The sequence below is a fragment of the Streptomyces sp. NPDC033180 genome, assembly GCF_055577645.1.
The window spans coordinates 1190627-1237849 of the sequence record NZ_JBVIPU010000001.1 but is presented as its reverse complement, the minus strand read 5'-3'; the positions used below and the strand labels follow the sequence as shown (position 1 = coordinate 1237849).

41 protein-coding genes, 1 tRNA gene and 1 pseudogene (1 of these 43 running past the window's edge) are annotated in these 47223 nt (G+C 70.2%); 14 read left to right on the top strand and 29 right to left on the bottom strand.

What is annotated here, in order from left to right:
- Window positions 1-276 precede the first annotated feature (276 nt).
- The 4 genes from ACZ5WE_RS05525 to ACZ5WE_RS05510 all read right to left on the bottom strand — a co-directional run bounded on the left by ACZ5WE_RS05525 (window position 277) and on the right by ACZ5WE_RS05510 (window position 5818).
- The gene (locus ACZ5WE_RS05525; protein ID WP_467687255.1) at window positions 277-1632 is read right to left on the bottom strand and encodes an AAA domain-containing protein; all 1356 of its coding nucleotides are present in this window, start codon (window positions 1630-1632) and stop codon (window positions 277-279) included.
- Window positions 1629-3227: a hypothetical protein gene (locus tag ACZ5WE_RS05520; RefSeq protein WP_467687257.1), complete on the bottom strand. Its 1599-nt coding sequence runs from the start codon at window positions 3225-3227 to the stop codon at window positions 1629-1631. Before ACZ5WE_RS05520 ends, ACZ5WE_RS05525 begins: the two co-directional genes overlap by 4 nt.
- A gap of 484 nt (window positions 3228-3711) precedes the next feature.
- Entirely contained in the window at window positions 3712-4860 is a 1149-nt protein-coding gene (locus ACZ5WE_RS05515) for a hypothetical protein (protein WP_467687259.1), read from the bottom strand.
- A complete protein-coding gene (locus ACZ5WE_RS05510) occupies window positions 4796-5818 on the bottom strand; it encodes a phosphatase PAP2 family protein (RefSeq protein ID WP_467687869.1) in 1023 nt (340 codons plus the stop codon). Before ACZ5WE_RS05510 ends, ACZ5WE_RS05515 begins: the two co-directional genes overlap by 65 nt.
- Window positions 5819-6086: 268 nt before the next feature.
- Between ACZ5WE_RS05510 and ACZ5WE_RS05505 the strand changes: the two genes are divergently transcribed.
- Complete coding sequence (locus ACZ5WE_RS05505; RefSeq protein ID WP_467687261.1) at window positions 6087-6680, top strand: histidine phosphatase family protein; 594 nt, start codon at window positions 6087-6089, stop codon at window positions 6678-6680.
- A 21-nt stretch (window positions 6681-6701) separates the two neighbouring features.
- Here ACZ5WE_RS05505 and ACZ5WE_RS05500 read toward each other — a convergent pair whose 3' ends face one another.
- The gene (locus ACZ5WE_RS05500; RefSeq protein WP_467687263.1) at window positions 6702-8147 is read right to left on the bottom strand and encodes a tetratricopeptide repeat protein; all 1446 of its coding nucleotides are present in this window, start codon (window positions 8145-8147) and stop codon (window positions 6702-6704) included.
- Window positions 8148-8414: 267 nt separating this feature from the next.
- Here ACZ5WE_RS05500 and ACZ5WE_RS05495 point away from each other — a divergent pair, with 267 nt between their 5' ends.
- Entirely contained in the window at window positions 8415-8900 is a 486-nt protein-coding gene (locus ACZ5WE_RS05495; RefSeq protein ID WP_467687264.1) for a hypothetical protein, read from the top strand.
- A gap of 66 nt (window positions 8901-8966) precedes the next feature.
- Entirely contained in the window at window positions 8967-9827 is an 861-nt protein-coding gene (locus ACZ5WE_RS05490) for a spermidine synthase (RefSeq protein ID WP_467687266.1), read from the top strand.
- A 38-nt stretch (window positions 9828-9865) separates the two neighbouring features.
- Here ACZ5WE_RS05490 and ACZ5WE_RS05485 read toward each other — a convergent pair whose 3' ends face one another.
- The gene (locus ACZ5WE_RS05485; RefSeq protein ID WP_467687268.1) at window positions 9866-10396 is read right to left on the bottom strand and encodes a hypothetical protein; all 531 of its coding nucleotides are present in this window, start codon (window positions 10394-10396) and stop codon (window positions 9866-9868) included.
- A gap of 78 nt (window positions 10397-10474) precedes the next feature.
- On the opposite strand from ACZ5WE_RS05485, the gene ACZ5WE_RS05480 reads away from it, so the two are divergent.
- The 3 genes and pseudogenes from ACZ5WE_RS05480 to ACZ5WE_RS05470 all read left to right on the top strand — a co-directional run.
- Window positions 10475-11164 (top strand): response regulator transcription factor, encoded by a 690-nt coding sequence (locus ACZ5WE_RS05480; RefSeq protein WP_467687269.1) that lies wholly within the window; start codon window positions 10475-10477, stop codon window positions 11162-11164.
- Window positions 11161-12546 carry a sensor histidine kinase gene (locus ACZ5WE_RS05475; protein ID WP_467687271.1) on the top strand — a complete coding sequence of 462 codons (1386 nt, stop codon included), beginning with the start codon at window positions 11161-11163 and terminating at the stop codon, window positions 12544-12546. The genes ACZ5WE_RS05480 and ACZ5WE_RS05475 overlap by 4 nt, the downstream gene beginning before the upstream one ends.
- Before the next feature lie 320 nt (window positions 12547-12866).
- Window positions 12867-13799: pseudogene (locus ACZ5WE_RS05470) on the top strand (chitinase); the annotation flags it as partial.
- Window positions 13800-13887: 88 nt separating this feature from the next.
- Here the strand turns inward: ACZ5WE_RS05470 and ACZ5WE_RS05465 are convergent.
- The 4 genes from ACZ5WE_RS05465 to ACZ5WE_RS05450 form a co-directional block, all read right to left on the bottom strand.
- A complete protein-coding gene (locus tag ACZ5WE_RS05465; protein WP_467687273.1) occupies window positions 13888-15309 on the bottom strand; it encodes a GH1 family beta-glucosidase in 1422 nt (473 codons plus the stop codon).
- A gap of 114 nt (window positions 15310-15423) precedes the next feature.
- A complete protein-coding gene (locus tag ACZ5WE_RS05460; protein ID WP_467687275.1) occupies window positions 15424-16341 on the bottom strand; it encodes a carbohydrate ABC transporter permease in 918 nt (305 codons plus the stop codon).
- Window positions 16338-17342, bottom strand: coding sequence for a carbohydrate ABC transporter permease (locus tag ACZ5WE_RS05455; protein ID WP_467687277.1), 1005 nt, complete (start codon window positions 17340-17342; stop codon window positions 16338-16340). The genes ACZ5WE_RS05460 and ACZ5WE_RS05455 overlap by 4 nt, the downstream gene beginning before the upstream one ends.
- Window positions 17343-17347: 5 nt before the next feature.
- Window positions 17348-18661: an ABC transporter substrate-binding protein gene (locus tag ACZ5WE_RS05450; RefSeq protein WP_467687279.1), complete on the bottom strand. Its 1314-nt coding sequence runs from the start codon at window positions 18659-18661 to the stop codon at window positions 17348-17350.
- A gap of 333 nt (window positions 18662-18994) precedes the next feature.
- On the opposite strand from ACZ5WE_RS05450, the gene ACZ5WE_RS05445 reads away from it, so the two are divergent.
- Complete coding sequence (locus ACZ5WE_RS05445; protein WP_467687280.1) at window positions 18995-20050, top strand: LacI family DNA-binding transcriptional regulator; 1056 nt, start codon at window positions 18995-18997, stop codon at window positions 20048-20050.
- Window positions 20051-20248: 198 nt separating this feature from the next.
- Here ACZ5WE_RS05445 and ACZ5WE_RS05440 read toward each other — a convergent pair whose 3' ends face one another.
- Window positions 20249-20521, bottom strand: coding sequence for a hypothetical protein (locus tag ACZ5WE_RS05440; protein ID WP_467687282.1), 273 nt, complete (start codon window positions 20519-20521; stop codon window positions 20249-20251).
- Window positions 20522-20703: 182 nt separating this feature from the next.
- Between ACZ5WE_RS05440 and ACZ5WE_RS05435 the strand changes: the two genes are divergently transcribed.
- Complete coding sequence (locus tag ACZ5WE_RS05435) at window positions 20704-20952, top strand: SCO4226 family nickel-binding protein (RefSeq protein WP_467687283.1); 249 nt, start codon at window positions 20704-20706, stop codon at window positions 20950-20952.
- A 61-nt stretch (window positions 20953-21013) separates the two neighbouring features.
- On the opposite strand, the gene ACZ5WE_RS05430 is transcribed toward ACZ5WE_RS05435, so the two are convergent.
- The 4 genes from ACZ5WE_RS05430 to ACZ5WE_RS05415 all read right to left on the bottom strand — a co-directional run bounded on the left by ACZ5WE_RS05430 (window position 21014) and on the right by ACZ5WE_RS05415 (window position 23901).
- Window positions 21014-21086 (bottom strand) — tRNA-His (locus ACZ5WE_RS05430).
- 111 nt (window positions 21087-21197) lie between these two features.
- Window positions 21198-21800, bottom strand: a complete 603-nt coding sequence (gene orn / locus ACZ5WE_RS05425) for an oligoribonuclease (protein WP_467687285.1) — start codon at window positions 21798-21800, stop codon at window positions 21198-21200.
- Window positions 21801-21810: 10 nt separating this feature from the next.
- The gene (locus ACZ5WE_RS05420; RefSeq protein WP_467687287.1) at window positions 21811-23046 is read right to left on the bottom strand and encodes a GlxA family transcriptional regulator; all 1236 of its coding nucleotides are present in this window, start codon (window positions 23044-23046) and stop codon (window positions 21811-21813) included.
- Between the two features lie 441 nt (window positions 23047-23487).
- Window positions 23488-23901, bottom strand: a complete 414-nt coding sequence (locus tag ACZ5WE_RS05415) for a hypothetical protein (RefSeq protein ID WP_467687871.1) — start codon at window positions 23899-23901, stop codon at window positions 23488-23490.
- 421 nt (window positions 23902-24322) lie between these two features.
- Here ACZ5WE_RS05415 and ACZ5WE_RS05410 point away from each other — a divergent pair, with 421 nt between their 5' ends.
- Window positions 24323-24847, top strand: a complete 525-nt coding sequence (locus ACZ5WE_RS05410; protein WP_135333169.1) for a universal stress protein — start codon at window positions 24323-24325, stop codon at window positions 24845-24847.
- Window positions 24848-25128: 281 nt separating this feature from the next.
- Here the strand turns inward: ACZ5WE_RS05410 and glmS are convergent, their stop codons facing one another.
- The 3 genes from glmS to ACZ5WE_RS05395 all read right to left on the bottom strand — a co-directional run bounded on the left by glmS (window position 25129) and on the right by ACZ5WE_RS05395 (window position 28223).
- Window positions 25129-26946, bottom strand: a complete 1818-nt coding sequence (glmS, locus tag ACZ5WE_RS05405; protein WP_467687289.1) for a glutamine--fructose-6-phosphate transaminase (isomerizing) — start codon at window positions 26944-26946, stop codon at window positions 25129-25131.
- 10 nt (window positions 26947-26956) lie between these two features.
- Entirely contained in the window at window positions 26957-27214 is a 258-nt protein-coding gene (locus tag ACZ5WE_RS05400) for a hypothetical protein (protein WP_467687291.1), read from the bottom strand.
- Between the two features lie 121 nt (window positions 27215-27335).
- Window positions 27336-28223, bottom strand: coding sequence for a DUF4429 domain-containing protein (locus ACZ5WE_RS05395; protein WP_467687293.1), 888 nt, complete (start codon window positions 28221-28223; stop codon window positions 27336-27338).
- A gap of 129 nt (window positions 28224-28352) precedes the next feature.
- Between ACZ5WE_RS05395 and ACZ5WE_RS05390 the strand changes: the two genes are divergently transcribed.
- Window positions 28353-29975 (top strand): beta-N-acetylhexosaminidase, encoded by a 1623-nt coding sequence (locus ACZ5WE_RS05390; protein WP_467687295.1) that lies wholly within the window; start codon window positions 28353-28355, stop codon window positions 29973-29975.
- A 69-nt stretch (window positions 29976-30044) separates the two neighbouring features.
- Here ACZ5WE_RS05390 and ACZ5WE_RS05385 read toward each other — a convergent pair whose 3' ends face one another.
- From ACZ5WE_RS05385 to ACZ5WE_RS05345, 9 genes are all read right to left on the bottom strand, one after another.
- A complete protein-coding gene (locus tag ACZ5WE_RS05385; protein WP_467687297.1) occupies window positions 30045-31811 on the bottom strand; it encodes an IucA/IucC family protein in 1767 nt (588 codons plus the stop codon).
- Entirely contained in the window at window positions 31808-32359 is a 552-nt protein-coding gene (locus tag ACZ5WE_RS05380) for a GNAT family N-acetyltransferase (RefSeq protein ID WP_467687299.1), read from the bottom strand. The genes ACZ5WE_RS05385 and ACZ5WE_RS05380 overlap by 4 nt, the downstream gene beginning before the upstream one ends.
- Window positions 32356-33630 (bottom strand): lysine N(6)-hydroxylase/L-ornithine N(5)-oxygenase family protein, encoded by a 1275-nt coding sequence (locus ACZ5WE_RS05375; RefSeq protein ID WP_467687301.1) that lies wholly within the window; start codon window positions 33628-33630, stop codon window positions 32356-32358. The genes ACZ5WE_RS05380 and ACZ5WE_RS05375 overlap by 4 nt, the downstream gene beginning before the upstream one ends.
- Window positions 33614-35062, bottom strand: a complete 1449-nt coding sequence (locus ACZ5WE_RS05370; RefSeq protein ID WP_467687303.1) for a pyridoxal phosphate-dependent decarboxylase family protein — start codon at window positions 35060-35062, stop codon at window positions 33614-33616. Before ACZ5WE_RS05370 ends, ACZ5WE_RS05375 begins: the two co-directional genes overlap by 17 nt.
- A 166-nt stretch (window positions 35063-35228) precedes the next feature.
- Entirely contained in the window at window positions 35229-36272 is a 1044-nt protein-coding gene (locus ACZ5WE_RS05365; RefSeq protein WP_467687305.1) for an ABC transporter substrate-binding protein, read from the bottom strand.
- A 122-nt stretch (window positions 36273-36394) separates the two neighbouring features.
- Entirely contained in the window at window positions 36395-37549 is a 1155-nt protein-coding gene (locus tag ACZ5WE_RS05360) for an acyl-CoA dehydrogenase family protein (protein WP_467687307.1), read from the bottom strand.
- A gap of 5 nt (window positions 37550-37554) precedes the next feature.
- Window positions 37555-38532 carry a hydroxymethylglutaryl-CoA lyase gene (locus ACZ5WE_RS05355; RefSeq protein WP_467687309.1) on the bottom strand — a complete coding sequence of 326 codons (978 nt, stop codon included), beginning with the start codon at window positions 38530-38532 and terminating at the stop codon, window positions 37555-37557.
- On the bottom strand, window positions 38529-40478 hold the full coding sequence (locus tag ACZ5WE_RS05350) for an acetyl/propionyl/methylcrotonyl-CoA carboxylase subunit alpha (protein ID WP_467687872.1): 1950 nt from the start codon (window positions 40476-40478) through the stop codon (window positions 38529-38531). The genes ACZ5WE_RS05355 and ACZ5WE_RS05350 overlap by 4 nt, the downstream gene beginning before the upstream one ends.
- Before the next feature lie 97 nt (window positions 40479-40575).
- Entirely contained in the window at window positions 40576-42192 is a 1617-nt protein-coding gene (locus ACZ5WE_RS05345) for a carboxyl transferase domain-containing protein (protein WP_467687311.1), read from the bottom strand.
- 87 nt (window positions 42193-42279) lie between these two features.
- Between ACZ5WE_RS05345 and ACZ5WE_RS05340 the strand changes: the two genes are divergently transcribed.
- From ACZ5WE_RS05340 to ACZ5WE_RS05325, 4 genes are all read left to right on the top strand, one after another.
- Window positions 42280-42870, top strand: a complete 591-nt coding sequence (locus tag ACZ5WE_RS05340; RefSeq protein ID WP_467687313.1) for an SACE_7040 family transcriptional regulator — start codon at window positions 42280-42282, stop codon at window positions 42868-42870.
- 126 nt (window positions 42871-42996) lie between these two features.
- On the top strand, window positions 42997-44154 hold the full coding sequence (locus ACZ5WE_RS05335) for an acyl-CoA dehydrogenase family protein (RefSeq protein WP_467687314.1): 1158 nt from the start codon (window positions 42997-42999) through the stop codon (window positions 44152-44154).
- Between the two features lie 55 nt (window positions 44155-44209).
- Entirely contained in the window at window positions 44210-45079 is an 870-nt protein-coding gene (locus ACZ5WE_RS05330) for an acyl-CoA thioesterase (protein ID WP_467687316.1), read from the top strand.
- Window positions 45080-45123: 44 nt separating this feature from the next.
- Window positions 45124-46095, top strand: a complete 972-nt coding sequence (locus ACZ5WE_RS05325) for a cation diffusion facilitator family transporter (protein ID WP_467687318.1) — start codon at window positions 45124-45126, stop codon at window positions 46093-46095.
- Here ACZ5WE_RS05325 and ACZ5WE_RS05320 read toward each other — a convergent pair.
- Window positions 46056-46844: a phosphatase gene (locus ACZ5WE_RS05320; RefSeq protein WP_467687319.1), complete on the bottom strand. Its 789-nt coding sequence runs from the start codon at window positions 46842-46844 to the stop codon at window positions 46056-46058. The genes ACZ5WE_RS05325 and ACZ5WE_RS05320 overlap by 40 nt on opposite strands.
- A gap of 86 nt (window positions 46845-46930) precedes the next feature.
- Window positions 46931-47223, bottom strand: the end of a protein-coding gene (locus ACZ5WE_RS05315) for a PucR family transcriptional regulator ligand-binding domain-containing protein (RefSeq protein WP_467687321.1). Its footprint extends 1237 nt past the window's final position; 293 of the gene's 1530 nt are visible here — the last part of the coding sequence; its start codon lies beyond the right edge, outside the window; it ends in the stop codon at window positions 46931-46933.

The window sequence follows — 47223 nt, the reverse complement described above, 5'->3', positions numbered from 1 at the left end:
GGTCACGCGGTGCTCGGCGAGGCGGGCGAGTACTGCGTGGTTTGCCTCCCAGCCGTCTGGGCTGTTTCGTTTGGCCGCCTCCGGCGGCGTGCCGGCCCCCGTCCGGCGGGTGGTGGTGTGGTGTTCCGGGGGTCATGGCCGCCAGGTCACGCGGTGCTCGGCGAGGCGGGCGAGTACTGCGTGGTTTGCCTCCCAGCCGTCTGGGCTGTTTCGTTTGGCCGCCTCCGGCGGCGTGCCGGCCTCCGTCCGGCGGGTGGTGGTGTGGTGTTCCGGGGGTCATGGCCGCCAGGTCACGCGGTGCTCGGCGAGGCGGGCGAGTACCGCGTGGTTTGCCTCCCAGCCGTCCGGAAACTTCACCGTGACGCCCAGTTGGACCGGTTCCGTCGACGGGTGGTCGTCGAGCAGTTCGCTGACGCCCGCGCGGCAGATGACGATGCAGGCGTGGCGGTGGCGGGACGCCAGGACGCACAGGCGGCCCGTCTCCAGGTGGAACGCGGTGGCGTCCGGGCGGCCGGAGAGCGGGTGCAGGATCACCGTCACGTCGTACTCACGGCCCTGCAGCCGGTTTGCCGTGTCCACCGTGACGTCCCTTACGCCCATTTCCGCGAGGATCGCCCGCACCGCCGCCGCCTGGTCGCGGTGGGCGGTACCGACGGCGATCCGGTCGGCCGTCAGGGGAGTGGGGTCCGAGCCGCGCTCCGACGTGGCCGCGCCGCCCCGGTCCAGGAGGCGCCGGACGACCTGGGCCAGCGCGCGCACGGCCTCGGAGTCGGTGCGCGGCGTGTTCCGTGCGGGCAGTTCGAGCAGGCCCCAGCCCGAGTCCGCCGCCTCGTCGATCACCCGGTCCGGGCCCGAACCGTCCGACGGCACGCCGAAGTCGAGCCGTCTGTCGCCGTGGTCCGTGCCGCTACGGAAAGGCGTGTACGGATAGAACGCGGCCGAGACCAGCGGGGCCGCCGACGCCGGAAGCCGCCAGGACACCGGCAGGCGGTGCTGGGGCAGCTCGGGGTTGTGCGCGAGCAGGGTCGTCACGGCGCTCGCCGAAGGGTCGTACGCGAGACCGGCCCACTGCTCGGCGCCCACGATCGAGAACGGGTCGAGCTGACCGGGATCGCCCACGAACAGGGCCCGCTCGAAGAGCCCGGCCACCGCGAGCAGCGCGTCCGAGCGCATTTGGTAGGCCTCGTCCACGATCGCGTGCCGCCAGGGCTCCACATCCTTGACGTGCGCCCACTTCGCGGCGGTCGACACGACGACGTCGAGCCCGGCGAGGTCGGCGGCCTTCGTGGACGTACGGACGAAGGGCAGGTCGTCGAGCGCCTTGTCGTACGCGTCCCGGTCGCTGCTGTGCAGACGGCCCACCGGCAGCTCGGGGTCCTTCTCGGCGAGACGGAGCACCAGGTCGTCGACTTGCGCGTTCGTCTGCGCGATCACCATCAACGGGCGCCCCGCCGCGGCCAGTTCGCGGGCAGCGCGGACCACGAGCGTCGACTTGCCCGCGCCGGGCGGCGAGTCGACGACGACACCGCGGTGCGCGCCGTGCAGCGTGTCGTGCAGGATCGCGTCCGTGGCGCGGCCGGCCGCGGCGCCGGGGTCGAAGGAGGCGCGGTCGAAGGGAGCGGTCGGACTCACAGGGTGTCCTCCGGAGTCACGGGGTCGGGGCGCTCGGCAGAGCGCTCGGCGTCGTCGCCCGGCGGGCCGCCGTGTGTCCAGGGCGTCGCCTCGGGCTCGGGGAGCTTGGGGCCGCCGCGTTGCTCGTGCTCGAAGAGCGTCCAGCAGATCCGGTCGCCCTTCTCCGGCACGGAACCGGGCTCGGGCTCCTTGCCGCGCCCCATCTTGTCGACGACGCGCAGGACGACGATTCCCTCGCCCTCGTACGTCACGAACTCGGCTGTCTGCGGCTTGCCTTGGAGCGAGCGGTACACCTTCGCGCGCTCGGCCAGGTGCGGGCGGTCGTCCGTGCGGACGGTGACCAGGGGGCGGGGCCTTGGGCTCTTGCTCTCGCTGTACGCCATGACCACCTCGGTCACCTCTCCGGCGAAGGCCTCGCCCGCGAGCCGGTGGCCCGCCATCACCAGGGGGTCGTCGAGCGCTTCCTGGGCCTCGAGCCTGGCCTGCTCGCGCTCCCGCGTGGCGAGCTTGTTCGCCGCCGTCACCGCGTCGTCGACGCGGGGCTGCGGGGGTTCGCCCGCCGTCACGCGGTCCCGGTGGCCGGTGAACGACCAGCGGTCGCGGGTCCAGCGGTCGATGGCGTGCGGGGCCTCGGGGAGCGTGCAGAGCGCGTCGAGGCCACGCCACACCGCGTCCCAGGTGGGGCGGGTCCTGCTCTCGATCAGGGAACGGATCTCCCGCTCGGCCGCTGCCAGTTCGGCGAGGCGGGTGTCCGACTGGATGCCGTCCTCGGCGGTGGCGAGGGCGCGGCGCGCGCGGTCGTAGCGCTCGATGGCCGGGGCGAGGAGGCGGTTGTCGAACGCCGGGTCCGTGGCGGGCCCCGCGGGTGGGCAGAGCAGCTGGCCGCCCGCGTCCCGCGCCAGCTCGGCGCGGAGCGCGGCGTCGGCTCCGGAGGAGCCCTCCGGGGCCTCGATCCAGGCGAGCAGGGCGCCGAGGTGCTGGTCCTCCAGGCTGGACTGGCCGGTGGCCCAGTGCCGGGAGAGCAGCTCGGTCATGGCGACGAGCAGTGAGGAGCCAGGGACGCGGGCCCGCTCTCCGAAGTGGGTCAGCCAGCGGCCCAGAAGGGGGACGCGCGGCGGGGCGGGGTACGGAGTCTCCGGGTCCTGCTCGGCGGTGCGACGGAAGCGGGTGGAACGGCCGATGAGCCGTACGAAGTCGATGCCGGCGCGGCTCGGGACGATCAACTGCGGTGCGTCCGCGCAGAGTTCGACCTCCACCTTGACGCGCTTGCCGGTCTCCGGATCGGTCTCGTTGCGTTCCGCAGCCTCGACGTCGTCCGCGTACGAGTCGACGTACTCCAGGACGGTGTCAGCGAGTTGGGCGAGGAAGGTGAAGCGGAGGTCGCGGTCGCGGGGCTGGGGTACCACGAGGATGCGGGGCGAGGTGCGCTCCGTCCCGACGAGGGCGCCGAGCGGGGCGCCTGCCTCGCCGGCGGTGGTGAGGGGGACGAGGACGAGGGGGCGCTGGGAGAGGTGGCGGTGCCGTGCCGTTGCTCTCGGCCGGGCGCGGCCTGTTGCTACCGCCTCCAGGCGGGCGAGGTTGTCGATCAGTGACATCGTGCTGCCCTCCTCCCCTGCGGGGCCGCTGCGCTGGGCTTTCGCGGTGTGCTGTCCGTCGGCGCCTGCGGGCCGCCGTCCACCGCCCCGCCGCTTCGCGGCGGAATTCCCCCACCCACCCACCCGATCACCCGGCACCATCTGCTCACCGAACTGCTCACCGAAGGAAAGGCGGTAGCCGCCGCAGGGCATGGACGCGAGCGGCGGAGGCGCGTGACGGGGGAGCGGTGTGCGGTCGCACGAAGGTTCCGGAACGGGTGGGTGGGCGGGAGGAGAGCGGCTGCCGCAGCGCAGGGGTGCGGGAGGCGCGTGACGGGGGAGCGGTGTGGTGTCGCCGGGGAGTTCCAGAGCAGGGTGGCCCGTGGGGGAACACCGCCCGCCGCGGAGCACTGCACCGACCCGGGCAGCGTCCGGTGGCCCCGTGCCCCCGGGCAGCCGTGCATGCCCCGGCGGCGCGCATCGCGCGGCAGGCTCGCGGAGGCGGTCAGCACCCCGAACCCCCCGCCCCGCCCGAGGCGCCCACGCCCGACAACGCCTCGGCCCGCAGCGCCGACGCCCTCCTCAGTGCCGCCACTGCGGGGTCCTCGGGGTCGCCCGAGGTTCCGCAGGCCGCGGACAGAACGTCCCCGACCGTCGTCAGGCCCCCCAACTCCCCCCGCACCGAACGCCCCAGGGATGTCACCGCACCCTCCTCGCGGGAGCGTTCGCGGCAGTGGAAGGCCAGTTCGCAGGCGGCCAGGCACTCGGGGGCGTACGTCGCGGGGACCGATTCGACCGCTGTCGTCAGGTCGGCCGCGGGGCGGTTCACGTCGAAGGTGGTGCCATCCGGGAGCGCCGCCGCGATGTCCTCGATACGGGTCAGGCGTGCCAACTGGCGCCTGGTCACCGAGAGTTGTCTGCGGACATCGACCGCCGAAGCCGTGGGGAGGTTCGAGAAGTCCTTGGGGCAGACCAGGAGCACGTGGTCCCGGATGCGGGGCGCGGGGTCCATGTGTGCCGCGATCCGCTCCAGCGCCAGTGCGTACACCGCGGCCTGGCGTGCCGCCGCGCCCACCTTCGCCGCTTCCGCCGAACCGTCGATCATCGGGAAGGACTTGATCTCGACGACCGTCCAGCTGCCGTCGGGATGTGCCACCACCGCGTCCGGTTCGAGGAAGGCGGGCGTCCCCGCTACGTCGAGCGCCAGCATGGGGTGGTCCAGGAGGGTCCAGCCCTCCGTCGACGTCGCCTCGCGCAGGGCGAGTGAGGTGCGGGCCGCGCGGCCTTCGGGGCCCACCGCTGCGAGGTCCGGGACGGACGCCTCGCCCGGCACAGGCTCCGGGCCGCCGCCGAGCCTGTCGTGCACCAGACGCAGCAGCTCCGCGCCGCCGTCCGCCTTGACCTTCGCCTCGAAGGCATTGCCCCGCATGAACGCGAACTGCGACTGACCGAAGGGTGCGGGGGAGCCGAGCGACTGCGCGAGGGCCGCCTTGTCCACACCCGCGCCGTCGAGCAGTGCCCGCCGTCGGCATCCCGGATTCGCGGCGAGGGCCGCGAGCGCGCGGGCGTCGAGCGGCGACGCGGGTACGTCAGGTCCGCGCAGCTCGGCGAGCCGCTGTCTTAGTGCTGTCCCCCGCTTCGGCGGGGCGGGCACTCGGCTCGGCTCCTGGCTCGGCAGGCCGCTTGCGCGGCCGGGGAATTCGCTCACCCGTCGAAGTCTGGCACCCGCCACTGACAAGTGAGGAATCCGGGGCGGAAGAGGCCGCCGGTGAGCCCGTGAGGGAGGTGGACCGCGACCCGGCCACGACCCCCGGCGAAGGCTGCGCGACATCGAACGGCAGTCCGAACCTCGCCTTCACCCGGTCCGCGAGCCGCAGCACCGGCCGTACGAGGAGCAGTCCGATGCCCATCACCGCGGCGCCCGCGACCGCGTCGAGGAAGTAGTGGTTCGCGGTGCCCATCACGACGATCGTGGTGATCAGGGGGTAGGCCACCGCCGCGGCCTTGACCAGCGGCGAACGCCCGTGACGCCACAACACGACCCCGCACCACAGCGCCCACCCCACGTGCAGGCTCGGCATCGCCGCGTACTGGTTGGTCATGCCGCCGAGCCCGCGTGGGGCGCTCGCCTCGCCGCCCCACCAGCCGAAGTCGCTGTACTGCGCCATGGTGTCGACGAAGCCGTACCCCTCGCTCAGCAGCCGGGGCGGGCAGGTCGGCATGAGCGTGAAACCGATCAGGCCGATCATGGTGGAGGTCATCAGCCACGCGCGTGCGGCGCGGTAGTGGACCGCGCGGCTGCGGAAGAGCCAGACGAGGACCAAGGGCGTGACCAGATAGTGCAGCGACGCGTACCAGAAGTCGGCGGGGACGCCTATCCAGGAATGGTCGGTGAACAGACGGTTCAGCGGGTGCTCGGCGTTGAGGCGCAGGAGCTTCTCGAGGTGGAGTATGTCCAGGCCGTTGTCGACGGCGCCCGACACGTCACCGCGGGCCAGCAGCCGTCCCGCCGAGTACGCGGCGTACACCAGCACGAGCAGCGGCAGCTCGGTCCACCAGCGAAGCCGGCGCCCGACTATGCCCCCGGTGCCCGGAGCGTGGGTCTGCGGCATCCGGTCGGTCCCCCATCTGTCTTTGGTCATGCGGTGTTCGCCGCCGCCTCACTTTACGGCGTACGCGAAAGCCCGCTGAGGCGGTCCCCGGTCGTCTTAGACGCTGAGATCGACGAGCGGGTTGCTCCTCGCGGGCACGAGTGATCGCGACAGGGCGCGTGAGTGATGATGGAGGGTACGGACAGCCCTCTGTCCACAGAATTCGCTCTATGGCAGCCGATGGCCCTGATGGTCCCGACCGACGGCTGTCGGCTCGGAAAGGCTCGACATGGCACCGCGCATCCTGCTGGCCCGCCACGGACAGACGGAGTGGTCCCTGTCCGGGAAGCACACCGGCAGGACGGACGTCCCGCTCCTGGAAGAGGGCCGGAACGGCGCGAAACTCCTGGGCGAGCGTCTGGACCGCGCGCCCTTCGGCGGCCTCCCGGACGTCGAGGTGCGCACCAGCCCGCTCTCCCGCGCGCGGGAGACCTGCGAGATCGCCGGCTTCGGAGACCGCGCCACCACCTGGGACACGCTCATGGAGTGGGACTACGGCTCCTACGAGGGCATGACCCCGGCCGACATCCAGGGCGTACGCCCCGGCTGGTTCATCTGGCGCGACGGCGTCCCCAGGGGCGAGACCCTGGAACAGATCACCGCCCGCGCGGACGAGGTGGTGGCCTGGGCCCGCGGCGCGGACCGCGACGTCCTGGTCTTCGCGCACGGGCACATCCTGCGCTCCATCGGAGCGCGCTGGCTCGGCCTGGGCATCGACTTCGCCGCCCGCATCCGCCTCAACCCGACGTCGATCTCCACCCTGGGCTGGGCCTACGGCGAACCGGCCATCGAGTCCTGGAACGACACCGGGCACCTGGCATAGCCGCCGGGGGAGCGCGGTCGTCTACACCGCCCGCGGCAAGGAAGCGTGCCGCTCCAGGAAGCCGCACACCCCAGAGGCCCTCCGGTGCGGAAGCAGCACGCGGGCGGTCGTGGCGAGCATCGACTGGATGCGCGAGGACTGCACCTCGTCCAGGAGCCCGAGCACGCGCATCCCCGCCGTCGCCGCCTCGTCGGGGCGGCCCGAGCGGGCCAGGTCGTCGGCGAGCTCCGCCGTGTAAAGGGCGATGTTGCGGGTGAACTGCGGGGTCTGCGCCGACGCGATGCCCGCCGCGCGCCGTGCGTGCCGCGCGGCCCGCGCCCAGTCGCCGAGCGCCGACCAGCACTGTGCCTCGAGGACTTCCAGCTCGCCGGGGCCGTAGAAGGTCATCCACTCCGGGTCGGCGTCCGTGGGACCCCGGTCGAAGAGGGCGTGCGCACGGGACAGGGACCGCTCGCAGCCTGCCCGGTCGCCGAGCCCCGCCCAGCCCCCGGCCTCGCGCAGCGCGAGGAGCGAGAGCAGCCGCGGCGACGAGAGATGCCGGGCGGCCCGCGTCGCCGCCTGGGACGCCCGCACCGCCTCCCGCGGCCGCCCGGCGTCACGCGCCAGGAAGGCCGTGTTGCAGAAGGCGTGCGCCTCCAGCGCCGGATCACCGGCCATACGGGCCGTCGCGAGAGCCTCCGCGTAGTGCGAGCGGGCGTCGTCGAAGCGGCCCGAGTCGTGCGCCAACCAGCCCACGGAGATGGACAGTTCTCCGGCGCCCGTGTACAGCCGGTCCGCCATCGGCTGGCGGGTGGTGCCCGCGTCGAGCAGCGCGTAGGCGGTCCGCAGCGGGGCGGCCGCGCGCCGGTAGAGGCCGTCGGCACCGTGCCGGTCGTCGAGCAGCCGGATCCTGCGCACGGCCTCCTCGACCGCGCTCGCCTCGGCCTCGCCGGCCCGGCCGCCGGTCTGCGCGGTGGCTTCGGCAGGTCTCGGTTCCGCGAGCCCGAAGGGTCCCAGAGAGGCGGCGGCCACGGTGGCCGTACCGCTCATGAATGCGCGACGCCGCACGTCGATCTCCTCGTGACTCTGGATCTCGTACGGGTCGCACTCGTGCGGTTCGGGGCCCAGCGGCCCGGACGGGGGAGACTCATACAGCTGGATCGTGGTGTGTGATGAGGGCGCATCGGACTCGGCGCGCGCCCCCCGCCCGCGCACGGCGGCCCGGGGTGCGAACCCCAGATCCGTCAGCGTCAGGCCGGGGAACATGTGCAGGAACACCCGCTCGTAGGCGTAGTTGGGGCAGCGGATCTCGCCCGCCTCGACGCGGCCGATGTAACGGGCGTCGCAACTGACGCGCTCACCGATGTCGCGAGCGGCCCGGCGGATCAACGCGGCGAACTCGCCCGGCGAGCGCTGCCCCCGCCGCTGCCGGAAGTGAAGGTTCGGTCGTGGGGACGGAGTTGACGATGCCATCGGTGACGACGCCATGGCCTGACCCTCTCGTACGGATCGTGCCGGATCGCGCCGAATCCTGTGGATCCGGCGGTACTGCCCCTGCTCCGGCGGAGCACGAACGTACCCGTTGTGATGGGCCGGGCACGCGGAGTTTGGCTACAAACCGGATATCTCACCCACGATCCGCCATGAAGTGCCATCCTTTGCGGCGGCATCACGCCGTAGCTGTTGACGCCGTCCCGCGTTGAACCATGCGGAGAGGGAGCGACGCTGCTTCCGCCCTTGCGAGGAGGGGTCCCCTTGTTGGAGATCGGCGTGGAGAACGGCGAATCGCGGGCGTCGCTGACCACGGCACGGCACCTGCCGACCCAGGACCGCAGCGCACCACCCCAGCACAACCCCCGGCCCCCGGAGACGTCCGACTGCTGCGACCTCGTCACCGTCCCGGCCCGCCAAGGCCTCGAAGCGGTCGACATCCTGCGCCGCGGGGCGGGCGACGCCGTCGGTCCCGTGCTGCACGACGGGAGCTGCGACACCCTCGGCTTCCTGGTGCCGCCCGGCACCGCCGACGCCTGGGACCTGCCGGGCAGCGCCTGTACGCAGACCTCCGGCCGCGGCATCCGCGCGTACACCGAGCCGGAGCCCGTCCCCCCGCCGCCCCCGGTCGCGGGCAGCGGCTGGCTGCTGCCTCCCGACGAGGCCGATCCGGTCACCGACCCCGCCGTCCTGCGCGCGGCGCTCGGCCAGGCGGCCCGCACCATCGAGGCCGCCGACAACTGCCGCTGAGCCCGCGGCGGGGCGGTGCTCCAAGGTCATCGGGCCGCGCGCCGCGCGTACGCCGATAATGGTCCGATGGCAAGGAACAGGCGATCCCGGGAAGAGGCGGAAGCCGTCGTCGAGAAGGTGGACGGTGGGCTCGCCGAGCTGATGCCCGACCGGGACAGGCCGCGCGCGTGGACGCTGCTCGTGGACGGTGCCCCGCAGTCCCATGTCGACCTCGACGATCCGGCGTATCTCGACTTCGAGTACCAGCGCAGGCTCGGCCATGTCGCCGACCTGGTCGCGCCGCCCGGCAAGCCGGTCCAGGCCCTGCACCTGGGCGGCGGCGCCTTCACCCTCGCCCGCTACATAGCCGCGACCCGGCCCCGCTCCACCCAGCAGGTCATCGAGCGCGACACGGCGCTCATCCAACTCGTCCGCCGTGAACTGCCGTTGGATCCGCAGGCGCGGGTCCGGGTGCGCGGCACCGACGCCCGCGAAGGCCTCGCGAAGATCGCGGACGGCTGGGCGGACCTCGTCATCGCCGATGTCTTCAGCGGCGCCCGCACCCCCGCCCACCTCACCAGCGCCGAGTTCCTCGGCGACGTACGCAGGGTTTTGAAGCCCGGCGGTTTCTACGCGGCCAATCTCGCCGACGGACCGCCCCTGGCGCATCTGCGCGGCCAGCTCGCCACCGCCGCCACGCTCTTCCCGGAGCTGGCGCTCATCGCCGACCCCGCGGTGCTGCGCGGCAAGCGCTTCGGCAACGCGGTGCTCGTCGGCTCGGACCTGCCGTTGCCGATCGCCGAGCTGACCCGGCGCAGCGCGGGGGACTCGCATCCGGCACGGGTCGAGCATGGCAGGGCGCTCATCGACTTCAGCGGGGGAGCGGCGGCGGTCACCGACGCGAGCGCGGTGGCGTCACCCGCGCCGCCGCCTTCCGTCTTCCGCTGAAGCTGCTCCGGCGGAGGTCCTTCTGTTGAACCCGCCGGTCAGTACTCGTTGATCTCCACCACCGGGGCGTGGTCGTGCCACGTGCAGAACACCGAGACCTTGTCGGCGCCCGCCGTGAATTCCACCCTGATCCAGGTGTCCTGCTTCCACACCTGCACCGACCAGCCCGCCGCCGGGGTCGCCGACACCAGCTTCGCGGAGTCCTTGCCGAGGTCGAAGACGACCCGGCCGCCCTCGGAGGAGTAGCTCTTCACGTTGCCGGGTGCGGAGGCGGGAGCGGAGGGGCTGCTCGGCTTGCTGCTCCTCGTCTTCGACGGCTTGCTCTCGGGGGGCTTCGACGACTTCGAGGGCTTCTTCGACTTCGAGGGTGAAGGGGTCGGCGTCGGGTCCGGGCGGTGCGTGGACGAGGAGAGCGGCTCGGCGCGGCGGCCGTCGGCCGCGAGCGGAACGGCACGCGGCGGGTCGTAGGCGGTGCCCGCCATGACCGTGTGGACACCCCACCAGGAGAGCGTGACCGCCGCGCCCGTGGCGAGCGACCAAGCCATTGCGTGTATGAGTCCTCTGCGCATCGCGAGCCATACTGCACCACTGGCCCCGTCTGCGTCCCAGGAGGACCGGGGTCACTCATATGGCGTACGGTGCCGCCCATGGCAAGTGTGCTCGTCGTCGAGGATGACCAGTTCGTACGCTCCGCTCTCATCCGGCATCTGACCGAGGCATCGCACACCGTGCGCAGCGTCGGCACCGCCCTTGAGGCGTTGCGCGAGGTGGCTCATTTCCAGTTCGACGTGGTGATTCTGGACCTCGGTCTGCCCGATCTGGATGGTTCCGAGGCGCTGAAGATGCTGCGCGGGATCACCGACGTCCCCGTGATCATCGCCACCGCGCGTGACGACGAGACGGAGATCGTCAGGCTCCTGAACGACGGCGCCGACGACTACCTGACCAAGCCGTTCTCCGTCGAGCACCTCTCGGCCCGGATGGCCGCCGTCCTGCGCCGCTCGCGCGTCACGGCGGGCGAGGCCCCGCCGAGCAGGGAGATACGGGTCGGCGGGCTCACCATCGACCCGCTGCGCCGCCAGGCGGATCTGGACGGGGCGACGCTCGATCTGACCCGGCGCGAGTTCGACCTGCTTGCCTTTCTCGCCGGGCGGCCCGGTGTCGTCGTACCCCGTAAGGAGTTGCTCGCCGAGGTGTGGCAGCAGAGTTACGGGGACGACCAGACCATCGACGTACATCTGTCGTGGCTGCGGCGGAAGTTGGGCGAAACGGCTGCCCGGCCGCGCTATCTGCACACGCTGCGGGGTGTCGGCGTCAAGCTGGAGCCACCGCTGTGAGGTGGGCACTCGTCAAGGTGTGCCTGGCCGTCACGACGATGGTCGTGGTCGCCTTCGCGGTGCCGCTCGGCCTGGTCATCCAGGAGATGGCGCGCGACCGTGCCTTCTCGAACGCCGAGCGGCACGCGGCCGGCATGGGTCCCACGCTCTCCATCACCACCGACCGCGATCAGCTGACCCGGGCCGTCGCCACCTCCGAGGCGGGCGGTGAGGGCCGCATGGCCGTCTACGTGCCGCCCATCGACAAGGCGCCCGCCCTGGAGATCGGCGACCGGCGGGCGGACGCGCACGCGGTGGAGACCACGCGCAAGGAGGGCCGGGCCCGGACGGCGACCGTCGAGGGAGGCTTCGCGCTGCTCCAGCCGACGGCGCTGAGCTCCGGGCAGATCGCCGTGGTCGAGATCTTCGTGCCCGAGGGTGCGGTCAGCAACGGCGTGACCACGGCGTGGCTGGTGCTCGCGGGCGTCGGCGTCGCGCTGATCATCGGGTCCGTGGCGGTGGCGGACCGTCTTGGCGTACGCATGGTGCAGCCCGCCAAGCGGCTCGTGGGCGCGGCGCAGTCGCTCGGGGAGGGAAAGCTGGGTTCGAGGGTCCAGGAGGAGGGCCCCACGGAACTGCGCCTGGCCGCGGTGGCGTTCAATTCAATGGCCGACCAGGTGGTGCAACTCCTGGCGAACGAGCGGGAGTTGGCGGCGGACCTGTCGCACCGCCTGCGCACCCCGCTGACGGTCCTTCGGCTCAACGCGGCCTCGCTGGGTGACGGCCCGGCAGCCGAGCAGACCCGTATCGCGGTGGAGAAGCTGGAGCGCGAGGTCGACACGATCATCCGCACCGCCCGCGACGCCAAGCCGCAGACGGCCGCGGTCGGCCCCGGCGTGGGCTGTGACGCCTCCGAGGTGATCCAGGACCGCATGGCCTTCTGGTCGGCGCTCGCGGAGGACGAGGGGCGCGAGGTGCGGGTCGCGGGGGTGGAGCGGCCGGTGTGGATCCCGGTGGCACGTCCCGAACTGGTCGCCTCCCTGGACGCGTTGCTCGGCAACGTCTTCCGGCACACGCGGGAGGGGGCCGCGTTCGCGGTGGACGTGCACAGCGGCGAGGACGCGGTGATCGTCCTCGTCTCGGACGCGGGGGCGGGGATCGCCGATCCCGAGGCCGCGTTGGCGCGGGGCGCGGGGTCGGGGGCCGATGGCTCGACGGGGCTCGGCCTGGACATCGTGCGGCAGCTCGCGGAGTCCACCGGTGGCGATGTCCGCGTCGGGCGGTCCGTGCTCGGCGGGACCGAGGTCCGCATCTGGATCCAGCTGGACGGCAGGCGTCCGGTGCCGGGGGCCAGGGGGCACCGAGGCTCGGTACGCCGCCGGAGGCGAGCCACTACGGGGTAAGAGGCGGGTGGCTGGGGAAACCCCGCGCGGAGCGCGGAAAGCACTCCACGACTCGCACCCGGGAGCGAAACATAACCACCCCCGATCGCTCCCTTAAGCCCACCCTAAGATCCAGTGCAGAGACCCGATTGCCCGCTATGTCGCGCCGCCGCGGGGCTAAGTTGCTGCACGCACCCCCACCCCCGCACAGCTAAGGTAGGCACGCGATGAGCAGCACGCATCGGCGCACGGTGAGCACCAAGTCCAAGGTCATAGGCGGGCTCGTGGCCGCCGGCCTCGTCGGCGGCGGCGCTTTCCTCTTCTCCGGGACGGCCCTCGCGACCAAGGCCCCCGCGGAGAAGGCTCCCGCCAAGGCAGCCGCCGGGGCCAAGTTCGCCCCGTTCGTGGACACTTCGCTCGCCCCCGCGTACGACCTCGTCGACACCGCCACCAAGACCGGCGTGAAGGAGTTCACCCTCGCCTTCATCACCTCCGGCGGCAGCTGCGAGCCCCTCTGGGGCGGCACCACCGGGCTCGACGACGACAAGGTCGCCTCGCAGATCGATGCCCTGCGGGCCAAGGGCGGCGACGTACGCGTGTCCTTCGGCGGCGCGGCGGGCTCCGAGCTCGGCCTCAAGTGCAACAGCGCCGACGAGCTCGCGAAGGCGTACGGCAAGGTCGTCGACAAGTACAAGCTGACGAAGGTCGACTTCGACATCGAGGGCGCCGCGCTGCCCGACACCGCCGCCAACACCCGCCGCGCGCAGGCCATCGCGCAGCTGCAGAAGGACCACGAGGGCCTGGACGTCTCGTTCACGCTGCCCGTCATGCCCGAGGGTCTGACCCAGCCTGGCGTCGACCTCGTCGCCGACGCCAAGAAGAACGGCGTGAAGGTCTCGGCCGTCAACATCATGGCGATGGACTACGGCCCGTCCTACAGCGGCGACATGGGCAAGTACGCCATCGACGCGGCGACCGCCACGCAGAAGCAGATCAAGGGAGCCCTCGACCTGTCCGACGAGGCCGCCTGGAAGGCCGTCGCGGTCACCCCGATGATCGGCGTCAACGACGTCACCACCGAGGTCTTCAAGGTCGACGACGCCACCGAGCTGGTGAAGTTCGCCGAGGAGAAGGGGCTCGGCTGGCTGGCCATGTGGTCCTCGACGCGCGACAAGGCCTGCGAGGGCGGCGCCAACAACGGTGCACAGCCCACCTGTTCGTCGATCGAGCAGGAGCCGCTCGCCTTCACGAAGGCGTTCGCCGCCTACAAGTAGGCCCGCAGGAACAAGTCCCAGTAACTGCCACCCCCCCCAACGGCGCCTCGACCGGCATCCCCCCACCCGGTCGGGGCGCCACTCATGCTCAGGCCTTGCTTGACTCGCGCGGCAGCTCACCGCCGGCCGCGACGCCCGCGTACCAGTGGGCGCTGGACTTGGGGGTGCGGGCCTGCGTGTCGTAGTCGACGTACACCGCGCCGAAGCGCTTGCTGTAGCCGTAGGACCATTCGAAGTTGTCCATCAGGGACCAGAGGTAGTAGCCGCGGACATCGGCGCCGTCCGTGATGGCCCGGCGGACGGCCGCCAAGTGGCCGTGCAGGTAGGCGATGCGCTCCGGGTCGTGGACGCGGCCTTCCGGGTCGGGCTTGTCGTCGTAGGCCGCGCCGTTCTCGGTGACGTACAGCGGCAGGCCCGGCGCCTCACGGGTGTAGCGCATGATCAGCTCGTGCAGGCCCGTCGGGTCGATGGTCCAGCCCATCTCGGTGCGGTCGCCCGGCGTCTGGTGGAAGGCCACGTCGTCGGAGCCGGGCCACGGGGAGTGGTCGCTGGCGCCGTGCCCGTCGTTGCGTGCGTTCGCGGGGTCGTTCCGCGCGGCCGAGACCAGCGCGGGCGTGTAGTAGTTCAGGCCGAGCGCGTCCAGCGGCTGATGTGCGGCGGCCGGGTCGCCGTCGTGCACGAAGGACCAGTCGGTGATCCGGGCCGTGTCGGTGAGCAGGTCCGCGGGGTAGGCGCCGTGCAGCATCGGGCCGTGGAAGACGCCGTTGGCGAGGTTGTCGATGCGGCGGCGGGCGTCCTGGTCCTCGGGGCTGTCGGAAACCGCCCTGACCACCGAGGAGTTGAGGCTCACCGCCACCCGTGCGCGGGCCGGCAAGGCGGCGCGCAGCGCCTGGGTGCCGAGGCCGTGCGCGAGGTTGAGGTGGTGCGCGGCCTGCAGCGCGGCCGCCGGGTCGGTGCGGCCGGGGGCGTGCACACCGGAGCCGTAGCCGAGGAAGGCGCTGCACCACGGCTCGTTGAGCGTGATCCACGACTCGACGCGGTCACCGAGCGCCTCGGCGACGAAACCCGCGTACTCGGCGAATCGCTGGGCGGTCTCCCGCGCCGGCCAGCCGCCCGCGTCCTCCAACTCCTGCGGCAGATCCCAGTGGTAGAGGGTCAGGGCGGGCTTGATGCCCTTGCCGAGGAGCTCGTCGACGAGCCGCCGGTAGAAGTCGAGACCGCGCTGGACGGCGGGGCCGCGCCCGGTGGGCTGCACCCGCGACCAGGAGACGGAGAACCGGTAGGCGTTCAGGCCCAGGTCCGCCATGAGCGCCACGTCGTCGCGGTAGCGGTGGTAGTGCTCGACGGCCACGTCGCCCGTGTCACCGCCGGCCGTCCGGCCCGGCGTGTGGCTGAAGGTGTCCCAGATGGAGGGGGTGCGACCGTCTTCACGTACGGCGCCCTCGATCTGGTAGGCGGACGTGGCGGCACCCCAGAGGAAATCGGCCGGAAAGGAGAGGGGTTCAGGCATGGAAGCGCTCCCATGGGAGTGGGGAAGAGGACAGGGGAGGAGAGAAGCGGGGTGCCGGGGCCGAGGTGGCGGTCCGGCCCTGGCACCCGGGAGTGCGGCGGGCGGGGGAGTGCCTCAGCCCTTGACGGCGCCCTGCATGATGCCGCTCACGATCTGCTTGCCGAAGAGGATGAACGCCAGGAGCAGCGGCAGCGTGCCGAGCAGGGCGCCCGCCATGATCACCGCCCGGTCCGGGATGTAGCCCGTACCGAGGGAGTTGAGCGCCACCTGCACGGTGGGGTTGGACTGGTTCAGCGCGATGATCGGCCACAGGAAGTCGTTCCAGGCCATCACGAACGTCAGCAGGCCGAGTACCGCCATCGCGGGCCGCGCGGCGGGGAACACCACGTGCCAGATGATCCGCAGACTGCTCGCGCCGTCCATCCGCGCCGCCTCGATGAGCTCGCTCGGCAGCGCCTGCAGCAGGTACTGCCGCATGAAGAACACCCCGAAGGCGCTCACGAACGTCGGCAGGATCACCGCCTGGAGCTGGTTGGTCCACTGCAGGTCGGCGACCCACAGATAGAGCGGTACGACACTCAGCTGCGGCGGCACCATCATCGTGCCGATGGTCAGCAGGAGCAGCAGACCGCTGAACCTGAACTTCAGCTTGGCGAAGGCGAATCCGGCGATCGTGGAGAACAGGACGGTGCCGATGGTGATGGTGCCCGCCACGATCGTGGTGTTCAGCATCGCGTCGCCGAGGCTCGCCTCGGTCCAGGCACGCTCCAGGTTCTTGAAGAGGTTCCCGCCGAACCACAGGGGCGGCGGTGTCTGGGCGAGCCGCCCGCTCGTACGGGACGCCGCGATCGCCGTCCAGATCAACGGGGCCAGCGAGACGGCAGTGAACAGCGCGAGGACCAGGTAGGTCACGGGTCCGGCGTGCATCGTGCGCCCGGCCTTCAGGCCCAGAGGACGCCCGGCCCTGGGCGCGGGAGGACCGGCCTCGGGAGCGGGACGCCGGGCCTCGGGGGCCATGGTGCCGGACTTCATTGGGCCTTCCTCAGACGTCGGGCGATCAGCAGATTGACCGCGGCGATGAGCAGCAGGATCACGAGCATCAGCCAGGCGACGGCCGAGGCCCGGCCCAGATGGCCGTTGATCCAGCCCTGGTCGTACAGATAGAGACCGAGCGTCTGGAACTGGTGGTCGGCGCCGCCCTTGGACCCGGCCGTGCCGCCGAACAGCAGCGGCTCACCGAAGAGCTGGGTCGCCCCGATGGTCGAGACGACCACCGTGAACAGGATCGTCGGCCGCAGCATCGGGATGGTCACGTGCCGGAACTGCTGCCAGCGCGAGGCGCCATCGAGCGCTGCCGACTCGTACAGGTCGTGGGGCACGGCCTGCATCGCCGCCAGATAGATCAGCGCGTTGTAGCCGGTCCACCGCCAGATGACGATCGAGGACACCGCGAACTGCGAACCCCACGACGACTCGCGCCAGTTGACGGGGTCGACGCCCACGGACCCGATGATCCAGTTCACCATTCCGCCGTCCCACGCGAAAAGCAGCGTGAAGACCAGCGAGGCACTGGCCACCGACGTGGCGTACGGAGCGAGCATCGCCACGCGCCACAGAGTGGAGCCGCGCAGCTTGTAGTTGAGCAGATGCGCGATGCCGAGCGCGACGGCGAGCTGGGGGACGGTGGAGATGACGCCGATGGTGAAGGTGTTGCCGAGCGCGTTCCAGAAGTAGTCGCTCTGCAGCAGGTTGGTGTAGTTCTCCAGGCCGATCCAGGTGCTGCCGTCGAGGTTGGTCAGCGACAGGCGGTGCAGCGACGCCCAGCCCGTGTACAGCAGCGGGAAAAGACCGAAGGCACCGAAGAAGAGGAAGAAGGGGGCGACGAAGACGTACGGCGACGCCTTTATGTCCCAGCGGTACAGGCGGCTGCGCCACGAGGACGTGGGGGAGGCTTCGCGCCTCCCGGACGCGGCCGGGGCCGCGTCCCCCTCACCGGGGGACGCGGTCTCGGCGTACTCAGCGGTCTCGGACATGCGCGTCACTGTCCCAGAACATCCTTGATCTCCTTCTGCGCGGCTTCCCAGCCCTGCGCCGGAGACTTGCCCTGTTGCTCCACCTGGAGCACACCGATGTCCGTGATGGACTGGCCGATCTGGGCGTCCTTGAGGCCGTAGACGGCCGAGGGGGTGTTCTTCGCGATGTCGGCGAAGATCTCCGTGATGGGCGCGTCGTTGAAGTACGCCTTGGTCGCGGGCGAGGGCTTCAGCGTGTCGTACGCCGACGGGGTGGAGGGGAAGCTGGCCTGCTTGGCGAAGACCTTCGCGAGCTGCTCGGGCTGGGTCAGCCAGACGGCGAGCTCGGTCGCCTCCTTCTTGTGCTTGCCCGCGCTCGGCACGCCGAGGAACGTGCCGCCCCAGTTGCCGTCGGTGGGCGCCTTGGCCATGTCCCACTGGCCCTTGCCCTCGGCGCCGCCCTTCTCCTGGATGTAACCGGCCATCCAGGCCGGGCAGGCCACGGTGGCGAACTTGGCGTTGGCGAAGCCCTGGTCCCACGTCGGGTCGAACTGCTTGAGCTTGGAGGACATGTCGCCCTTCGCGACCTTCATCGCCGCGTCCCAGGCGTCCTTGCGGCCCTGGCTGTCCTCGTAGATCTCCTTGCCGCCCTTGTCGTAGTACCGCTCCTTCGCGCCGGCGAAGACGGCGTTGTAGACGCTGGAGGCGGAGTCGACGAACTTGGTGTCGTCGGGGGCCTTGTCCATGTACTTCTCGCCGAGCGCGACGTACTTGTCCCAGTCGCCGGCCCACTCCTTGGCGAGCTCCTCGCGGTCGGTGGGCAGTCCGGCCTTCTTGAAGAGGTCCTTGCGATAACACAGCGCGGTGGGGCCGATGTCGACGCCGAGGCCGACCGTCTTGCCGTCCTCGGTCGTGGCCTGCTTCCACTTCCAGTCGAGATACGTGGACTTGTCCACGCCCTCGGCCTTGCCCAGGTCCTCGAACTTGGCGCCCTGGGTCTGCACGACCTCGGTGATGTTGCTGACTTCGATGGCGGCGACGTCGTTGACACCCGCGCCGGACTGGAGCTGGGTGAGGAGCTTCGGGTAGTAGGCGTCGTTCCGCTCGATGACGTTCTCTTTGATCTTGATGTTCGGGTGCGACTTCTCGTACTCGTCGTAGAGACCGGCCTGCTTCAGGCCCAGCACACCGAACGTGCCCACATTGAGCGTGACCTTGCCGTCACCGCCCTCGGAGCTGGTGTCGTCGTCGCTGGAACAACCGGCCAGCAGGCTGCCGGCCAGTGCGGTCACGGCCGCGAAGGCCACCAGCCGACCGGGTCGGCGGGAACTCGTGCGCATTGCGTCCTCCTGTTGCCTGACGTGCCGACCCCCCGGCCAACTGCACTTCTTGCCCCGTTGCTTGACTCTTCGGCTCGGGCGGGGAACGTGCGGGATGTGTACGTGTCAGGTAGTGTGGGAGCGCTCCCACACGTGATGAGTTGAAGAGTCGTGGCTGGGGGCGGGGGTGTCAAGGGACCGGACAGAGACATAAGTCTTCAGTTATCGGGCTGTTACGAGGGCGCTCGTGCCGTCACGTGCGCGCTCCCGCGTTCGGCCCATCGGACCGTTGAAGATCGGGCTGTTACATTCCTCTACATTCCTCGCCCGGGGGATCGCGACGGGAGGCGGACAATGCCAGCGCACGGACCACGCGGCCGCAGTGGCGGGCGACCGACACTGGAGGAGGTCGCCGCGAGGGCGGGAGTGGGCCGCGGGACGGTCTCCCGGGTGATCAACGGCTCGCCGCGGGTGAGCCAGGCGACCAGGACGGCCGTCGAGGCCGCCGTCGCGGAGCTCGGTTACGTGCCGAACACCGCGGCCCGCGCCCTCGCCGCCAACCGCACCGACGCCATCGCCCTGGTCGTGCCCGAGCCCGAGACCCGCTTCTTCGCCGAGCCGTACTTCTCCGACGTCCTGCGCGGGGTCGGGGCGGAGCTCAGCGAGACGGAGATGCAGCTCCTGCTGATCTTCGCCGGGAACGACCGCAGGCGGCAGCGCCTCGCCCAGTACCTCGCGGCCCACCGCGTGGACGGCGTCCTCCTGGTCTCCGTCCACGCCGACGACCCGCTGCCGGACCTCCTGGCCCAGTTGGAGATCCCGGCGGTGATCAGCGGCCGCCGCTCGGCCGACGAGGCGCTGCCCTCGGTCGACTCCGACAACTTCGCCGGCGCGCACTCGGCGGTGGAGCACCTCCTGGCGCGCGGCCGCACGCGTATAGCCACCATCACCGGCCGCCTGGACGTCTACGGCGCCCAGCGCCGCCTGGACGGCTACCGCGCCGCGCTGTCGGACGCGGGCCGCCCGGTGGACGACCGGCTGATCGCGCCGGGCGACTTCACGGAGCAGGGCGGCCGGCGGGCGATGACGGAGCTGCTCGCGGCCTGCCCCGAGGTGGACGCGGTGTTCGCGGGCTCCGACGTGATGGCGGCAGGAGCCCGCCAGGTCCTGCGCGAGGCCGGGCGCCGGATACCCGACGACGTGGCGCTCGTCGGCTTCGACGACTCGGCGATCGCCCGCCACATGGACCCGCCGCTGACTAGCGTGCGCCAGCCCATCGAGGAGATGGGCCGGGCGATGATCGATCTCCTGCTCGCCGAGATCGCGGACGACCGCCCGGCGTCCGCCCGCCGCCTGGAGCACCGCCAACTGGTTCTGCCGACGGAACTGGTGGAGCGGGCCTCGTCCTGAGCGGCAGGCGGATCGAGGGGCGGGCCGCCGACGCGGGAGGCAACCGACGGCCCTTGCGCCCCGGGGTCCCGTGCCGACACGGGCCACACGAAGCGCCACACGCACTGTGCACCGGCCCCGCGCGGGCGGGAAGGGTGCGCGCGGGGCAGACATGAGCCCGCCTTTCGCGCCCCGTGTGAGAACGCGCCCGCCGAACCGTCAGTCCCGCTCCCACGATCCGACGCGACCGCGCAGGGCGTGTACACCGGTGATGGTCGCCCCCAGCCAGAAGCAGGCCCCGGCCACCGCGATCCGCGGCGGCGCACCGAGCACCAGACCGAGACAGCACACGACGGCACCGACGGCGACACCGGAGGCGATGGACGCCGTGTCCCGCCACGGAGGCGTGACGGGCCGGCCCGCGAAGGCCATGACGCCTATGGACAGGAGCACCATCAGGGCTCCGCTGTAGATGAGCCACGTGCTGCTCAAAGAACGTTCTCCACTCGTGCGTACGGTGTTGCCGATGCTGCCTCTGCCCCCATTTTGGTGGGTATCGGTCGCCGACATCGCATCCGGGGTCGTACAGGCGCAGGATGGAGACAGTGGGGCTGACAAGCGGCCTTGGCAGCTCTGAACGCCCGAACACACATGCCGGAAGGGGGTGCGACGCCATGTCCCAGTTCATGGACGTCCACCACGGGATGAAGGACATCACGGCCGACCAGCTGAAGCAGGCTCACCAGGCGGACCTCGCCATCGAGAAGGACGAAGGCGTGCACTTCAAGAAGGCCTGGGCGGACCCGGAGTCCGGCACGGTCTACTGCCTCTCCGATGCGCCCTCGGCCGACGCGGTCCAACGCATCCACGAGCGCGCCGGCCACCGCGCCGACGAGGTGCACCCCGTGCCCCTGACCATCTGAACCACGTCCGGGCACGAAGAAGACCCGGCCTGCTCTCGCAGACCGGGCCTTGATCAACCAGGGTGAGTGACGGGACTTGAACCCGCGGCCACCTGGACCACAACCAGGTGCTCTACCAACTGAGCTACACCCACCATGTCCGGTCGTTCTGTGTTCTTCCGACCGGCCGAGAAAAAGTGTACAGGGTCCGAAGGGGTGCTCGCGCACGCGTTTTCCGGACCCCGTACAGGAGGGTTCCGCGGAGGCTACTCCGCAGGCAGCACGTACTTGGCCGCGATCGTTTTCGCGGTGTCCGAGTCCGGTCCGGGCTGCGGCACGAAGACCGCCTCGCGGTAGTAGCGCAGCTCGGCGATGGACTCGCGGATGTCCGCGAGTGCCCGGTGGTTGCCCTTCTTGTCCGGGCTGTTGAAGTAGGCCCGGGGGTACCACCGCCGGGCCAGTTCCTTGATCGAGGAGACGTCGACGATGCGGTAGTGGAGAAACTCCTCCAGCGTCCGCATGTCGCGCAGCAGGAAGCCCCGGTCGGTACCGACCGAGTTCCCGCAGAGCGGAGCCTTGCGGGGCTCCTTGACGTGCTCACGTACGTAAGCCAGGACCTGCTCCTCGGCGTCGGCCAGCGTCGTGCCCGATGCCAGTTCGTCGAGGAGCCCCGAGGCGGTGTGCATTTTGCGCACCACCTCGGGCATGGTCTCCAGCGCCGCGTCCGGCGGGCGGATCACGATGTCCACACCTTCGCCGAGCACGTTCAGTTCCGAGTCGGTGACCAGTGCGGCCACCTCGATAAGTGCGTCATCCGTCAGCGAGAGCCCGGTCATCTCGCAGTCGATCCACACCATGCGATCGTTCATGCGTCTTACCCTACGGCGCGCTCCTCTGGCCGGGCAGTGGCGGACGTCCTGGCGCGTACACATCCGAGCTCGGCTTCCCCGGGTCCGCGGACAGCGAAGCCGAGGGGCCGATGGCGCTCGCGGCCGCCGTACGCCGTGTCTGCGAGGGGACGGGTCCGCCCTCCGCGTGCACCGTCGCCGCGGTGGGCACGGGCGGCGCGGATTCCAGCAACGCCCGCTCACCCCCCTGCGGCCTGCGGGCGCGGTAAGCGGCCCGGTAGGCGGCGGGCGACGAGCCCAGCTGACGGCGGAAGTGGCCGCGCAGGGCCACGGGCGAGCGGAAGCCGCAGCGGCCCGCGACCTCGTCGACGGAGTAGTCGGAGGTCTCGAGCAGCCGCTGTGCCTGCAGTACGCGCTGAGTGATCAACCACTGCAGGGGAGCGCTCCCGGTGAGCGAGCGGAATCTGCGGTCGAAGGTGCGCCTGCTCATGTACGCGCGCGCGGCCAGCGTCTCCACGTCGAACTGCTCGTGGAGATGCTCCAGGGCCCAGGCGACGACCTCGGCGAGCGGGTCGGCGCCGATCTCCTCAGGTAAAGACCTGTCGAGATAGCGCTCCTGGCCGCCGGCCCGGCGCGGAGGCACGACGAGCCTGCGGGCGAGCGCGCCCGCAGCTTCGTTGCCGTGGTCCGTGCGCACGATGTGCAGGCACAGATCAATTCCGGCCGCGGTCCCCGCGCTGGTCAGTACGTCCCCGTCATCGACGAAGAGCTCCCGCGGGTCCACATGGACGGACGGATACCGCTTGGCCAGCGTCGGTGCGTACATCCAGTGTGTCGTCGCCGGACGGCCGTCGAGCAGACCGGCCGCGGCGAGTACGAACGCACCGGTGCACAGCCCCACGATGCGGGCGCCCTCCTCGTGCGCGCGGCGCAGCGCGTCGAGGGCCTCCGGCGGTGGCGGCGATGTGATCGACCGCCAGGCCGGCACCACGACGGTGCCCGCGCGCCCTATCGCCTCCAGGCCATGTGGCGCGGTGAGTTCGAGCCCCCCGGTCGTACGCAGCGGCCCCTCTTCACCGGCGCAGACCAGCAGCCGGTAGCGGGGGACCCCGGCGTCCTGCCGGTCGATCCCGAAGACGGAGAGCGGTATGGAACTCTCGAAGATGGGGCCACCGCTGAACAGCAGCACCGCGACAATCTCCCTGCGGCGGCGTCCGGAAAGCTTCCGCGACGCGGCTTCTTGCACGGCAGTGGAGTCGTGGCTCATGGTGCTAAGCCCCCCTCGGTCGTCGCGGCTCCCTGTTCTTGGCGTTCTTGGCGTGCTCTGGTTTCTCTGCGTTCTCGGCGCTCTTGGCGTTCCCGTCGGACCTGTCGCTCCTGCACGTTTCCCCTCGGTCCTCCACCAGTCCCCCGCCGTAATACAGTCATGATCGAATCTACTGTGTCCCGTGCTGCCGGGGTGACCAGTTAAGGACCCGGCACTATGTCGACATGGCAACTTGGCGTGAAGCAGTCGATCACGAAGCGTTGCACTCACGGGCGTTGCTGGGAAGTGCGCCTCGGCTCCGTGGCCGGTCCCCGTAGGGTTCAGGCGCCTTCCGCATGCCTTTCAGCCCTGGTGGGACCGGGGTTGAGTACCCCTTCGGCCAAGGAATGCATGGCCATAGGAAGTTGGCTGAAAAGATACGGGTGAGTGCGCGCGAATCGGTCAGTCCCCCGGCGTGGACCCACCAGCATGCCGACCGCCCCTGTGCGCCCCCGCGCCCGTCCGGCCGTGCCGCCCCCGGCGCTCGTGGCTCTGCTCCTCGACCAGCCGCGCCGCCCCCCGCTCGGACTGCCGCAGCAGCAGCCGGCAGACCCCTGTCACGGCCACGAGGCCGAGGGCCGAACCCGCGGCTCCCGCCAGCGAGGTCCCGTACCCCACGAGGACGACGGGAACCAGGACGCAGCTGAACGCGGCCCAGCGGACGACGTCGCTCGCGGAGTCCTGTCCGGGTGCGCGCGGCGTCTCCTCGGCCCGCGGCGACGGGACCCCGCCGCGCGAGCGCTCGCGCGCCCCTTCCGAAGGGCGTCGGTGGCCCTGCGTCGTGACGTGTGAGGTCGTCGTGACTTGTGAGGACACGGACTGCGGTCCAGGCACGGCGGGCTCCCTGTGGCGGTGGCGTATCCACGTTCAACGCGTGGTCGCGCGGCCGGTCACTGGCGTGAACCTTGTGGCCGATGCCGGCCCACGCGGGTGGGTGCCCAAACCGCCTGTACGAGGCAGCAACCATTGCCATACGGGCGCGGCTCATGCATGCTCCGGTGAGCGCCGTGAGGCTCCCGCAGGGCCGGAAGCAAGCTCTGGGCAGGAGAGGAGTGTCGCCGTACCCTTGGGGGTATGGGGTTGGGAAGATGATTCCCGGACACAGCTCCGGTGGTCGCCGCTCCTCCTCGTCCCTGCCCGATGCACCTGCCCGATCCTGTCCGTTCTGTTCCATACTGCGCCGTACGACCCGAACAAAGTCGACCCTCCCACAGAGGACTCCTTCGCCGAGACACCCATGGCCGGTCACGAATTCTCCGAACCAGCGGACCGCAAGCGGCAGGTCGCCGATCCCACAGCGACCCCCCAGGCGGCGGAAGAACCACGTCATTCCTGCGATCCGGCCTTCCGGCACGGGGTCGTCGTCGGTTTCGACGGCTCGACCTCGAGTGAACGCGCTCTCTCGTACGCGATCGGGATGGCTCATCGCTCCGGCTCCGGCCTGATCATCGTGCATGTCGCCAACCGGCTCCCCACCACGGTGTGGGCGGGCTGCGAGCCCCCGGTCTTCGTCGACGTGCCGGATCACCGCACGGAGGTGCTCGGCCTCGAACTGGCCTGTGCGGACTATCTCGCCGAGGTGCCGTGGATCCTGGTCGAGCGTGGCGGCGACATCTGCCACGAACTCGAAGAGGTCGGCCGGGAGTACTCGGCGGACGCGATCGTCGTCGGCTCGACGCACGGAATCGTGGGGCGCATCTTCGGCTCGGTCGCGGGCCGGCTCGCGCGCCGTGCGCAACGCCCCGTCGTGGTCATTCCGTAACACCCCTTCGCCCCAGGTGGGGTGAGGGTGGCGATGCGTCAACTTCCTTCGTGTGTAGATAAATCTACTCGTGCGTACAGGTGGGTTGTGTCCTTGTGAAGGGTACGTACAGGGGGCGCGACCTCCTGCCGACCGGGGCGTGACGGCCACCGGCCGAGGCAGGCGCGGGTCGGGGGAATGGGCGCCCCTGGCCCCTGAAGAACGACCCCTCGCACGCTTGGTGGCACGCGCGAGGGGTCGTTCATGTAGCGGGCACTACCCGACCCGCCGTCCAGCGGGAACTACTCGACTGTGACCGACTTCGCCAGGTTGCGCGGCTTGTCGATGTCGCGGCCAAGGGCCAACGCCGTGTGGTAGGCGAGGAGTTGCAGCGGGATGCCCATCAGGATCGGGTCGAGCTCGTTCTCGTTCTTCGGGACGAGGATCGTCTGGTCGGCCTTCTCCTGCTCCTGGTGCGCGACCGCGAGGATCTTGCCGCTGCGGGCCTTGATCTCCTCCAGGGCGGCGCGGTTCTTCTCCAGGAGGTCGTCGTCCGGGACGATCGCGACCGTCGGGAGCGCGGGCTCGATGAGCGCGAGCGGGCCGTGCTTGAGCTCGGAGGCGGGGTAGGCCTCGGCGTGGATGTACGAGACCTCCTTGAGCTTCAGGGAGGCCTCGCGGGCGACGGGGTAGCCGCGTACACGCCCGATGAAGAGCATCGAGCGGGCCTCCGCGTAGCTCTTCGCGATCTTCTTGATCTCGTCCTCCTGCTTGAGGATCTCCGAGATCTGTCCGGGCAGCTTGCGCAGGCCCTCGATGATCCGCTTGCCGTCGGAGACCGACAGGTCACGGATGCGGCCCAGGTGCAGGGCGAGCAGGCCGAAGGCGACCGTGGTGTTGGTGAAGCACTTGGTGGAGACGACGCAGACCTCCGGGCCCGCGTGGACGTACACGCCCGCGTCGGCCTCACGGGCGATCGCGGAGCCGACGACGTTCACCACGCCGAGGACGCGGGCGCCCTTGCGCTTCAGCTCCTGGACGGCGGCAAGGACGTCGTACGTCTCACCGGACTGGGAGACCGCGATGTAGAGGGTGTCGGGGTCCACGACCGCGTTGCGGTAGCGGAACTCGGACGCCGGCTCCGCGTCCGCGGGGATGCGGGCCAGCTCCTCGATCATCTGGGCGCCGATCATGCCCGCGTGGTACGAGGTGCCGCAGCCGAGGATCTTGACGCGGCGCACCTTGCGGGCGTCGTGCGCGTCGAGGTTCAGGCCGCCGAGGTGCACGGTGGAGAAGCGGTCGTCGATGCGGCCGCGCAGGACGCGGTCCACGGCGTCGGGCTGCTCGAAGATCTCCTTGTGCATGTACGTGTCGTGGCCGCCCATGTCGTACGACTCGGCCTCCCACTCCACGGTGGTCGGCGAGGCGGTCGTGCGCGAGCCCTCGGTCGTGTACGTGCGGTAGTCGTCGGCCTTGATGGTGGCCATCTCGCCGTCGTCGAGGGTGACGACCTGGCGGGTGTGCGAGACGAGCGCGGCGACGTCCGAGGCGACGAACATCTCCTTCTCGCCGATGCCGAGGACCACGGGGGAGCCGTTGCGGGCGACGACGATGCGGTCGTTGAAGTCGGCGTGCAGGACGGCGATGCCGTACGTGCCCTCGACGTGCCGCAGGGCCTCGCGGACCTTGTCCTCCAGCTTGTCGGCCTGGGCGCGGGCGATGAGGTGGGTGAGGACCTCGGTGTCCGTCTCGGAGAGGAACTCCACGCCGTCGGCGCTGAGCTTGGCGCGCAGCTCGGACGCGTTGTCGATGATGCCGTTGTGGACGACGGCGACCTTGTTGTCGCCCGACATGTGCGGGTGGGCGTTCTCGTCGGACGGGGCGCCGTGGGTGGCCCAGCGGGTGTGGGCGATGCCGGTGGTGCCCTTGAAGCGGGCGGGCACCTTCGCCTCGAGGTCGCGGACGCGGCCCTTCGCCTTGACCATCTTCAGGCCGGTGGCCTTGGGGCTGGTGATGACGACGCCCGCGGAGTCGTAGCCGCGGTACTCCAGGCGCTGGAGGCCTTCGAGGAGCAGCGGGGCGACGTCACGCTTGCCGATATAACCGACGATTCCACACATAGAGGGTGTCCTAGCCGTAGATGATGCGGCGCAGCTGCCGGAGGGTGAGCTCGGGCGGCGCGACCGCGCGGTACTGGAGATCCGCCGAGATCTGTTCGAAGATCGCCGCGTTCAGCAGGCCCTGACCTTGCAGTTCGCGGTGGCGGCGACGGACGAATGCTTCGGTCGTCTCGTCGAAGTAGGCGAGCACGTCCTGGATGACCCGCAGGGCTTCACCCCGCTGGAGCGGGGTGCTGCGGGTCAGGTGATCCACCAGGTCGTCGTGCATTCGTTGATCCTGGAGGAAGAGCCCTCTGGGTGCAACAATCCTGCCCGGTATCGGGCAGGGTCGTGGCGAAAAGCAGCCCCGATGCGGGGTGATCGGGTGGGTGGGAGGGAAGGTTCTTGGCTCACAGCCGCTTCAGGACCGCTTGTTTGGCCGTGGTGAACTCCGCCTCCGTGAGTATCCCGGCCTGGTGCAGCTCCCCCAGCTCGCGCAAGCGCCGCAGCAACGCGTCATGGTTGTCCTCCGCGGGCGCAGGCGCGGGCACGGCAGCCGCAGCCAGGGCGGGCGGAGCCTCCGAGGGCTCCGCCAAAGCCGCCGGATGAGGCAACCGCACCTGCACAGCGGCAGCGATCAGCGCCATCAGGGGGTCCTTCTTGAAACCCCACAGCTCGACCGAGTTCGGGTCGTACTTCGGCGGGGCCTTGGTGGGGGCGTGCCGGACGGTGAAGCGCAGGTAGCCGTTCTCCAGGCCCACTGCGGGCTGCCACTCCACCGCCGCGACATCGGCGAGAGCCAGCGACCGTGTACCGGCCGCCGACTTCGCCTCCTCCGTCTTCCAGTTCCACTCCAGGCGGATGTGCTCCCCGTCGAAGCTCGCCGTGCCGTCGCCCGCCGACACCGACAGCGGCACGGAGGGGCCCGGCAGGAGATAGCTGTCGCAGGAAGCGGCGGGCACCTGCTCGATGAGCAGCGCGTTGCGCACCTCGTCGACGACGTACTCCGCGACCCCGTAGCGGTCCGACTCCACGGCGAGCTGATACGGATCCGCCGTGTCCCCGAGTTTGCCGCCCGCCGCCTGCAGCAACGGATCCGCGCCGTCCCGCAGTCGCAGTCTCAGCCGCCCCGACTTCTTGCCCTGTTCGAAGGCGATGCCCGCCAAGGCGCCCAGCGGCACGGTCAGTTCTCCGAGCGACTTACGCAGCAGTGACACGTTCTTGTCGCGTCCTGGCACAAGGCGCAGCGTCTCTCCGTCGAAGGTCCAGGTCCCGTCGCGCTGGATGATTTCCGCCATGGGAGGATTCTTCCATCGGAGGGCGGCGGAAGTGGTCTACACCCTTGACCCGCCACGGGGCGCAAGGTACCCATGGTGACCGTTCGATTGCGATGCACCACAGTGATGGCCCGTCGAAGGGACCCGCTCGTGAGACAGCACCACAGATCGACCCGCCTGTTCGGCTCGTTGCTGCTCGTCGCCGCGGCCGGATTCTCCTCCGTGGCCGCCGCGCCCGGCGGTGACGGCGGTGCGAAGGGGGAAGCCGCGGCCACCACGCCGACCCCGCTCGGCCAGGTCATCCCGGCTCCCGCGTCCGCCGACCCGGGCGGCTCCCCGTACGAGATCAACTCCAAGACCCGCATCCGGGTCGACGGCTCACGGGACGGGAAGAGGATCGGCGGTTATCTCGCCGGGGTCCTGCGTCCCTCCACCGGCTACCCCCTCAAGGTCACCGACGACGAGGGGCGCGACGGCATCCGGCTGCGGCTGAACTCCAAGGACAAGTCCCTGGGCAGCGAGGGCTACCGCCTGGAGTCGAAGCGCGGTGCCCTCACCATCACGGCCCGCAAGTCCGCCGGACTCTTCTACGGAGTCCAGACGCTGCGGCAGCAACTGCCCGCCGCCGCCGAGCGGGAGACCAAACAGAAGGGCCCCTGGCTGGTCGCCGGCGGCACCATCGAGGACTCGCCCCGTTACGAGCACCGCGGCGCGATGCTCGACGTGTCGCGGCACTTCTTCTCGGTCGACAAGGTCAAGCGCTACATCGACCAGATGTCGCTCTACAAGGTCAACAAGCTGCACCTGCACCTGAGCGACGACCAGGGCTGGCGCATCGCCATCGACTCCTGGCCCAGGCTCGCGACGTACGGCGGCTCCACGCAGGTCGGCGGCGGCGAGGGCGGCTACTACACGAAGGCCCAGTACAAGGACATCGTCCAGTACGCGGCATCGCGGCAGCTGGAAGTGATCCCCGAGATCGACATGCCGGGTCACACGAACGCCGCGCTCGCCTCGTACGCCGAGCTGAACTGCGACGGTGTCGCGCCCCCGCTCTACACCGGCACCGAGGTCGGCTTCAGCTCGCTGTGCGTCAAGAAGGACGTGACGTACGACTTCGTGGACGACGTCATCCGCGAGATCGCGGCCCTGACACCGGGCAAGTACATCCACATCGGCGGCGACGAGGCGCACTCCACCAGCCACGAGGACTATGTGGAGTTCATGAACAAGGTGCAGCCCGTGGTCGCCAAGTACGGCAAGACCGTGATCGGCTGGCACCAGCTGACCGGTGCCACGCCCGCCAAGGGCGCCCTCGCACAGTACTGGGGCTATGACGCCACCAGCGCCGCCGAGCGCGAGCAGGTCGTGAACGCGGCGAAGAAGGGCACCAAGCTGGTCCTCTCGCCCGCCGACCGGTCCTACCTCGACATGAAGTACGACAAGGACACCCCGCTCGGCCTGTCCTGGGCGGGCTACGTCTCGGTGCAGCGCAGCTACGACTGGGATCCGGGGACGTATCTGAAGGGTGCGCCCGCGGACTCGATCAAGGGTGTCGAGGCGGAGCTGTGGTCGGAGACGCTCTCGACCTCCGCGCACATCGAGTACATGGCGTTCCCGCGGCTGCCCGGCATCGCAGAGCTCGGCTGGTCGCCCGCCTCGACGCACGACTGGGACACGTACAAGGAGCGGCTCGCCGAACAGGGGCCGCGCTGGGACGCGCTCGGTATCGGCTACTACAAGTCGCCCGAGGTGCCCTGGCCCGGCAAGTAATCGCGCGGGCACATGAGAGTGGGCTCCCGGGGACCGTCCCGGGAGCCCACTCGGCTTGTCAGGGTGTGCCTACGCGATCGGGTTCCTCAACGTCCCGACCAGCTGCAGCGCCCCCGCGGGATCGGCGAGGTCCACCATCTGTTCGTTGTCCCGCAGCTGGAGCCGGTTCAGGCAGGACCGGGCGAACTCGGGGGCGAACATGTCGTACTGCTTGAACTTGTCGGCCAGTTGGGGCGTGGCCTCCTGGTACGTCGTCACGCACTCGGCGACGGCGCCCCAGAACGTCTCCTCGTCCACCAGGCCCTCGGTGACGAGGTTCGCGGACAGGAAGCGCAGGAAGCAGTCGAAGACGTCCGTGAAGATGGACAGGAGCTTCTGGTCGTCGGGGACCTCGACCCGCAGGCGCTCCACCGCCGGCGGGAGCACCGCGTCCGGGTCCATGACCGCGATCTCCTCGGCGATGTCCTTGAAGATCGCCCGCTGTACGACGCCGTCCTTCAGGACCAGGATGACGTTCTCGCCGTGCGGCATGTAGACGAGGTCGTACATGTAGAAGCTGTGCAGGAGCGGCGTCAGGTAGGCGTGCAGATAGCCGCGCAGCCACTCGGCGGGGGTGAGGCCGGAGCGCTCGATGAGAGCGCCCGCGAAGGACGCGCCCTCCGGGTCCGTGTGCAACAGCGAGGCCATGGTGGCCAGTTGCTCCCCCTCGGCCAGGGAGGGGACGGGGCTCTCGCGCCACAGGGCCGCGAGCATTTTGCGGTACGGGGAGTAGCGGTCGGTCGCGGCCTCGTACTCCAGGTGGCGATAGCCGACGGCCGCGCGCTCGCGGATGATCGTCAGGCCGGTCGACTTGAGGGTCTCGTCGGTGTCGATGAGGTTCGCGAGCCAGTCGTTGATCGCCGGGGTCGCCTCCATGTACGCGGCCGAAAGGCCGCGCATGAAGCCCATGTTGATGACCGAGAGCGCCGTTTTGACGTAGTGCTTGGCCGGGTCGCTCCGGTTGAAGAAGGTGCGGATCGACTGCTGGGCGAGGTACTCGTCGTCGCCCTCGCCCAGGCACACCAGGTGCCGCTGGGCGACCTCCGCAGCGAAGGTCACGGAGAGCTTGTTCCACCACTGCCAGGGGTGGGCCGGGATCAGGAGGTAGTCCTCGGGGTCCAGGCCCTGGTCGCGGAGTTTGCGGTCGAAGCGGTCCAGGGTCTCCTGGCCGAGCTCGGCCCGCAGGAACGACTCGTAGTCGATGCCCGCGCCCGCGGTGAACGCGGCCCGCTTCTTGCTCGCGGCCAGCCACACGAGCCGTACGGGGCTCGCGGTCTCGGGGGCGTACGAGAGGTACTCGTGGACGCCGAAGCCGAGCCGGCCGTTGTTGGCGACGAAGCAGGGGTGGCCCTCGGTCATGCCGGTCTCGATCTCCTGGAAGCCGGAGCGGGAGAGCTCGGCGGCCGGGATCGCGGGCTTGGTGAGTTTGTAGCAGGTGCCGGAGAGCGTGGAGGAGATCTCCTCCAGGTAGACCGGCAGGATCTCGTCGCTCAGGCCGAGGGCCGTGCGCAGCTCGATGAAGAAGTCGAGGGCGTTGAGCGGGAGTTCGGTGCCGTCGCGGTGCCGCGAGATGGAGTCGGCGTCGACCTGCCAGTGGTCGAGCCGCAGCCGCTTGGCGGTGAAGCGGTAGCGGGTCAGGGCGTCGTCGCTGCGGATGACGTATTTGTCGTCGCCCAGGGGCTCGGGTGTGAAGAGTCGCTCGTGCGAGAACTCGGCGATGGCTTTGCGGATGAGGAGGCGGTTGGCCTGCTCCCAGCGCTCGGGGGAGAGGTGCGCCGTTGCGTCGGACAGGGTCATATCGCCGTTTCCCTTTCGCGTACTGCTTCTTCGAACTGTTCGCGGGTGCAGAAGCTCAGGAGAGCTTTCTTCTCCGGCTTCTGGATGACCTCGGACGCCCGGAAGCCGACGGCTTCGTTGAGGGCGTGCACGGCCACGTTGCCGATGTCGGGCTCGACCACTACGCGTCGGACCGCCGGGTCGGCGAAGAGCGTCTCCATGACCTTGGTGATCACGTCACGGGTGAAGCCGGGGACACGGACGTCGGACGGCGCGGTGAGGAAGTGCATGCCCACGTCGCCGGGCTCGGGTTCGTAGAGCCCGACGAGCTCGACGTGTCTGGGGTCGTAGCGCTCCATCAGGAAGGCGGGGACGCCTTTGTGCAGGCCGATGAACGCGTCGTGGTGCTCGTGGGCGGCGATCGCCATGTACTCGCGCTCGACGTCCGGCAGCGTCGCGTCCTGCATCATCCAGAACGAGGCCTTGGGGTGGGTGACCCAGCCGTGCAGGAGCTCGGCGTCCTTCAGAGGGTCGAGGGGGCGCAGGGTCAGCGCTGCTGTGGTGCTCATACGGCGAACTCCTGGTACGCGATGGACTTCTCGACGGGGTAGTACTCGGCGCCGAGCAGCTCACCGATGATGTACGCGTTGCGGTAGGGGCCCATGCCCAGGTCGGGGCTGGTCAGCGAGTGGGCGTGCACGGCGCCGTTCTGCAGGAAGATGCCGCGCCCTGTGGTGTCGATCGAGTAGTTGCGGGCGACCTGGAAGCGGCCGCGGCCGTCCCAGCAGAGCCTGCCGCGCACGGGCTCCAGGAAGTCGGGCGTGACGTACTGGTAGCCGGTGGCCAGGATCAGGCCCTCGGATTCCAGCTCGAAGTCCTTGCCCTGCTCGTACTGGTGGAGGCCGAGGGTGTAGGTGCCGTTGTCGTGACGGGCGCTCTGCAGCGAGGAGTTGGTGAGCAGCCGCGTCGGCACCGGGCCGCCGAGGTTCTTCTGGTAGAGCAGGTCGAAGATCTCGTTGATCAGGTCGCCGTCGATGCCCTTGAAGAGCGTCTTCTGCTGGTCCTGGAGGCGGTAGCGGGTCGCCTCCGGCAGGGCGTGGAAGTAGTCGACGTACTCCGGAGAGGTCATCTCCAGCGTCAGCTTGGTGTACTCCAGCGGGAAGAAACGCGGGGAGCGCGTGACCCAGTTGAGCTGGTAGCCGTGGACGTCGATCTCGCTCAGGAGGTCGTAGTAGATCTCGGCGGCGGACTGGCCGCTGCCGACGAGCGTGATCGACTTCTTCTTCTGGAGCTCCTGCTTGGACTGCAGATAGCGGGAGTTGTGGATGAAGTCCCCGCCGAGGTCCGCGCACGACTCGGGGATGTGCGGCGGGGTGCCGGTTCCGAGGACCAGGTGGCGGGCGCGGAAGGTGTCGCCGGTGCTGGTGTGGACGACGTAGAGATCATCCGCGTACGTCACCTCCGTCACCGTCGTGCTGAAGCGGACCGAGGAGAGCTTGGCGGCGGCCCAGCGGCAGTAGTCGTTGTACTCGGTGCGCAGCGGGTAGAAGTTCTCGCGGATGTAGAACGAGTACAACCGCCCCGCTTCCTTCAGGTAGTTGAGGAAGGAGTAGGGGGACGTCGGGTCCGCGAGGGTGACGAGGTCCGACATGAACGGGGTCTGGAGGTGAGCGCCCTCCAGGAACATGCCCGAGTGCCACTCGAAGTCCGGCTTGGACTCCAGGAAGAGGCCGTTCAGCTCGTCGATGGGTTCGGTCAGGCAGGCGAGGCCGAGGTTGAAGGGGCCGAGGCCGATACCGACGAAGTCCAGTGGTTCTCGGTCATCAGGAAGCGCGGTCAAGGGTCTCTCCCAGGTACTGCTCGGCGTGGCCGGCGATCAGATCGAGTACGGCCGTGATGTCGGCGACCGTGGTCTCGGGGTTGAGCAGGGTGAACTTGAGGTACTGGCGCTCGCCGACCTTGGTGCCCGCGACGACGGCGTCACCGGAGGCGAACAGGGCCTTGCGGGCGTACAGGTTGGCGCGGTCGATGGCGGACGGGTCGCAGATCGACTCGGGGATGTAGCGGAAGACGAGCGTGGAGAGCTGGGGCTCCACGACGACGTCGTAGCGGGGGTCGGCGGCGAGCAACTCCCAGCCCTCGCCCGCCAGGTCGCAGACGGAGTCGAAGAGCTCACCGATGGCGTCGGCGCCCATCACGCGCAGGGTCATCCACAGCTTCAGGGCGTCGAAGCGGCGCGTGGTCTGCAGGGACTTGTCGACCTGGTTGGGGATGCGCTCCTGCACCATGCGGCGCGGGTTGAGGTACTCCGCGTGGTACGTCGCATGGCTCAGCGTGGACCGGTCACGCACCAGGACGGCGGAGGAACTCACCGGCTGGAAGAAGGACTTGTGGTAGTCCACGGTCACGGAGTCGGCGCGCTCGATGCCGTCGATGAGGTGACGGTTCCTGCCCGAGGCGAGCAGCCCGCAGCCGTACGCCGCGTCGACGTGCATCCAGGTGCCGTACTGCTCGCAGAGTTCGGCGATCTCGGGGAGCGGGTCGATGGAGCCGAAGTCGGTGGTGCCGGCGGTGGCGACGACCGCCATGGGGGTGAGGTCGCTCGCGCGGCAGCGCTCCAGCTCGCGGGCGAGTGCCACGGTCTGCATGCGCTTGTTGTGATCGGTGGGGATCACGATCACGGCGTCCTCGCCCAGGCCGAGCAGTGTGGCGGCTTTCTGGATGCTGAAGTGGCCGACCTCGGAGGCGAAGATGCGCAGCTCGGTGGCCGGCTTTCCTGCCTTGGCGGCCTCCTCGCGGGCGAGCAGCATGGCCTGGAGGTTGGACTGCGAGCCGCCGCTCGTGAAGACGCCGTCGGCGGCCGGGCCGAGCCCGATGCGTTCGGCGGTCCAGTCGATGAGGCGGCGCTCGATCAGTGTGCCGCCCGCGGACTGATCCCAGGTGTCCAGGGAAGAGTTGATGGCGGACAGCACCGCCTCGCCGAGCACGGCCGGGATGACGACCGGGCAGTTGAGGTGCGCGAGGTAGCGGGGGTGGTGGAAGTACACGGCGTCGCGCAGGTAGAGCTCGTCGAGCTCGTCCAGGGCGGCGATGGTGTCGTGCAGGGGCTCGTCCAGGTCGACGGCCTCGATGCGGGGCGCGAGGTCGTCGACGGAGACGCCGGTAAAGGGGCGTGAGGTGGTGGCGATTCTGGCCGCCACCCGCTCGACTCCTTCGGTCACGGAACTGCGGTAACGCTCCGCGGTGGTGTCGTTGAGCAGGTGCGAGCGCATGAACTTCCTCTGGGTGAGGGGACTTGGGGGAAGTGAGGTAAGCCTAACCTAACTTCCTTGTGGGTTAAACCCAGGGGGTCACACCAGTCACGGGGAGGCAGGCAAACGGAACAGCCCTCTCCGGAATGCGGAGAGGGCTGTGCTCGGGCGCAGGGGGCGGCAGATGTCAGCTGACCTTCTTGGCCTTCTCGATCGCGTCGGCGAGGTCCTCGAGGATCGGGGCGCACTTGTCGTACGAGTAAATGGGCTCGGTGACGCGGGGGATGACCTGGCCGGCCTTGACCGCGGGCAGTTTCGCCCAGGTCGGCTTGGACTTGTCCAGGGCGTCGGGCTGCAGGGCGGAGGTGCGGTTGTCCATCATGATGACGTCCGCGCCGTGCTTGTTGACGTTCTCCCAGCTCAGGTTCTCGAACCAGCCGCCGCTCTCCTTCTTGGCGGCCTCGGACGGCTCGATGAAGTTCACGCCGAGGGACTTGAAGTACTCCAGGTCGGCGGAGAGGTTCGTGCCGGAGACGTAGAAGATGTCCTGGCTGGCCGAGCCGACCATCACCTTGATGTCCTTGTTCGCCTTGGCGACCTTGCGCAGCCGCTCCGCCGCGGCCTCGAAGCGCTTCTTCGCCTTGACGACCTTCTCGGCCTTCACGTCCGCGCCGAGCGACTCGGCCAGCGAGAGGAGGCGCTGGAGGGGCTGGGTCATCTGGCGGTCGTAGACGGAGACGCCGACGCTCGGGGCGAGCTTGAGGATCTTGTCCTTGCTCTCCTCCGGGACGTACCAAAGGGTGCCCGCGTCGTCGAACATCGTGGAGACGAGGAGGTCGGGGGCGAGGCCCGCGTACTTCTCGATGTTGAACTGACCCCACTCGTTGCCGATGACCGTCAGCTTGCTGACGTCCATGTCGCCGGCCTGGACGTCGGCCTTGCCGTCCTTCGTCTTCGTCGGGCCGAAGACGCCCTTGACCTCGACGCCGTAGTCGAAGAGCGCCGCGGCGACGCCGGTGAAGGCGACGATGTTCTGCGGGGTGCCCTTGCTCTTGGCGGTCGTGCCGCGGTCGTCCTTGAAGCTCCAGGGGCCGGAGTCACCGGCGTCCGCCTTGCCCGAGCCGCTCTTCTTCTCGTCACCGCAGGCTGCCAGCAGGGCCGTGAGGCCGAGGGCGCCGCCGGCGGCGAGAACGCCGCGGCGGGAGGGCTGAGGGAAGCGGGCGTGGGACATATGTGGGTCTCTGCTTTCGTGAGGACGGCGGCGGGGCCACTGGCCGGAACTAGCGCTTAGGTTAACCTAACCTAAGCTGATGTCCAGTGGCCCTCGCGGGCGCCTTCCCCACTGCGGGGTGGTTATCCCGCGAATCCCAGCTCCCTGGCGATCAGCATGCGCTGGACCTCGCTGGTGCCCTCGCCGATCTCCAGGATCTTGGAGTCCCGCCACATCCGTGCCACGGGGTATTCGTTCATGAAGCCGTACCCCCCGTGGATCTGGGTGGCCTCGCGCGCGTTGTCGACGGCGACCGTGGAGGAGTAGAGCTTCGCGATCGCCGCCTCCTTCTTGAAGGGCTCACCGCCGACGAGCCGCGAGGCCGCGTCCCGCCACCCGACCCGGGCCATGTGCGCCCGCATCTCCATGTCGGCGATCTTGAACTGGATCGCCTGGTTCGCCCCGATGGGCTTGCCGAAGGCGTGCCGCTCCTTGGCGTACTTCACGGATTCGTCGACGCAGCCCTGCGCCAGACCCGTGGCGAGCGCGGAGATCGCGACGCGGCCCTCGTCCAGGATCCGCAGGAACTGGGCATAGCCGCGGCCCTCTTCACCGAGGAGGTTCGCCACCGGCACCCGTACGTCCGCGAAGGAGAGCTCGCGTGTGTCCGACGCGTTCCAGCCGACCTTCGAGTACGGCGCCGCGACCGTGAACCCGGGCGTCCCGGACGGCACGATGATCGAGGAGATGAGCGGACGGCCGTCCGCCTTGCGGCCGGTGACGGCGGTGACCGTGACCAGGCCCGTGATGTCCGTGCCGGAATTGGTGATGAAGCACTTGGAGCCGTTGATCACCCACTCGTCGCCGTCCCGCACAGCGGTCGTGCGGCTGCCGCCCGCGTCCGAGCCGCCGTCCGGTTCGGTCAGGCCGAACGCGCCCAGGAGTTCACCGGAGCAGAGCCGGGGCAGCCACTCCTGCTTCTGCTCGTCCGTGCCGAAGAGGTGGATCGGCATGGCGCCGAGCGAGACGCCCGCCTCCAGGGTGATCGCCACCGAGGAGTCGACGCGCGCCAGCTCTTCGAGCGCGATACCGAGGGCGAGATAGTCGCCGCCCATGCCGCCGTACTCCTCGGGGAAGGGCAGGCCGAACAGGCCCATGCGGCCCATCTCACGGACGATCTCGTACGGGAACTCGTGGCGCTCGTACAGGTCGCCGATCTTCGGGGCGACGACTTCGTGCGCGAACTCCTCGACGGTGCGGCGGAGTTCCTCGTGCTCGGGGGACAGACGGTGGTCCATCGTTCTCACTGCTCCTGGTGGGAGGTGCCGGTCAGGGCACGGACGGTGCGGGACGGGCTGGGTCGGCCCAGTTGCTCGGCCATCCACGCGCTGGTGGCGGCGAGCTTGCCGAGATCGACGCCGGTCTCGATGCCGAGGCCGTCGAGCATCCACACGAGGTCTTCGGTGGCGAGATTGCCCGTGGCGCTCTTCGCGTACGGGCAGCCGCCGAGGCCGCCCGCCGACGCGTCGACCGTTCGCACGCCGTGCTGAAGGGCGGCGAGGGTGTTGGAGAGCGCCTGGCCGTACGTGTCGTGGAAGTGCACGCCGATGCGGTCCGTCGGGACACCCTCCTCGTTCAACTCGGCGAGCAGCGCCAGGACATGGCCCGGGGTGGCCACGCCGATCGTGTCGCCGAGGCTCAGTTCGTCGCAGCCCATGTCCAGGAGCGCCTTCGCGGTGCGCACGACCTGGGCGATGGGCACCGGGCCCTCCCACGGGTCGCCGAAGCACATGGAGAGATAGCCCCGCACCTGCGCGTCGTGCTCGCGGGCGCGGGTCACGACCGGCTCCGACATGGCGAGTGCCTCGGCCATCGTGCGGTTGAGGTTGGCCTTGGCGAAGGACTCCGTGGCGCTGACGAAGACGGCGATGCCGCGCGCGCCGAGCGCCAGGGCGCGGTCGAGACCCCGGTCGTTCGGCACCAGGACGGGGAGCCGCGTCCCTCCGTCCTGCCCGGGGGCCCGTTCGAGGTCCCGCACGAGTGGGAACAGCTGCTCGGAATCGGCCAGTTGAGGCACCCACTTGGGGTGCACGAAGCTGGTCGCCTCGACGGTCGTGAGGCCCGCTGCGGCGAGGCGGCGGATGAACTCCGCCTTGATGTCCGTCGGGACGAGCGCTTTCTCGTTCTGCAGGCCGTCCCGTGCGCCCACCTCGTAGATACGGACGCGGGGCGGGAGGTCCTGGGCGGGGACGGCCATGGGGAGCGGGCCGTGGGGCGTCATTTCTCCTCCTGCGGGGCCTCGGGCTCGGGAATCACCACGGCGAGGATCTGGTCCATGGCGACGGTCGTGCCCGGTGTGACGTCGAGTTCGCTGACGGTGCCCGCGTGCGGGGCGGAGATGACGTGCTCCATCTTCATGGCCTCCACCACGAGGAGGCTCTGCCCCTGGGCCACTCGGTCGCCGGTGGACACCTTGACGACCGTGACCGTGCCGGGCATGGGGGCGGTGAGGGCGTCGGCCCCGCTGTGGGCGGCACCGGTGATACTCGCCTCCACGGGGTCGTGGTCCTGGACGTGCCAGGCGTCGCCGTCCCTGCCGAGCCAGTCGGCGGCGCGGTGGAAGGTGTGGGCGACCCCGTCCACGTGCACCGTGACGCGGCCGGGCTCCACGGTGCGCGGGCCGGCTCCCGCGACGTGCGCGACTGGCTCGTGTCCCGGTACGCGCAGGTGGTGCGTCAGAGGGGCCGGGGTGCCGCCGATGCGCCATCCGCCCGGCACCGAGAACGGGTCCCGCCAGCCGTCGCCGGTGGGTTCGATGGCGGTGGTACGGACGGCCGCCGCGGCCTCGTACACCTCGTCGGGCACGCCCTTGGGGACCAGGTCCTCCGCCTCGCGCTCCACGAGCCCGGTGTCCAAGTCCCCTGCCACCACCGCCGGGTGGGCGAGCAGCCGCCGCAGGAAGCCCGCGTTGGTCGGCACCCCCAGGGTGACCGTCTCCGCGAGGGCGGCCCGCAGCTTGCGCAGGGCGGTGGGGCGGTCGGGGCCGTAGGCGATGACCTTCGACAGCATCGGGTCGTACAGACTCCCGACCTCCGTGCCCTTGCTCAGGCCCGAGTCGGTCCGCACGCCGTCGCCCTGCGGCTCGTGCAGCGCGAGGACCGTGCCGCCGGACGGCAGGAACCCGCGGGAGGGGTCTTCGGCGCAGACGCGGGCCTCGATCGCGTGGCCCGTGAGCGTGATGTCCCGCTGCCCGTACGGGAGTTTCTCGCCGGCGGCGACCCGCAACTGCCATTCCACGAGGTCGATGCCGGTGATGAGCTCCGTCACCGGGTGCTCCACCTGGAGCCGGGTGTTCATCTCCATGAAGTAGTACGAAGCCGGGTCCTTGCCCGGGACGATGAACTCCACCGTGCCCGCGCCCGCGTACCCGCAGGAGCGCGCCGCCTGGACGGCCGCCTCGCCCATCGAGGCGCGCGTGGCCTCGTCGAGCAGGACGCTGGGGGCCTCCTCGATGATCTTCTGGTGGCGGCGCTGGAGCGAGCACTCGCGCTCGCCGAGGTGGATCACGTTGCCGTGGCCGTCCGCCAGGACCTGGATCTCGATGTGCCGGGGGCGGTCGATCCACCGCTCCACGAGCAGCGTGTCGTCACCGAAGGAGGACCGCGCCTCGCGCCGCGCGGCGGCGATCTCGTCCGCGAGCAGGGAGGCGTCCCGCACGAGCCGCATGCCCTTGCCGCCGCCGCCCGCCGAGGGCTTGAGCAGCACCGGCATGCCGATATCCCGTGCGGCGTCGGCCAGTTGGGTGTCCGTCAGGCCGCTGCCCGATGAGCCGGGGACCACCGGGACCCCGGCCTCCTTGACGGTCTCCTTGGCGCGGATCTTGTCGCCCATCAGGTCGATCGCCGACGCGGGCGGCCCGATGAAGACCAGGCCGGCATCCGCGCAGGCCTGCGCGAACTCGGCGTTCTCCGCGAGGAAGCCGTACCCCGGGTGGACCGCCTGGGCGCCGCTGCGGGCCGCCGCCTCCAGGAGCCGCTCGGCCGAGAGGTAGCTCTCGGCGGCCGGCGGCGGACCGAGCCGTACGGCCGTGTCCGCCTCCCGCACGTGCCGGGCGTCCGCGTCCGCGTCGCTGAACACGGCGACCGAGCGCACGCCGAGCGCCCGCAGCGTCCGGATGACGCGGACCGCGATCTCGCCCCTGTTCGCGACCAGAACCGTGTCGAACATCGTCCCTCTCCCCGGGGTGGTCCCTTGCTGGAAGTCGCTCAGCTGGAAGTCGCTCAGCTGGAAGTCGCTCAGCTGGAAGTCGCTCATCGTCCGCCCCTCACATCCGGAAGACGCCGAAGCCGGGCTCGCCCAGCGGAGCCTCGGCACACGCGGTCAGGGCGAGGCCGAGGACCTGGCGGGTCTCCATGGGATCGATCACACCGTCGTCCCACAGCCGGGCCGTGGCGTAGTAGGCGCTGCCCTGCGCTTCGTACTGGGCGCGGACCGGGGCCTTGAAGGCCTCCTCGTCCTGCGCCGACCACTCCTCGCCGCGCGCCTCCAACTGGTCGCGCTTGACGGTCGCGAGGACCGAGGCGGCCTGCTCGCCGCCCATCACGGAGATCTTGGCGTTCGGCCACATCCACAGGAAGCGGGGGGAGTAGGCACGGCCGCACATGGAGTAGTTCCCCGCGCCGTACGAACCGCCGATCACGACCGTCAGCTTCGGCACGCGCGTGCAGGCCACCGCCGTGACCATCTTGGCGCCGTGCTTGGCGATGCCGCCCGCCTCGTAGTCCCGGCCGACCATGAAGCCGGAGATGTTCTGCAGGAAGACAAGCGGGATGCCGCGCTGGTCGCACAGCTCGATGAAGTGAGCGCCCTTCTGGGCGGACTCGGAGAAGAGGATGCCGTTGTTCGCGATGATGCCGACCGGGTGGCCGTGCAGGTGGGCGAAACCGGCCACGAGCGTCTGGCCGTACTCCGCCTTGAACTCGGCGAACCGTGAGCCGTCGACCACCCGCGCGATCACCTCGCGGACGTCATAGGGGGTGCGGGAGTCCGTCGGCACCGCCCCATAGAGCCCGAGAGGGTCGACCTTGGGCTCCTCGACCGGGCGGACGGACCAGGGGAGCTCGCCGCGCTCGGGGAGCGTCGAGACGATCGTCCGCACGATCCGCAGTGCGTGCGCGTCGTCCTCCGCGAGGTGGTCCGTGACGCCGGAGACCCGGGAGTGGACCTCACCGCCGCCGAGCTCCTCGGCCGTCACGACCTCGCCGGTCGCCGCCTTCACCAGGGGTGGGCCGCCGAGGAAGATCGTGCCCTGATTGCGGACGATCACGGCCTCGTCGCTCATCGCGGGGACATACGCGCCGCCCGCCGTGCACGAGCCGAGCACGGCCGCGATCTGCGGGACGCCGGCGCCGGACATCCGGGCCTGGTTGTAGAAGATCCGTCCGAAGTGCTCGCGGTCCGGGAAGACGTCGTCCTGCATGGGGAGGAAGGCGCCGCCCGAGTCCACCAGGTAGAGGCAGGGGAGGCGGTTCTCCAGCGCGACTTCCTGGGCGCGCAGATGCTTCTTCACCGTCATGGGGTAATACGTGCCGCCCTTGACGGTGGCGTCATTGGCGACGATCACGCAGGTGCGCCCGGATACCCGGCCGATGCCGGCGATGACTCCGGCGGCGGGCGCGTCCCCGCCGTACAGACCGTCGGCCGCGAGGGGCGCCAGCTCCAGGAAGGGCGAGCCGGGGTCGAGCAGGGCGTCCACGCGGTCGCGGGGCAGCAGCTTGCCGCGCGCGACATGGCGGGCCCGGGCCCGCTCGCCACCGCCGAGCCTGGCCGCCGCGAGCTTGGCCCGCAGGTCGTCGACGAGAGCGGTGTGCCCCGCCTCGTTCGTCCGCCATGCCTCGGACGCGGGATCAGCCGCGCTCGTCAGCACCGGTGCCTGCAGCATCAGTCGAGCCCCCTTGCTCGGTTAATGAGCGTTAACGCGTTTCCATCAGGTTAACGAGCGCTAACCGCCCTGTCTAGAATTGATTCCATGGCCACCAGAACCGACGCCCCCACCCGTCGCGAGCAGATCCTCAGAGAAGCCGCCCGGCTCTTCGCCGAGCGGGGTTTCCACGGAGTCGGAGTGGACGAGATAGGAGCCGCCGTCGGCATCAGCGGGCCCGGTCTCTACCGCCACTTCGCGGGCAAGGACGCGATGCTCGCCGAGCTGCTCGTCGGCATCAGCGGGCAGCTCCTTACCGGTGGCAAGCGGTGCGTGGCCGAGGCGGACGGGTCGCCGGAGCGGGTCCTTGACGCGCTCATCGAGGGGCACATCGACTTCGCCCTCGACGACCGCTCCCTGATCACCCTGCACGACCGCGAGCTCGACCGCCTGAGGGACACCGACCGCAAGCTGGTCCGCCAGCTCCAGCGGCAGTACGTGGAGATCTGGGTCGACGTCGTGCGCAAGGTCTATCCGGACCTCGCCGAGAACGCCGCCCGCGTCTGCGTGCACGCGGTCTTCGGGCTGCTCAACTCCACGCCGCACCTGAGCCGGCGCGACGCGCTGCCCAGCCGCGGTGCCATGGCGGAGCTGCTGCACGGCCTCGCGCGCGGGGCCTTCGCGGCGGCGGTGGCGTGACGGGAGCGACAGGACTTCACTCTGGACGGCCCGGTGACCGGCGGGTAACGTTTGCCTGAGCAAGCGCTTAGTCCGCGTTTGGACCACAGTGAGCCGCTGGGGCCGTCGTAGCAGAGGGAGTTTTCCGTGCGCCGTACCGTTTTCAACGAGGACCACGAGGCGTTCCGGGAGACTCTGCGCGCCTTCATCGAGGCCGAGGTCGTCCCGGTCCACGACGAGTGGTTCGCCGCGGGGCAGGTGCCGCGCGAGTTCTACTACAAGCTCGCCGAGCTCGGTCTCTTCGGTATCAACGTCCCCGAGGAGTTCGGCGGCGCCGGCCTGGAGACCCACAAGTTCGAGGCCGTCCAGTACGAGGAGAGCGCCCGCGCGGGCGTCACCTTCGGCGGCTCCGGCGTCCACGTGCTGCTCGCCCTGCCCTACATCAAGGCGCTCGCCACCGACGAGCAGAAGAAGCGGTACCTGGAGAAGTTCGTCTCCGCCGAGGAGATGTGGGCCCTGGCGATGACCGAGCCGGGCACCGGCTCCGACCTCGCGGGCATGAAGACCACGGCCAAGCTCTCCGAGGACGGCACGCACTACGTCCTCAACGGCTCCAAGACCTTCATCACCGGCGGTGTGCACGCCGACCGCGTGATCGTCTGCGCCCGCACCTCCGCGCCCACCGCGGAGGACCGCCGCTTCGGCATCTCCCTCTTTGCCGTCGACACCAAGTCCGATGGCTACTCCATCGGCCGCAAGCTCGACAAGCTCGGCCTGAAGACCTCCGACACCGCCGAGCTGGCGTTCGTCGACGTCAAGGTCCCCGTCGAGGACCTCCTCGGCGAGGAGAACAAGGGCTTCTACTACCTCGGCAGCAACCTCCCCTCCGAGCGCTGGGGCATCGCCTACGGGGCGTACGCGCAGGCCAAGGCCGCCGTCCGGTTCGCCAAGGAGTACGTCCAGGACCGCACGGTCTTCGGCAAGACGGTCGCCTCCTTCCAGAACACGAAGTTCGAACTGGCCGCCTGCCAGGCCGAGGTGGACGCCGCCGAGGCCGTCGCCGACCGCGCCCTGGAGGCCCTGGACGCGGGCGAGCTGACCGCAGCCGAGGCCGCGTCCGCGAAGCTGTTCAACACCGAGGTCGCGCACCGCGTCATCGACAAGTGCCTCCAGCTGCACGGCGGCTACGGCTTCATGAACGAGTACCCCATCGCCCGCCTGTACGCGGACAACCGCGTCAACCGCATCTACGGCGGCACCAGCGAGGTCATGAAGATGATCATCGCCAAGAACATGGGCCTGTGAGGACATGGCCTGTGAGGACATGGGCCTGTAAAGACCGCCCTGTAGAACTGGATTCATGAACAACGCACTTGAGTCCCTCCTCGATCTGCTCGACCTGGAGCAGATCGAGGAGGACATATTCCGGGGCGTGAGCCGTTCGGCGCTCGTCCCGCGCGTCTTCGGCGGCCAGGTGGCCGCCCAGGCGCTGGTGGCGGCCGGACGCACCGTCCCCGCCGACCGGCCCGCCCACTCCCTGCACGCGTACTTCCTGCGCGCCGGGGACCCGGGCGCACCGATCGTCTACACCGTCGACCGCATCCGCGACGGCCGCTCCTTCACCACGCGCCGGGTCGTCGCCGTCCAGCACGGGCAGCCGATATTCCACCTCTCCGCGTCCTTCCAGACGTACGAGGAGGGACTGGAGCACCAGACGGGCATGCCCTCCGCCCCGGACCCGCAGACGCTCCCGACGGCCGCGGAGATGCTGCCGCGCCATCTGCCGCCGCATGTCGCCGAGCGCCTGATCGAGGCCCGCGCGGCCGTCGACCTGCGTTACGTGGACGCCCCGCCCTGGGCCACGGTCGGGCAGCCGCGCGAGCCGCGCTCCCAGGTGTGGTTCCGCACGAACGGCAAGCTCGACAGCGGCATCGACGAGTCTTTGCTGCACGTCTGCCTCGCCACCTACGTCTCCGACATGACGCTGCTCGACTCGGTGCTGCTCGCGCACGGCAGGGGCGGCTGGGCCGTCGGTGACGTCGTCGGCGCCTCGCTCGACCACGCGATGTGGTTCCACCGCCCCTTCAGGGCCGACGAATGGCTCCTGTACGACCAGGAGTCACCCTCGGCGTCCGGCGGGCGCGGCCTCGGCCAGGCGCGGATCTGGACGCAGGACGGGCAGCTCGCCGTGACGGTGATCCAGGAGGGCGTGGTCCGCGTCCCCCGCTGACCGACATTTCGCGTTCCTCGCTGATCGGACATACCGTCCGATACATGAGTGAGCAACCGTCAGAGGGCGGCGGCGAGAGCACCTTCACCGTCATCGTCGCTGCCGTCGCCAACCTCGGGATCGCCGTCGCCAAGGCCGTCGCCGGTCTCATCAGCGGGTCGAGCGCGATGCTCTCCGAAGCGGCGCACTCCGTGGCCGACACGGTCACCGAACTGATGCTGCTCGTCTCCCTCAGGAGCGGCGAGCGCCCCGCCGACGAGGAGCATCCGCTCGGCTACGGAGGGGCCCGTTACATCTGGGCGCTCCTCGCCTCCGTCGCCACCTTCGTGGGCGGTGGCGTGTTCGCGGTCTACGACGGCATCCACACCCTCACGCACGGCGAGGACCCCGGTGACCCCCTCGTGTCGTACATCGTCCTGGGCGTCGCCTTCCTCCTGGAGGGCTACTCGCTGCGGACGGGGCTCAAGCAGGCGAGCGGCGAGGCGGACCGCTTCGGGGTGCACATCACGCGCTACCTGAGGCACACCCCCGACACCGCGGTGAAGGCCGTCGTGATGGAGGACTCGGCGGCGCTGGTGGGCCTGGTGCTCGCCGCGGCCGGACTGCTCGGCGGGCAGCTCACCGGCTCCGGCGTGTGGGACGGTGTCGCCTCGCTGTGCATCGGCGTACTTCTCGTGTACGTCGCCTGGGTCCTCGGGCACGCCAACTCGGAGCTGCTCATCGGGCGTCCGCTGCCGAAGGAGATGCGTGCCGCGGTGCGGGCCGAGCTGCTCGCCGACCCGCACGTCGTGGACGTGCTGGAGCTGACCACACTGCTCCAAGGGCCCAAGGAGGCCCTGGTCGCCGCCAAGGTCGACTTCCGGGACATGTCAACGGCCGGGGACATCGAGCGGGCCTGCGACCGGATGGCGCACCGCATTCAGGAACGGTTCCCGGCCGTCCGACGGGTGTACCTGGACCCGACACCGGGCCCTGCTCAGGACTCGGGGGTCAGCCCCGCGGCGTCCAGCAGGTAGGCCGTCATCGGGTCGTAGAAGCGCGGGCTCGTGACGTGGTCGTCCAGCGGGACCGTCACCTGGACAGTGCCCTCGGCCTCGCCGATGAACAGCGCCGGGTCGTTGCAGTCCGCGTATCCGACGGAGTCGATGCCGCGCTGGCCCGCCCGTCCGGCCCAGCCGTGGTCGGCGACGACCAGGTCCGGCTGCGGGCGTCCCTCGCGCTCCAGGCCGTCCAGGATCGCGTTCATCGGCTCGGGGGAGTGGGTGTGCCACAGGGTCGCGCCGCGCTCCAGCATCGCCACGTCCGCGAACTGGAAGACCATGCCCTCGTCGGCGGTGAGGCCCTCGGGGATGACGACGATCTCGCAGCCCGCCGCGCGCAGGGCGGCCGCCGTCGCGCGGTGGACGTCGAGCAGGCCCCCGGGGTGGCCGGTGGCGAAAAGGACCCTCTCCTTGCCGGCCGCCGCCTTGCGAAAGCGAGCCGCCATCCGCTCCAGGGCGTCGACCGTCAGCTCCGGGTCGATGGTGTCCTGCCCGTGCCGGAACTCGGCGTCGTCGATCACGCCGCACCGCTCGGCCATCACCGCGAGGACGTCCTGCTCGTCGGTCCAGCGGTCGCCGAGCTCCAGGCCGAGCCAGTAGTGGCGGTCGCCGTTGGCGAGCTTCCTGTAGTGGCTGAGGTTGTTCTCGCGCGGCGTGGCGACGTCGCCCGCGATGCGGGAGCGTACGAGGTGGTCGACAAGCGCGGCACGGCTGGGTATCGGCATACGCCCTATTGTGCCGTCGGTGACCGCGCGGTGGCGGGCTGTCCCGAACCCTGGAATGTGACCTGCGCCCCCTCCGCGCGTCCCGGTCAGCTCTCGCGGCCGAGCGCGAACCACAGCTCCATCCGTACGTCCGGGTCGTCCAGGTCCGCCCCCAGGAGCGTCGCGCACCGCGTGACACGCTGCCGCACCGTGTTGCGGTGGACCCCCAGTGCCGTCGCCGTGCGGTCCCAACTGCCGTGCAGGGAGAGCCAGGTGCGCAAGGTCTCCGTGAGCGCCTGGCTGCCGCCGAGCGGGGCGAGCAGCACGCGCGCGTGGGCCGCGGCTTCCGCGGGCGCCACCAGAGCGGCGATGCCCGTCTCGCGGTGCCGGACGAGTGGCG

Excerpts from the sequence above, each read along its gene's own strand:
- ACZ5WE_RS05520 (WP_467687257.1), bottom strand. The coding sequence starts at position 3,227 with ATGTCACTGATCGACAACCTCGCCCGCCTGGAGGCGGTAGCAACAGGC.
- ACZ5WE_RS05510 (WP_467687869.1), bottom strand. The coding sequence starts at position 5,818 with ATGCCGCAGACCCACGCTCCGGGCACCGGGGGCATAGTCGGGCGCCGG.
- ACZ5WE_RS05505 (WP_467687261.1), top strand. The coding sequence starts at position 6,087 with ATGGCACCGCGCATCCTGCTGGCCCGCCACGGACAGACGGAGTGGTCC.
- ACZ5WE_RS05500 (WP_467687263.1), bottom strand. The coding sequence starts at position 8,147 with ATGGCGTCGTCACCGATGGCATCGTCAACTCCGTCCCCACGACCGAAC.
- ACZ5WE_RS05490 (WP_467687266.1), top strand. The coding sequence starts at position 8,967 with ATGGCAAGGAACAGGCGATCCCGGGAAGAGGCGGAAGCCGTCGTCGAG.
- ACZ5WE_RS05485 (WP_467687268.1), bottom strand. The coding sequence starts at position 10,396 with ATGCGCAGAGGACTCATACACGCAATGGCTTGGTCGCTCGCCACGGGC.
- ACZ5WE_RS05480 (WP_467687269.1), top strand. The coding sequence starts at position 10,475 with ATGGCAAGTGTGCTCGTCGTCGAGGATGACCAGTTCGTACGCTCCGCT.
- ACZ5WE_RS05465 (WP_467687273.1), bottom strand. The coding sequence starts at position 15,309 with ATGCCTGAACCCCTCTCCTTTCCGGCCGATTTCCTCTGGGGTGCCGCC.
- ACZ5WE_RS05460 (WP_467687275.1), bottom strand. The coding sequence starts at position 16,341 with ATGAAGTCCGGCACCATGGCCCCCGAGGCCCGGCGTCCCGCTCCCGAG.
- ACZ5WE_RS05455 (WP_467687277.1), bottom strand. The coding sequence starts at position 17,342 with ATGTCCGAGACCGCTGAGTACGCCGAGACCGCGTCCCCCGGTGAGGGG.
- ACZ5WE_RS05450 (WP_467687279.1), bottom strand. The coding sequence starts at position 18,661 with ATGCGCACGAGTTCCCGCCGACCCGGTCGGCTGGTGGCCTTCGCGGCC.
- ACZ5WE_RS05445 (WP_467687280.1), top strand. The coding sequence starts at position 18,995 with ATGCCAGCGCACGGACCACGCGGCCGCAGTGGCGGGCGACCGACACTG.
- ACZ5WE_RS05435 (WP_467687283.1), top strand. The coding sequence starts at position 20,704 with ATGTCCCAGTTCATGGACGTCCACCACGGGATGAAGGACATCACGGCC.
- orn (WP_467687285.1), bottom strand. The coding sequence starts at position 21,800 with ATGAACGATCGCATGGTGTGGATCGACTGCGAGATGACCGGGCTCTCG.
- ACZ5WE_RS05420 (WP_467687287.1), bottom strand. The coding sequence starts at position 23,046 with ATGAGCCACGACTCCACTGCCGTGCAAGAAGCCGCGTCGCGGAAGCTT.
- ACZ5WE_RS05410 (WP_135333169.1), top strand. The coding sequence starts at position 24,323 with ATGGCCGGTCACGAATTCTCCGAACCAGCGGACCGCAAGCGGCAGGTC.
- glmS (WP_467687289.1), bottom strand. The coding sequence starts at position 26,946 with ATGTGTGGAATCGTCGGTTATATCGGCAAGCGTGACGTCGCCCCGCTG.
- ACZ5WE_RS05400 (WP_467687291.1), bottom strand. The coding sequence starts at position 27,214 with ATGCACGACGACCTGGTGGATCACCTGACCCGCAGCACCCCGCTCCAG.
- ACZ5WE_RS05395 (WP_467687293.1), bottom strand. The coding sequence starts at position 28,223 with ATGGCGGAAATCATCCAGCGCGACGGGACCTGGACCTTCGACGGAGAG.
- ACZ5WE_RS05385 (WP_467687297.1), bottom strand. The coding sequence starts at position 31,811 with ATGACCCTGTCCGACGCAACGGCGCACCTCTCCCCCGAGCGCTGGGAG.
- ACZ5WE_RS05380 (WP_467687299.1), bottom strand. The coding sequence starts at position 32,359 with ATGAGCACCACAGCAGCGCTGACCCTGCGCCCCCTCGACCCTCTGAAG.
- ACZ5WE_RS05370 (WP_467687303.1), bottom strand. The coding sequence starts at position 35,062 with ATGCGCTCGCACCTGCTCAACGACACCACCGCGGAGCGTTACCGCAGT.
- ACZ5WE_RS05365 (WP_467687305.1), bottom strand. The coding sequence starts at position 36,272 with ATGTCCCACGCCCGCTTCCCTCAGCCCTCCCGCCGCGGCGTTCTCGCC.
- ACZ5WE_RS05360 (WP_467687307.1), bottom strand. The coding sequence starts at position 37,549 with ATGGACCACCGTCTGTCCCCCGAGCACGAGGAACTCCGCCGCACCGTC.
- ACZ5WE_RS05355 (WP_467687309.1), bottom strand. The coding sequence starts at position 38,532 with ATGACGCCCCACGGCCCGCTCCCCATGGCCGTCCCCGCCCAGGACCTC.
- ACZ5WE_RS05350 (WP_467687872.1), bottom strand. The coding sequence starts at position 40,478 with ATGTTCGACACGGTTCTGGTCGCGAACAGGGGCGAGATCGCGGTCCGC.
- ACZ5WE_RS05345 (WP_467687311.1), bottom strand. The coding sequence starts at position 42,192 with ATGCTGCAGGCACCGGTGCTGACGAGCGCGGCTGATCCCGCGTCCGAG.
- ACZ5WE_RS05340 (WP_467687313.1), top strand. The coding sequence starts at position 42,280 with ATGGCCACCAGAACCGACGCCCCCACCCGTCGCGAGCAGATCCTCAGA.
- ACZ5WE_RS05330 (WP_467687316.1), top strand. The coding sequence starts at position 44,210 with ATGAACAACGCACTTGAGTCCCTCCTCGATCTGCTCGACCTGGAGCAG.
- ACZ5WE_RS05325 (WP_467687318.1), top strand. The coding sequence starts at position 45,124 with ATGAGTGAGCAACCGTCAGAGGGCGGCGGCGAGAGCACCTTCACCGTC.
- ACZ5WE_RS05320 (WP_467687319.1), bottom strand. The coding sequence starts at position 46,844 with ATGCCGATACCCAGCCGTGCCGCGCTTGTCGACCACCTCGTACGCTCC.